The sequence below is a fragment of the Bradyrhizobium retamae genome (assembly GCF_001440415.1).
GTDB classification, from domain to species: domain Bacteria; phylum Pseudomonadota; class Alphaproteobacteria; order Rhizobiales; family Xanthobacteraceae; genus Bradyrhizobium; species Bradyrhizobium retamae.
This window is the reverse complement of the sequence record NZ_LLYA01000002.1, coordinates 112930-170600: the sequence shown is the minus strand read 5'-3', so window position 1 is coordinate 170600 and position 57671 is coordinate 112930. Positions and strand designations below refer to the sequence as shown.

Annotated in this window: 51 protein-coding genes, 1 tRNA gene and 3 pseudogenes (1 of these 55 running past the window's edge); 31 read left to right on the top strand and 24 right to left on the bottom strand. The window is 62.7% G+C overall.

Annotation, left to right across the window (positions count from 1 at the left end; translation table 11 throughout):
- The first annotated feature begins 54 nt into the window (after positions 1-54).
- Positions 55-131 (top strand) — tRNA-Met (locus tag CQ13_RS03180).
- A 118-nt stretch (positions 132-249) separates the two neighbouring features.
- Here CQ13_RS03180 and CQ13_RS03175 read toward each other — a convergent pair.
- The 3 genes from CQ13_RS03175 to CQ13_RS03165 form a co-directional block, all read right to left on the bottom strand.
- The gene (locus CQ13_RS03175; RefSeq protein WP_057841568.1) at positions 250-1389 is read right to left on the bottom strand and encodes a PepSY-associated TM helix domain-containing protein; all 1140 of its coding nucleotides are present in this window, start codon (positions 1387-1389) and stop codon (positions 250-252) included.
- A gap of 67 nt (positions 1390-1456) precedes the next feature.
- On the bottom strand, positions 1457-3742 hold the full coding sequence (locus CQ13_RS03170) for a TonB-dependent receptor (RefSeq protein WP_082637285.1): 2286 nt from the start codon (positions 3740-3742) through the stop codon (positions 1457-1459).
- A 352-nt stretch (positions 3743-4094) separates the two neighbouring features.
- Entirely contained in the window at positions 4095-4436 is a 342-nt protein-coding gene (locus CQ13_RS03165; RefSeq protein WP_197427228.1) for a hypothetical protein, read from the bottom strand.
- Positions 4437-4921: 485 nt separating this feature from the next.
- Between CQ13_RS03165 and CQ13_RS46370 the strand changes: the two genes are divergently transcribed.
- The 4 genes from CQ13_RS46370 to CQ13_RS03150 all read left to right on the top strand — a co-directional run bounded on the left by CQ13_RS46370 (position 4922) and on the right by CQ13_RS03150 (position 8024).
- Positions 4922-5182: a DUF4167 domain-containing protein gene (locus CQ13_RS46370; RefSeq protein WP_082637284.1), complete on the top strand. Its 261-nt coding sequence runs from the start codon at positions 4922-4924 to the stop codon at positions 5180-5182.
- Positions 5183-5374: 192 nt separating this feature from the next.
- Complete coding sequence (locus CQ13_RS03155; RefSeq protein ID WP_063800025.1) at positions 5375-6202, top strand: universal stress protein; 828 nt, start codon at positions 5375-5377, stop codon at positions 6200-6202.
- A 177-nt stretch (positions 6203-6379) separates the two neighbouring features.
- Positions 6380-6601: a uracil-DNA glycosylase family protein gene (locus tag CQ13_RS46965; RefSeq protein ID WP_082637282.1), complete on the top strand. Its 222-nt coding sequence runs from the start codon at positions 6380-6382 to the stop codon at positions 6599-6601.
- 601 nt (positions 6602-7202) lie between these two features.
- Positions 7203-8024 carry a class I SAM-dependent methyltransferase gene (locus CQ13_RS03150; RefSeq protein ID WP_197427227.1) on the top strand — a complete coding sequence of 274 codons (822 nt, stop codon included), beginning with the start codon at positions 7203-7205 and terminating at the stop codon, positions 8022-8024.
- 23 nt (positions 8025-8047) lie between these two features.
- Here the strand turns inward: CQ13_RS03150 and CQ13_RS03145 are convergent, their stop codons facing one another.
- The 4 genes from CQ13_RS03145 to CQ13_RS03130 are packed head-to-tail and all read right to left on the bottom strand — an operon-like array spanning position 8048 to position 11718.
- Positions 8048-8461 carry a hypothetical protein gene (locus tag CQ13_RS03145; RefSeq protein WP_245308999.1) on the bottom strand — a complete coding sequence of 138 codons (414 nt, stop codon included), beginning with the start codon at positions 8459-8461 and terminating at the stop codon, positions 8048-8050.
- Positions 8458-9639, bottom strand: coding sequence for a glycosyltransferase family 4 protein (locus tag CQ13_RS03140; protein WP_057841610.1), 1182 nt, complete (start codon positions 9637-9639; stop codon positions 8458-8460). The genes CQ13_RS03145 and CQ13_RS03140 overlap by 4 nt, the downstream gene beginning before the upstream one ends.
- A 10-nt stretch (positions 9640-9649) precedes the next feature.
- Positions 9650-10927, bottom strand: a complete 1278-nt coding sequence (locus tag CQ13_RS03135; RefSeq protein WP_057841564.1) for a glycosyltransferase — start codon at positions 10925-10927, stop codon at positions 9650-9652.
- Positions 10924-11718 carry a WecB/TagA/CpsF family glycosyltransferase gene (locus CQ13_RS03130; protein WP_057841563.1) on the bottom strand — a complete coding sequence of 265 codons (795 nt, stop codon included), beginning with the start codon at positions 11716-11718 and terminating at the stop codon, positions 10924-10926. Before CQ13_RS03130 ends, CQ13_RS03135 begins: the two co-directional genes overlap by 4 nt.
- A gap of 204 nt (positions 11719-11922) precedes the next feature.
- On the opposite strand from CQ13_RS03130, the gene CQ13_RS03125 reads away from it, so the two are divergent.
- The gene (locus CQ13_RS03125; RefSeq protein ID WP_057841562.1) at positions 11923-13023 is read left to right on the top strand and encodes an endo-1,4-beta-xylanase; all 1101 of its coding nucleotides are present in this window, start codon (positions 11923-11925) and stop codon (positions 13021-13023) included.
- A 22-nt stretch (positions 13024-13045) separates the two neighbouring features.
- Here CQ13_RS03125 and CQ13_RS03120 read toward each other — a convergent pair whose 3' ends face one another.
- The 10 genes from CQ13_RS03120 to CQ13_RS42440 form a co-directional block, all read right to left on the bottom strand.
- Positions 13046-14485, bottom strand: coding sequence for a lipopolysaccharide biosynthesis protein (locus CQ13_RS03120; protein ID WP_057841561.1), 1440 nt, complete (start codon positions 14483-14485; stop codon positions 13046-13048).
- A gap of 3 nt (positions 14486-14488) precedes the next feature.
- Complete coding sequence (locus CQ13_RS03115) at positions 14489-15541, bottom strand: acyltransferase family protein (RefSeq protein WP_245308998.1); 1053 nt, start codon at positions 15539-15541, stop codon at positions 14489-14491.
- Complete coding sequence (locus CQ13_RS03110; protein ID WP_197427226.1) at positions 15541-16647, bottom strand: acyltransferase family protein; 1107 nt, start codon at positions 16645-16647, stop codon at positions 15541-15543. Before CQ13_RS03110 ends, CQ13_RS03115 begins: the two co-directional genes overlap by 1 nt.
- A complete protein-coding gene (locus CQ13_RS03105; RefSeq protein ID WP_057841559.1) occupies positions 16640-17713 on the bottom strand; it encodes a glycosyltransferase in 1074 nt (357 codons plus the stop codon). The genes CQ13_RS03110 and CQ13_RS03105 overlap by 8 nt, the downstream gene beginning before the upstream one ends.
- Before the next feature lie 19 nt (positions 17714-17732).
- Complete coding sequence (locus tag CQ13_RS03100) at positions 17733-19040, bottom strand: VpsF family polysaccharide biosynthesis protein (RefSeq protein WP_197427225.1); 1308 nt, start codon at positions 19038-19040, stop codon at positions 17733-17735.
- Positions 19041-19129: 89 nt separating this feature from the next.
- Positions 19130-21442, bottom strand: a complete 2313-nt coding sequence (locus tag CQ13_RS03095) for an AAA family ATPase (protein WP_057841558.1) — start codon at positions 21440-21442, stop codon at positions 19130-19132.
- The gene (locus CQ13_RS03090) at positions 21423-22778 is read right to left on the bottom strand and encodes an outer membrane beta-barrel protein (protein WP_245308997.1); all 1356 of its coding nucleotides are present in this window, start codon (positions 22776-22778) and stop codon (positions 21423-21425) included. The genes CQ13_RS03095 and CQ13_RS03090 overlap by 20 nt, the downstream gene beginning before the upstream one ends.
- Before the next feature lie 361 nt (positions 22779-23139).
- A complete protein-coding gene (locus CQ13_RS03085) occupies positions 23140-23727 on the bottom strand; it encodes a polysaccharide biosynthesis/export family protein (RefSeq protein ID WP_057841557.1) in 588 nt (195 codons plus the stop codon).
- A 127-nt stretch (positions 23728-23854) separates the two neighbouring features.
- Positions 23855-24589, bottom strand: coding sequence for a metallophosphoesterase family protein (locus tag CQ13_RS03080; RefSeq protein WP_057841556.1), 735 nt, complete (start codon positions 24587-24589; stop codon positions 23855-23857).
- A gap of 80 nt (positions 24590-24669) precedes the next feature.
- Entirely contained in the window at positions 24670-24813 is a 144-nt protein-coding gene (locus CQ13_RS42440) for a hypothetical protein (protein ID WP_156433463.1), read from the bottom strand.
- A gap of 710 nt (positions 24814-25523) precedes the next feature.
- On the opposite strand from CQ13_RS42440, the gene CQ13_RS03075 reads away from it, so the two are divergent.
- The 5 genes from CQ13_RS03075 to CQ13_RS45180 all read left to right on the top strand — a co-directional run bounded on the left by CQ13_RS03075 (position 25524) and on the right by CQ13_RS45180 (position 30944).
- The gene (locus CQ13_RS03075) at positions 25524-26117 is read left to right on the top strand and encodes a sugar transferase (RefSeq protein ID WP_488225899.1); all 594 of its coding nucleotides are present in this window, start codon (positions 25524-25526) and stop codon (positions 26115-26117) included.
- Between the two features lie 40 nt (positions 26118-26157).
- Positions 26158-27591 (top strand): mannose-1-phosphate guanylyltransferase/mannose-6-phosphate isomerase, encoded by a 1434-nt coding sequence (locus tag CQ13_RS03070; protein WP_082637288.1) that lies wholly within the window; start codon positions 26158-26160, stop codon positions 27589-27591.
- A gap of 87 nt (positions 27592-27678) precedes the next feature.
- Positions 27679-28467 (top strand): FkbM family methyltransferase, encoded by a 789-nt coding sequence (locus CQ13_RS03065; protein WP_057841553.1) that lies wholly within the window; start codon positions 27679-27681, stop codon positions 28465-28467.
- Positions 28468-28535: 68 nt separating this feature from the next.
- The gene (locus CQ13_RS03060; protein ID WP_057841552.1) at positions 28536-29855 is read left to right on the top strand and encodes a UDP-glucose dehydrogenase family protein; all 1320 of its coding nucleotides are present in this window, start codon (positions 28536-28538) and stop codon (positions 29853-29855) included.
- Positions 29856-29900: 45 nt separating this feature from the next.
- Positions 29901-30944, top strand: coding sequence for an NAD-dependent epimerase (locus CQ13_RS45180; protein ID WP_057841607.1), 1044 nt, complete (start codon positions 29901-29903; stop codon positions 30942-30944).
- A gap of 100 nt (positions 30945-31044) precedes the next feature.
- Here CQ13_RS45180 and CQ13_RS46960 read toward each other — a convergent pair.
- Positions 31045-31812: pseudogene (locus CQ13_RS46960) on the bottom strand (helix-turn-helix domain-containing protein); the annotation flags it as partial.
- Between CQ13_RS46960 and CQ13_RS45170 the strand changes: the two are divergent.
- The 4 genes and pseudogenes from CQ13_RS45170 (at position 31714) to CQ13_RS03035 (ending at position 34170) form a co-directional block, all read left to right on the top strand.
- Positions 31714-31920 carry a hypothetical protein gene (locus tag CQ13_RS45170; RefSeq protein ID WP_245308995.1) on the top strand — a complete coding sequence of 69 codons (207 nt, stop codon included), beginning with the start codon at positions 31714-31716 and terminating at the stop codon, positions 31918-31920. The pseudogene CQ13_RS46960 and the gene CQ13_RS45170 overlap by 99 nt on opposite strands.
- A gap of 115 nt (positions 31921-32035) precedes the next feature.
- A pseudogene (locus CQ13_RS03040) lies at positions 32036-33016 on the top strand (copper amine oxidase); the annotation flags it as partial.
- Positions 32943-33290: a gamma-glutamyltransferase gene (locus tag CQ13_RS46955; RefSeq protein ID WP_430649650.1), complete on the top strand. Its 348-nt coding sequence runs from the start codon at positions 32943-32945 to the stop codon at positions 33288-33290. The pseudogene CQ13_RS03040 and the gene CQ13_RS46955, both read left to right, overlap by 74 nt.
- Positions 33291-33363: 73 nt before the next feature.
- Positions 33364-34170, top strand: a complete 807-nt coding sequence (locus CQ13_RS03035) for a hypothetical protein (protein WP_057841606.1) — start codon at positions 33364-33366, stop codon at positions 34168-34170.
- 24 nt (positions 34171-34194) lie between these two features.
- On the opposite strand, the gene CQ13_RS03030 is transcribed toward CQ13_RS03035, so the two are convergent.
- From CQ13_RS03030 to CQ13_RS03020, 3 genes are all read right to left on the bottom strand, one after another.
- Positions 34195-35280, bottom strand: coding sequence for a 2Fe-2S iron-sulfur cluster-binding protein (locus CQ13_RS03030; protein ID WP_063800023.1), 1086 nt, complete (start codon positions 35278-35280; stop codon positions 34195-34197).
- A complete protein-coding gene (locus CQ13_RS03025; RefSeq protein ID WP_057841548.1) occupies positions 35281-37158 on the bottom strand; it encodes an ethylbenzene dehydrogenase-related protein in 1878 nt (625 codons plus the stop codon).
- A gap of 264 nt (positions 37159-37422) precedes the next feature.
- Positions 37423-38925, bottom strand: coding sequence for a hypothetical protein (locus CQ13_RS03020; protein ID WP_057841547.1), 1503 nt, complete (start codon positions 38923-38925; stop codon positions 37423-37425).
- A gap of 560 nt (positions 38926-39485) precedes the next feature.
- Here CQ13_RS03020 and CQ13_RS03015 point away from each other — a divergent pair.
- The 4 genes from CQ13_RS03015 (at position 39486) to CQ13_RS03000 (ending at position 46382) form a co-directional block, all read left to right on the top strand.
- Positions 39486-41201: a type I secretion system permease/ATPase gene (locus tag CQ13_RS03015; RefSeq protein WP_057841605.1), complete on the top strand. Its 1716-nt coding sequence runs from the start codon at positions 39486-39488 to the stop codon at positions 41199-41201.
- A complete protein-coding gene (locus CQ13_RS03010; protein WP_057841546.1) occupies positions 41198-43171 on the top strand; it encodes an HlyD family type I secretion periplasmic adaptor subunit in 1974 nt (657 codons plus the stop codon). The genes CQ13_RS03015 and CQ13_RS03010 overlap by 4 nt, the downstream gene beginning before the upstream one ends.
- Positions 43172-43274: 103 nt before the next feature.
- Complete coding sequence (gene htpG, locus CQ13_RS03005; RefSeq protein ID WP_057841545.1) at positions 43275-45143, top strand: molecular chaperone HtpG; 1869 nt, start codon at positions 43275-43277, stop codon at positions 45141-45143.
- A gap of 84 nt (positions 45144-45227) precedes the next feature.
- A complete protein-coding gene (locus tag CQ13_RS03000; RefSeq protein ID WP_057841544.1) occupies positions 45228-46382 on the top strand; it encodes a DUF3095 domain-containing protein in 1155 nt (384 codons plus the stop codon).
- A 140-nt stretch (positions 46383-46522) separates the two neighbouring features.
- Here CQ13_RS03000 and CQ13_RS02995 read toward each other — a convergent pair whose 3' ends face one another.
- The 3 genes and pseudogenes from CQ13_RS02995 to CQ13_RS02985 form a co-directional block, all read right to left on the bottom strand.
- Entirely contained in the window at positions 46523-46966 is a 444-nt protein-coding gene (locus CQ13_RS02995; protein WP_057841543.1) for a DUF2147 domain-containing protein, read from the bottom strand.
- Between the two features lie 81 nt (positions 46967-47047).
- Entirely contained in the window at positions 47048-48433 is a 1386-nt protein-coding gene (locus CQ13_RS02990) for an MATE family efflux transporter (protein ID WP_057841542.1), read from the bottom strand.
- Between the two features lie 84 nt (positions 48434-48517).
- Positions 48518-49058 (bottom strand): annotated as a pseudogene (locus CQ13_RS02985) (GNAT family N-acetyltransferase).
- Positions 49059-49232: 174 nt separating this feature from the next.
- Here CQ13_RS02985 and CQ13_RS02980 point away from each other — a divergent pair.
- The 12 genes from CQ13_RS02980 to CQ13_RS02930 all read left to right on the top strand — a co-directional run.
- The gene (locus tag CQ13_RS02980) at positions 49233-49835 is read left to right on the top strand and encodes a superoxide dismutase (protein WP_028350505.1); all 603 of its coding nucleotides are present in this window, start codon (positions 49233-49235) and stop codon (positions 49833-49835) included.
- A gap of 262 nt (positions 49836-50097) precedes the next feature.
- Positions 50098-50472 (top strand): fluoride efflux transporter CrcB, encoded by a 375-nt coding sequence (gene crcB, locus CQ13_RS02975; RefSeq protein WP_057841541.1) that lies wholly within the window; start codon positions 50098-50100, stop codon positions 50470-50472.
- Positions 50473-50619: 147 nt separating this feature from the next.
- Positions 50620-51213 carry a permease gene (locus CQ13_RS02970; protein ID WP_057841540.1) on the top strand — a complete coding sequence of 198 codons (594 nt, stop codon included), beginning with the start codon at positions 50620-50622 and terminating at the stop codon, positions 51211-51213.
- 59 nt (positions 51214-51272) lie between these two features.
- A complete protein-coding gene (locus CQ13_RS02965; protein ID WP_057841604.1) occupies positions 51273-51713 on the top strand; it encodes a hypothetical protein in 441 nt (146 codons plus the stop codon).
- 140 nt (positions 51714-51853) lie between these two features.
- Positions 51854-52039 (top strand): hypothetical protein, encoded by a 186-nt coding sequence (locus CQ13_RS45165; RefSeq protein ID WP_082637278.1) that lies wholly within the window; start codon positions 51854-51856, stop codon positions 52037-52039.
- A gap of 2 nt (positions 52040-52041) precedes the next feature.
- The gene (locus CQ13_RS02960; RefSeq protein WP_057841539.1) at positions 52042-52797 is read left to right on the top strand and encodes a metal ABC transporter ATP-binding protein; all 756 of its coding nucleotides are present in this window, start codon (positions 52042-52044) and stop codon (positions 52795-52797) included.
- Positions 52797-53666: a metal ABC transporter permease gene (locus tag CQ13_RS02955; protein ID WP_057841603.1), complete on the top strand. Its 870-nt coding sequence runs from the start codon at positions 52797-52799 to the stop codon at positions 53664-53666. The genes CQ13_RS02960 and CQ13_RS02955 overlap by 1 nt, the downstream gene beginning before the upstream one ends.
- Positions 53667-53668: 2 nt before the next feature.
- Positions 53669-54538: a metal ABC transporter substrate-binding protein gene (locus CQ13_RS02950; RefSeq protein ID WP_057841538.1), complete on the top strand. Its 870-nt coding sequence runs from the start codon at positions 53669-53671 to the stop codon at positions 54536-54538.
- 54 nt (positions 54539-54592) lie between these two features.
- Positions 54593-55642 (top strand): CobW family GTP-binding protein, encoded by a 1050-nt coding sequence (locus CQ13_RS02945; protein WP_057841537.1) that lies wholly within the window; start codon positions 54593-54595, stop codon positions 55640-55642.
- Between the two features lie 10 nt (positions 55643-55652).
- The gene (locus CQ13_RS02940; protein WP_057841602.1) at positions 55653-56657 is read left to right on the top strand and encodes a WD40 repeat domain-containing protein; all 1005 of its coding nucleotides are present in this window, start codon (positions 55653-55655) and stop codon (positions 56655-56657) included.
- A 131-nt stretch (positions 56658-56788) separates the two neighbouring features.
- Positions 56789-57100 (top strand): hypothetical protein, encoded by a 312-nt coding sequence (locus CQ13_RS02935; protein ID WP_245308992.1) that lies wholly within the window; start codon positions 56789-56791, stop codon positions 57098-57100.
- A 231-nt stretch (positions 57101-57331) separates the two neighbouring features.
- Positions 57332-57671, top strand: partial view of a dioxygenase family protein gene (locus tag CQ13_RS02930; protein ID WP_057841535.1) — the 5' portion only. The gene runs 602 nt beyond the window's last position; only the first 340 of its 942 coding nucleotides appear in the window; its start codon is at positions 57332-57334; its stop codon lies off the right edge, out of view.

The window sequence follows — 57671 nt, the reverse complement described above, 5'->3', positions numbered from 1 at the left end:
GTTGGCCGGCTTTCACGTCGGGTCCGGTTTTTCGAAGGCAGTGCAACGGTTTAACGCGGGGTGGAGCAGCCCGGTAGCTCGTCAGGCTCATAACCTGAAGGTCGCAAGTTCAAATCTTGCCCCCGCAACCAGACAACGCCGCCAGGTCACCGACTTGGCGGCGTTCGTTTTGGAAGAGTGGCGTCGGTGCTCGCGCATCCGTTCGTACGCACGTTCGGAGCTCATTCGCTCCATTGAACGAGGGCACACTCATGAGCTTCGCGCATCGCCTCTTTTTGTTCTGTGCCTCCTTCTGGATCGCCAAACCTGAAAGCTTGTGACGAAGAGAATGAGCGGCATGAAGCCGGAAGCAAAGACAAGAAGACGGCCGAGCAAGCCGAAGCTCGATCCGTTATGGAGCCAGAGCTGTTCGGTCATATAGCGGTCGCCCAGCGACATGGAATCGGGCGTGCGGTCGTGCGCGAGTGCACCCGTCCAGGGATCGAGCCAGATGGCACCGCGGGTGCGAAGGGCTGGATTGGAGCCAGGCGGTCGCAACAGGACACGCCAGGTGTTGCGGGTCTCGCTCGGCGGATTCAATTGCGCTATGTCGTAGCCGGGTTGGGCGGCGCGCGCCGCGAGAACGATCGCATCAGCAGACAATCGTGCGGCTCCGTTTGGCGGTGGAGGCTTGATGGTCGGCGACGGATAAGGAGTGGCCGTCGAGACCAGGCCGACTACCGGGCGGATGACACCGGGAAACACGATACCGATACCCGTAACGGAGATCAGAGCAAGCAACGGTAGGCTCCAGAAGCCTGCCGTGTTGTGCAGATCGAGCATAAGGCGTTGCGCGGACACGTGCCTACGGATCGAGACTGAGCGCCAGAACCGGACTCGCTTCGGCCACCACAGATACAGGCCCGAGAAAGCCATCCCGAGCAGCACGAAGCCGATCACTCCGACAAGCTCGCTGCCCCACCAGTCATGGAGCAGCAGATTGTAGTGCACGCGATAGACGGTGAATGCGAAACAGTTGGTGTAGTCGCGCCGGCCTAGCACCTTCCCATTCGAAGGGTCGATCATGGTGGTCCAGAGACTCGGATACCGACCTTTCTCCGTCGGGTGGGAGTGCATGACGACCCAGACCGGCCAAGTCTGGTCAGGTGCAATGACGGATCGGATCGGCGCCGAATCCACGGTGGCCGCAATCCGCATGACCTCGGCGGACTCAAGATGGTGCTGAGGTCCGGCCGGGGTGTAGAGGCTCGGATTCAATGCCGCATCGATCTCGCGATAAAAGACGATGAAGCTGCCCGTAAGCCCGATCACCACGAGGAGGACACCGAGGCTGAGGCCAACCCATCGGTGGAGCCAGACGAGCGCAACGCGCAGCCTGGGCGCCTTCATGGGCGCCCAGGCGGCTGCTACTTTGGCTCGTGGAAGGTCGTTCACAACATCACTGTCTCACGGCGCCTCAAAAGTCGATGCTCGCCGAGAGCCGGTAGGTGCGCGGTGTGCCCGGAGTCAAAAAGCCACGTCCCGTCGTCGCCCAGTAGTCCAGACCGAAGACGTTTTCGACCGCCGCGCGCAACGTCAGTGGTCTGCCGTCAATCTTGGTGACGTAGCGTGCTCCGATGTCGGTCCGAACCCAGTCCGGGATCTGCTGCGTGTTCCCCTGATCGTAATATTGCGGCGAGGTGTAAATGACCCGCGCAGTCAGAGTCGCCATTCCCGATGTCCGCCAGAAGGGCAGATCGTATTCGCCATAGAGGTTGAATTGGATGTCCGGAACGCCGACCGCGGTTTTGCCATCGAACCGGCCGCCAGACGTCTTGGTCTGCACGCCGTCGAGGAAGGCCACGCCACCGAGCAGGCGCATTCCCGGGGCGACCTCGCCGAAAGTGTTGAACTCCAATCCGCGATTGCGCTGCTCGCCGTCGACCGAGAAGATGTTGGTCGTTGGATCGGTGATGCCGTTGGGCTGCGTGATCTCAAACGCCGCCACAGTAACCCCCAAGATCCCGAAGTCATACTTGGCACCGACCTCGATCTGTTTGGTCACGATCGCAGGAAAGACTTGAAGTGGATTGGCGGCAGTAGCCGGCGCCGTTCCACCCGACGTTAGGCCTTCGATGTAGTTGCCGTAGAGCGAGAGGTTGCTGATTGGTTTCAGCACGAGAGCCACGGCAGGGGTGATCGCCTCGTTCTGCGGGCGTGAGGTCACGGCACCTGTGGTCGTGTTGAAGTTGGTGACGTCGATCCCCTGCCAGCGCCCGCCCAGTGTGAGAAGCACGCGATCATCGAGGATCGACATCGTATCCGCGATCGCGACGCTTTGATTGATCCGCTGCGCAGAAAGTGGCGCGTTGTGCGACAGGCCCGCCGCGCTACGCGGAGCCACGTAAACGGGATTATAAAGGTTCGACGTGATCGGTGGTCCGACATTGGTGGTGGCAGTTCCGCTGTCTTGCCACAGCCCGGTTGTCGCAAGCACGGTGGAATGTTTCACCGGTCCGGTGGTGAAACGGCCGCGTAGCCCGATTTCTCCAGTCTCGCGATCAGCATCCTGCACAGTGAGGGCCGGCTGTGACGTGAACTGGCCCAGTGCGCTCGTGATGCGCAGAGTTCCGCCGAAGAAAACTTCCTTGGATCGGCTGCGACCGTAGGCTCCATACAGCGTCCAGAAATCGTTGAGGTCATACTCGGCGCGGGCCGCAGCGTATCGATGGTCGGAATTATAGTACTCCCAGGGTTGCTGCTGGTTGATTGTGAGCGAGGGCGAAACCGGGATGGGAAATCCCAAGTTCACTTGCCGCACGCGTGTGGGAGCGTTCAGGTCCTGCTGCTGGTAACCAAAATCGACGGTGGCTCGGAACCGCTCGCCACGGTAGTCGAGAGCAACCGCGCCGACGCCGAACCCATCCGTCTGGAAGTCGATCGGCGTCCGGCCATCGCGATAGGCCCCGTTGACGCGAACGCCCCATGCTTTGTCGGCGCCAAAGCGCCGGCCGAAATCGATCGCCGTCCCAACATTTCCATTGGACACGAAACCCGTAGTCAGTCGTGTGATCGGATCGTCGGTGGCCCGCTTCGGGATGAGGTTGATGGTGCCGCCGATATTTCCGAATGGTGAAATCCCATACAACAGGGCGCTTGGTCCCTTGAGGATCTCTACGCGCTCGATCGGTTCAAGGGCAGGGCGGCGCGTATCGGTGATGCCGTAGAGGCCGTCGAACGCGATGTCGCTCGCGAATACCGGAAAGCCACGGATCAGAAATCCGTCGAGTCCGCTGAAGCGTGGTGAGTTCGTGCGCACCGAGGGGTCGTTGTCGGTGACGTCGGTGATGGTGTTGGCCTGCTGGTCACGGATAAGCTTGTCCGTGTAGCCCGTCGTGTTGAACGGCGTATCGAAGACATTGCGATTGCCTAACATGCCGACGCGTGTGGTGGTCCCGACCTGGCCGCCCGCATAGGGAGCCGGTGGCTGACCAATAGTGCCGGTCGAAGGCGTGAGATATGGGATAGCCTCGCGCTGGCTCGCTGGAGCCGCAACGCGTGGAGCAACGACGCGCGTGCTCCTTGTGCCCTGCTGAGGCTGTGGACGTCGTACGGCTTGACGTTTTGGTGAGTCAATCGTGACGGCGGGTAAGGAGACTGGTTCTCTTGCGTAAACTTCTTCTACCAATTGAAAGGACAGTGCCAGGTAACTCGCCGTGCCACAACAAACGGCACAGTAGAGCTTCTTCGTCGAAAGAGTCATCCTCACCCCGATTGATGGTCATCGTGTGGGGCTCTTACTGAATCGTTTGGCGAGCAGACATGCTTCGGGCATTAGAAGCCTTCAAAACGGCGTTCGTTTTTGTTGGATGTTGTATTTTTATCGACCAAAGACGGCGACGATTCTCGCTAAGCGTAGCTGAACACGCAATCACAACGCCGGCGGGATACGCACCGGCGATCCCAGCCCTCAGCGCACGCCAGGCCTTGGCAACGACTTGAGCATGGCGCTGCGCCAGGAGTACTCGCGGTGGTTTGGATTCTTGAATGCTGGCTCGTCGCAACTCGCCAGACGATCTGCGGGAGACGCCGCTCGATGCGGAGCTTCGAGCGGATCAAGCTCGGTGCAGCAGCGCGCCGATCCCCCGCCGCGACACCTGACGTTCAGCGATGAATGTTCCCTCGATGGAACTGAAGGAGAACGTTTCCCGCGCGAGCCCAGAGCGCAGAACGATCCGTTCGATCAGGCTTCGCACAGCTTTGTCGCTCTCGATCCCTTGAGCACTTCGGTCAGAGCTTCGCGCCTGCAGGACCATTTCCCGTGGTCGGACGTTAGTTTCTTGAGAAGAACGGCCACTGGCAAAGCCGTTTCGCGGGGCGATGCGCCACCAATTGGAGACGATCATGCCGGAGCGAAAAACAGTGCAGAAGGCCAGACGGGATAAGCGCGCGGGCAAGTCGCCAACTACCCAGGCGGGCGAGTTTGTGCATGAGGAGATTCGCAAGGTCCGCCGCGGCCAACATGGAGCGAGATCGCCGCAGCAGGCGATTGCAATTGGCCTGTCCAAGGCACGGCGTGCGGGCGTTCCGCTCCGTCCGCCGGCAAAAGGCAAGGCCAAGGCAAGAACCCGCAGAAGCGCGGAATACGCGTATGAGGCGGGCCAGGGCAAGCGAAAAACCCGACGCCAGCCGCGCGTGTCACGTGCTGTATCGCAGACGCTCAAGCGTGAACCACGCAGCACGGCGTCGCGTGCGGCACTGTCGAAACAAGCACGAAGCGCCGCCTCGCGTCGCTCCGCCTCGGCCCGCTCAGCGGCGGCTCGGAAGGCCGTAAAGACCAAAGGCCCGGCGAAGCGCTCAGCGGCAGCCAAAAAGGCAGCGCGGACCAGAGCGCCTCGTCGGCGATAGCCTTGCGCCGCAGATCAATTCTACAGCTAGCCCAATGGCGAGAAGAACACGGTCACCGAAAAGCAAAGTCGTCAGGACCCGCCTCCCGAGGCAGTCTCAGAACGCACAAAGGAATTACGAGCGCTACGTAGAGTTGGCGCGCGCTGAAGCGCTGAAGGGAGACCTGATCGCAGCGGAAAATTATCTTCAGCACGCCGAACACTATTTGCGGTCGATGCACGATGAGGCGCACGGCGGGCGGCTCTCGCCGCAGCCGGCAGTTCTGCCCAAGCCGCTGCTGGGACACAGCGGATGATGGAGCAGTCCTTCTGTAATCGCGAAACCTGAGGACGGACGTGTTCTGCTCTCGGCGGGACCGCTCCACTGGCCTTTGCGCCCGGAACCAATGCGGGCCGCCCGGAGTTCTTCATTTTGAGCGGCCGCGTTACACGAACGAACTCGCAAGCCCTTCGCCCCACAAGGGCGGCTCATCATGAGGAGGCTGGCCGTGATTCGGGATATTGTCGTCAACTTGGTGACCTCTAACTCTCGCGATCCAGCAGCAGCGTACGCGATATCCGTTGCCAGGATGTTCGATGCCCAGCTTGCAGGGATCGCAATGTGTCACTCCCCAGCGATTGTGGCTGGCGGCATGGAGGCTGTTCCGGCCGACCTAATCGAGTCCCTGCACGAAGAGAGCGTCAGGGCAGCAAACGGGGCCATCGAAAGATTCAAACAGGCAGCGGCGCAGGCTCATCTTCCTGCCGAGGCGCAGATGGTCGAGACCAGCATTGAAGGAATCCCAAGGACATTTGGCCGTATTGCTCGGACGTTCGATCTTGCAATCGTTGCGCAGGCCGAGCCCGAAGTGACGACCTCCACGGGTCTTGCCGCTGAAGCAGCGATGTTTGAATCCGGACGGCCTATCGTCGTCGTACCCAGTATCCAAAAGGACGGCATCAAGCTCGGCTGCATTCTTGTCTGCTGGGACGGAAGCCGCACTGCCGCGCGGGCGCTCGCGGACTCAATGCCGTTATTGGAGCGCGCGAAGTCGATCGAGGTGATCAACGTTGGCAATAGGCGTCGGGAAGCCGAAGAATCACTGGCGGCCGTTGGCAGACACTTGGCGCGCCACGACTTGAACTTCAGCACCAAAGCGCTCACCGCCGATGGGACCGATGTCACGAACGTAATCCTGTCGCACGCGGCAGATCTATCAGCCGACCTCATAGTAATGGGCGGCTTCGGCCATTCGCGGCTGCGCGAGTTCATCCTCGGGGGCGTGACGCGCAGCATTCTCGACACGATGACCGTTCCGATACTGATGTCGCATTAAAGGCCGATGCTAGAGCTTCTTGGCGTCGACGGCACTGATGCCCTTGATCATGTTGGCAAGGCTCCGTTTGGGGGATGCGCACGTCATCACTCGCAAAAGCAAGATGAGACGGCCGAACGACATTCGCGTTACCAGGATTTTTGGCGAGTGTAGACGCCGACGGCCGAGACAAGCGCTATCAACAAGCGACTCGATCAGCGCCGGGTCGCGCCCGAGGGTCTCATCCGGCAACCGCGGCTATACCTGGTTGGCGAGGCACCTGGCGCCGAAGAAGCTGAGCAGGGCAGGCCCTTTGTCGGGCCGGCCGGCTGCGCGTTGCGCAATTCGAGGGCTGTCAGCGACGTCGCTGAACAGCGCAAGCCGCGATACGTTCATTTTCAGCGAGATGGTCAGACATGATGTGGCAAGGGATGTGGTGAGGGATTTCAAGGCAGGAGAGTCAATCGGGGGACCGCGTGATCCAGTTCGATCCCGGTCGTGATGTATCCATCGCGCTCACCGGCGGTACGCACCTGATATGGGACCACCTGCTCTTCACCTGATCGGGCAGATGCTGAGGTTCGTCAGCTGAGACCGATGTCGCCCACCAGGCGACGCGAAACGAGCCGGCTGCAAGGCTTTCGACAAATCCTAGAATTTGTTGGAAACAGCAAGCAGGTTCGTGCGTTGCGTTTCCGCAAACCCCACGGTGGCATCTGGCTGCAGCTTCCTGCGACATCCAAATTGCAACCATCAAAATTGTTCCCGGTCCCGCATTGTTGCGCTGTCGTTGCATTCGAAATAGCATCGATTGCGAGTCATGAGCGGGGCAGGGTAGAAGAAATGACATATGAGGTCCTTCTTTGCAGCTTTCTGCCGTCGACCGTTCGTTAACAAATACGGAACCCGCGCACTGGAAGAACCGTCTTCGCTGTCCTCGCTGCTCGTCGTCGCTGCGGAACGTTTGGTCACAGCAACCTGCTCGAACCGTGCCTGCGATTATAGCGGAGCCGGGTTTCCGATGATCGGCGCGCAGCCGGTGTTGATCGATTTCGCAACCAGCATTTTTGAACGCAGGATGTACGAGGCCGAGAATGGCTCGGCGCTGCAGCGGGACGTCAGTCGCCGGTCCCTTGGATCGCGGCTGCATCGCCTTACCTTTGGAGGCAATCCGGTTGCGGTCGCCAACAGCGCAACGTTCATCGAGCTGTTGAAGCGGGAGTCGAGGCGGCCGGTCGTACTCGTTGTCGGAGGCGGGACGATCGGTTTGGGCGCAGACGAACTCTACCGGGACGATTCCATCGAGCTTGTCGGCACCGACGTCTACGCTTCGCCGCACACCGTGCTGGTGGCTGACGCCCACAGTCTACCTTTCGAGGACGGCGTGTTCGACGGCGTCTGGGTGCAGGCGGTGCTGGAACATGTACTGGAGCCCGCAACGGTGGTTGCCGAGCTGCATCGGGTGCTGCGGCTGGAAGGCCTGGTCTATGCGGAGACGCCGTTCATGCAGCAGGTGCACGAGCGAGCCTATGACTTCTCGCGTTTCACGCAGAGCGGTCACCGCTGGCTGTTCAGGCGATTTTCCGAGATCAACGCCGGACCGGTCGGCGGCGCCGGCGTGGCGCTTGAATGGTCGATCCGCTATTTCGCGCGCGCGCTCGGCGCGGGCAACAAGCTGTCACGCCTGATCGTGCTGCCGTTCTTCTGGATCAGATATCTCGATGCGTTCGGTCGCGGCCGGGCCGCAGCAGACGCCGCCAGCGGCTTCTTCTTTCTGGGGCGCAGGGCCGAACAGGCGATGGATCCGCATGACATGCCGGGTTACTACAACCGGCAGAAGTGAGTTCCGACGGATGGCGCGCAGCTCTAAGAAACGCCTTTAATCTTCTTGCATGGCGTGGACGAGGTTGACGACAGCCGTGCGACGTCGGTTACGGAGCGGATGGAAAGCTTTTCCTTGCTGGTGATGAAGCGGAGCACGCCGCGAGGATAGGCGTCGCAGAACTGAGCCAGCGTGGCTGCCGTCGCTGAAACGCTGTCCTGTTTGGGGACCACGGCGATGCCGCCATCGCGCAGGATATACGCATCCTTCACGTTGGGCATGGCTGATGCCGCGACGCAGATCTTGAACAGGTCGTTATAGGCCTGCGGCGTCAGGGAGAGGTCGCCGCCGGGCGTTCCCAGGAGATACTCGCGGCTCTTGCGGCAGTTCTCGCTGTCCGCCCGCGCTGCACCGTTCGCGAGCGTCAGCAGCATCGCGGTCGCGACCAGCAGCTTCATGCCGTTATTCCGATGGCGCGGTCTGCAGATGCCGGCTTGCCGGTGTAGGGCAGTCCATAAGTTATCGCCGCGCATCGTTCCCATGAAAGGGCGCGGGCATGGGATGATGCGCCTGCCGCGAGAATGGCGCGCAGATTCCGATCGGCGGCCAGCTCTGCAATCGCCTGCGATATGCTCTCGGCCGACGGTGGCACGAGAATTCCAGTCTCGTCGGCGAGCACGGCGTCAGGCACGCCGCCGACGTCGGTCGCGACGCTTGGCAGGCCGGCGGCCCCAGCCTCGAGATAGACCAATCCAAATCCTTCCACCCGGCCGGTCGTGTCGGGGAGACCCGTCAGGCAAAAGAAGTCCGAGGCCGCATAGAGATCGCGGATGTCTTCGTTCGATTGCGGGCCGAGGAAACGAATGTCGCGGGCCGCCGCTTCGGCGTCGCGCCGGAGAGCATCGACATAATCGGCTTCGCCGTCCGGGCCGATCACGAGCCACGTGATGCGATGGCGCAGATCGTCCGGAAGCTGAGACAAGGCGGCCAGCGTCAGATGATGTCCCTTGCGGCGCGTGATGCGCGCGACCGTGATCATCACCAGCCGGTCTTCCGGCAGACGATGGGCCAGGCGAATCTCCCGGCGCGTCCGTCGTCCGCCGAACCAGAACTCCGATACGCCGAGACTGATCGCGCTGATCTGGCGCGGGTCGACGGCAAACCGCTCGCGGAACAGCGTCTCGGTAAAGCCGCTGTTGGCGACGATCTCCGTCCGCGGTCCGAACACGCCGGCACCGTGGATCGCCATGCGCTTCAGCGGCGTCTGCGTTTCGTTGATCTCGGTACCATGCACCGTCATCAATACCCGCGCCTGCGTTCGCCATCTCGAAAGCGCAACCGGAATGAAGAACGGCCAATCGGCGGCATGGACCACGTCATATCGGACGCTGCGGACGCCGCGGCGTGTCAGCATGATCTTGCGCGGCATGTCGCGCATGGAGTGGAGGCCGCCGCTATAGCGGACGACCTCGAAGGGCAGGGTGCGGTCGTCGTCCGCCGTCTGCCGTGCGTAGTCCGGCGCCACCACGGTGACCTTGGCGCCGAGCCGGCTCGCCGCCGCCGCAATTTCGCGCGCGTAAGTCCCAATTCCTCCCATCGCGGGGGCGAACTCGCTGGTCAACAGAAGGATGTTCAACCCGGCGTCCTCAGTAAGTCGGCGCCGCGGCGCCAAGTCCGCGGGCGTCCTGAATTTCTTGATGGTAGCGGAAGACTCGCGCAAGCTGGGTGCCCGGCGTGAATGCCCGGATGGAGCCGGCGACTTGTACCGGGTTCATCGTGCCCGCGTCGATGGCATTCCGGACGTCGACGAACCGCTGCGCGAGCGCATCGGCCATGTCGTCGCGGCTGCCGCTTCGCGCCACCAGATAGCCGCTGACGCCAGAATGGATCACGGGTTCGAGCTGCGGCAGGTGCATGGCGACAACCGGCCGGCCAACCGCAAGGGTCTCGAGCACGCAGCGCGGCATGCCTTCGAATTCCGATGTCAGGATGCCGGCATGCGCGCTTGCCAGCGTCTCCGCCATGCCGGCGGCGTCTTTGAAGCCGTGGCGGACGGTGACGCCTTCGATCGCGGCGAACTCTTCGAACCGGTGCGGGTCGCTGGTGCCGATATAGTGAAACCGTAGGTCGCCGTTCAATCGCCGCCGCAGGCGGTCGATCGTGCGAAACATCAGCGGTGGATCCTTGAATTCATCGAGCCGGCCGGCGAACACGATCTGAAACGGCGACGAGTTCAGCGGCCAGAGTTGCGGCTTGAAGATATCCGTGTTGACCCATGTCCAGAGCGTGTCGATCTTGTCCTTGCGGCGCGGATAGGTCCGCTGCAACCGCTCAGTGATGAACGGATTGACGCAGAGAAATTTCTCGCTCATGGCGACGGCAAACCGCTCGCCGGTATTGTGGACGAAGGCGTATTTCCGCAGCAGCGAATCCATCTGCAATTTCGGCGCGCCCTCGCCGTGAAGCATCTGCACGAACGGCAGCCGCAGGATCGCCGGCAACCAGGAGAATTCCACCCGCCGCAGATCGACCGAGCACCGCCTGGCGCGGATCAGCTTTGCGATCGGGCCGAAGTGGCGAAGCAGTGCCATGAAGAATTGCCCGGTCAGCGAGGTACGGACGCTGCGGGCTGCTTCGCGCGCCTGCTGGTCCGAATAGTGCAGGATCGGTAGGAAGTCGAAGCCGCGGCCTCGGAATGTCATCCGGTGAAGCTTGCCGAGCTCCAGCTCGCCTGTCGAGTCGACGCCGATGAAGAGGATGTCGGTGTCGGTCGGATGGAATGTAATGAAGTCGCGAATGTATGTTTCGAGGCCGCCGACCTTCTCGCCGCGCGGATCGAACGGATGGATCAGGCAGATCTGGTAACGTGGCTTTACCCGGTTGGCATTTCGCGCCCGTAGCGCCAGGGTCAATGTTGAAGTCATGCCGCTTTCCTCATGCGTGCCTGGACGATTTGCGGAATGGTTCGCGCAACGAGGCGCGGAACGACTGTCATGCATTTGATATAGCGAGGGCCGAGCCGGCGCGGCTCGCGCAGCATGCGCCATGCCCATTCCAGCCCGGTTTTGCGCGCGATGGACGGCGCGCGGTTTTGCGTGCCGGCGATGAAATCGAGTGCGGCTCCGATGCACAACACGCCGGTTCCATTCAGCTCATCGAGGCATCGCGCCGCGAACAGCTCCTGCCGTGGCGCACCCAGCGCGACGAAGCAAATTCTGGCGCCCGAGGCTCGGATGCGTTCGATCGCAGCATCGGCTTCGCTGGAATAGGGATCAAAACCTGGGCCCGGCGCAAAGCATCCCGCGATTTGCAATCCCTTGAATCGTTCCGACAAACGCCGTGCCGCTGTCTTGAGTGTGAGATCGTTCGCCCCCAGCAGAAAGACCGGGAGTCCTTTCTTGCGCGCTTCCGCGCAAACAGGCTCGACGAGATCGGCACCGGTCGTGCGTTCGATTGGCGCGCCCATAAGGCGGCTCAGCACGACAATGGGGAACCCATCGGCGGTGACAAATCGGGCACGGCGATAGGCCGCGCGAAAATTGGCGTGGTGCTGAAGCTGGACAACGTGGTCGAGATTGAGCGTGCAGACGCTGAAGTTGTCGCCATGTTGCGCGGCCGACACGATCGAAGACACGGCTTCCGGAAGCGAGGGAACATTGATCGTTATCCCATCGACAGTGAGGCCCGGCTGCAACTGCGCTGGTGGTTCCAACATATCGACTCCTGCTGATGATGTAATCGAGGGACGCACTCGTGGGGAACGATCGACAGACGCGTGCTTCGCGACGGGAACTGCGTGCCGAAAATTTTCTCGACGGACATTCGTCACGAAATCGAACTAATGCGACGCAACGATGGCGATGCCGCGTTGCGAAGGACGAGACATCGCGACGAATCATTCACATGATGGAGATCAGCTATGCAGCAGTGGTCGAGGCGAGATGCGCTTGCTCTCATCGCAGGAGCAAGCGTTGCTTCGTACGGGAAGGAAGCATTCGCCGCGCAGCCTGCGCAGAGCCTCGGCGTCATCGCGGCTCGTAACGGAATCCTGTTCGGCGCGGCTGCTGGTCCGGTGATCGACAAGGATCTTGCGTATCGCGAGCTGTATCAGACGCAGGTGCGCATCGTTACGACGGACATTGCAATGAAAATGGGAACCATCGCGCCGCAACCGGGGCCGAAGCGATTCGAGAGTGCAGATCGTCTGCTGCAATTTTGTGCGAGTCACAACATTCCGATGCGCGGTCACTGCCTGATCTGGAACGAATGGGTTCCCCAATGGATCAAGAGCATGAGCGGTGCCGAGCGTGAGAGGTTCTTCGATTCCTATATCGACGAAGTCGCTGCCCGTTATGTAGGCAAGCTGCATTCGTGGGATGTCGTCAACGAGCCGTTCTGGCCTGGGCACAAGGCGCCCGGCGGCTACCGGCTCGGTCCGTGGTACGATACATTCGGTACCGGCTACGTGCGCCGTGCCTTCGAGCGCGTGGCGAGGATCGACCGAAAGACAAAACTGGTTCTCAATGAGGCGCAGAGCGAACGCGACGACGACGTCGGCCTTGCGGTTCGCCGCGGCCTGCTGCAACTGGTGGACGAACTGAAGCATGCCGGCGTGCCGCTGCATGCCGTTGGATTGCAGAGTCACCTGCAGCCTCGCTACCCGCACGATCCCGGACGGTTTACCGAATTCCTTCACGAGCTCGCCGGACGCGGCGTCGATATCTATCTGACCGAGTTCGACGTGCGCGACGACACGTTTCCGGACGACATCGCAACTCGCGATGCCATGATCGCCGAGACGGCGGAGAAGTTCCTGACCAACGCGCTTCGCGTGCCGGCCGTCAAAATGGTGATCGCGTGGGAACTTGCCGATAACTACTCGTTCTATACCGACATGGCGAAGAAGAAGGATCCACTCGCGAAGCGGCTGCCTCGGCCGCTTCCGTTCGATTCATCGATGCAGAAGAAGCCGCTTTGGTTCGCGATGGCGCGCGCGTTCGAGAATGCCAGGAAGTCGTAGGCGCCGATCGTGTCGAATGCGCTCACGCCCCTGAATGCTGGGGGCGTGGCCGAAGCATCCGCACCAGCGACGGTGCATAGAGCAGGGCAAGCGCTGCGAAATAGGTGGCAGCGCCGGCCGCAATGTGGGCCGCCAGAATCGGGATCGTCCGGGCCTCCGGAAATATCCGCAGCACGGCCGCCATGGCGATGGTGGCCAACGCGATGCGTACGAGATGGCCGACCGGAAGGCGCAGGCCAAATCGTGTAAACCCGATTGAAAAACTCACGGTGGCGGCGGCCAGTGCCGCCAGCACCGTGGCGCCGGCGACGCCGGGCAGTCCCCATCGCGGCAGGAACAAGGCGCTCAACACCACGGTCATCGACGCGTCGATTGCGGCAATGGCCATCATCCAGCGCGTGCGGTTTTGCAGGAGAAAGACCTGGTCGCCGAAATGGGCGCGCAGGTTACGGATTGCGCCGGCGAGCGTGGAGAGCGGCAGGATGGCGAGCGTCACCGCTTGGAACGGCGCTGCGATCAGAAGATGCACGATCTCCATTCTCAGTATGATGATGCCGGCGAGGCTTGGCGCCAGGATTGCGACAAGGAGAGCGCTGTTGTTGGCGAGCTGGCGCATTCCGGCCTGGTCGCCGTGTTGCTCCATGCTTTTCACCGCCAGCGGGAACGCTGCTGCCGTCACCAGCATGGCGGCGACCGCCGCGGCCCGCTGGCCGAGGCCATAGCCGACGGCGAACAGACCGGCGGCGGCCACTCCGGACATTTCGTTGACGATGAAGCGCGATGCATTGAGGCCGACCCAGCCGAGCGCGCCGCCAACAATCAGCGGAATGCCGTAGCGCAGGGCGTGGACCACGATCTCCCGGTCGATCGGCCACAAGCGGTGACCCCAGCCGATCCAGGGCAGGACGATGAGTGCGGCCGTCAGTTGCGCGGCCGCGTAACCCGCAAGTGGCCAATCCGGGGATTGGCCAAGCAGTTTGATCAACACCAGGCCCACGACAAATCCGACGGATGGCCCGAACACCTGCTGGATCGTGTAGACGCGGATCTGCTGCCGCGCGCGGGCGCGTTCACCGATATAGAGGTTGAGCGAGCGGGTTATCACATAGGCGATGGCGGCCAGCAGAAGGCCCGTTCCGGCGCCGGGCGCGATGACCAGATGCAGAATTCCGACGACGGCCGCGCTTTGCAACGCGAGGGACGCCAGCAAGACCGCGTTTTCGGTGCGATAGAAGCGCGGCGCGTCGTTGACGTCCTGGTACCGTCCGAGGAAACGCAGCGCAAATTGCGACCACCAGGCGAGAAAGCCGATCTGCAGCAATTCGTGCGTGGCCGTAATCAGCGTGATGACGCCGAGCGTATGCTCGTCGACGACATGCGTCCATACGATCATCGCCAGAAGCTGGAACAGCGGTCCGACGAATTGCGCGGGCAGATAGAGCAGAGTGTGCTTGAGGAGCATCGCTCAAGCCCCCAGCCAGCGGCAGATTCGGGGCGAGGCGAGCTGCCGTACAGCGAGCAGCGCCGCGGTAGAGACGAGGGCCGTCAAGACGCAGGAAACGGCAAAGCTGGCGACGCCGCCGAGCTGGCGCAGCCCGGTATGATCGCGCAGCGCCATCACAATGAAGATGTGCCAGAGATAGATGAAGTAGCTGCCCGAGCCGATCCATCCCAGTAGCGCGGACTTCGGCTGGATGGCGAACAGCGAAACGCAGAACAGGGCCGCATAGAGGAAGAAGGCGTTCGAATCGTAAGTGGCGGCGTCGCCGAGGTTGAGAATGCGCGCGGCGGTATAGAACAAATAGGCGGCCAGCACGGCGCCAAGGAGCGCGCGGCGCATATCCTGTTCGAACAGGTCTCTGAACATCGCGGTCAGCGCGCCAAGCGCGGCAAACGAGAACCAGAACGGAATGTCGCGCGTGCGGATTTCGTCGAGCAGTGCGTCCGACGCTCCGAGCCTCGACATGGCGGGATCCAAATAACTGCCGGTAAGCAAACCGCAGCCGATCGAGAGTAGCAGCAGCGTGGTGATCCGTTGCCTTGAAGCGGGTTGTCCGTCCCCGCCGGCCGCAAAAACGAGCCACAGACCGAGCGTGCAGCAGACATAAACGAAGACGTAATAGTAGACGAACACATATGCCAGCCCGAACCGGGCGAGCGTCGTGCCGATGCGATGGTCCATCGCCGGATTGTGCAGGGCCATGTAGATGTAGGCGGCGGCGAACGCGATCGCGTAAGGGACCAGGGCTGCCTTTAGCCGCTTTGCAAGCGGGACGCGGCCGGAAAGCGCCGTGAGATATCCGGAAGCGAACAGGAACACCGGCACGCAGGGCCGTAGCGCTGCATCAAGTGATTTTGCCCAGATCGCGTCGAGCGGCTGTGGCAGCGAATGGATTCCGATCACCATCAAGATGGCGATGCCGCGCATCGTGTCGACGACGCTATCGCGGCTTTGGGCCGTTGCGCGCGAGACGCTCAGAGAAGGCGGGTTTGCTGATACGCGTTCGACGACCGTCATCATGTGCTCTCCTGCCGCGAGATCGCTGGAGACGGCACATGTTTGAGGGCGCGGCGGTCGTAAACCTCGGTCAGATATCGCCGCAGCGGCGTTTCGAACGTGCGCAGCGAGACGACACTCGCAAATGCAAGAACAATGATCGCCACCGGCGCCAGAATCAGCCGTTCATGCTCCGATAAGGAAAGCAGGCGCGATCCAAGGGTGATGACGACGGTCGCGACCGGAATATGCAACATATAGCAGGAGTAGGTCAGCGCCGACCAGCGATCGAAGCCGAGCCGCGACAGCAGCGTCTCACGCCCGGCGCAGTCCACCTGAATCGCAAGTATCGCGATGGCGTAAATCGCAAGCAGCGCGGTCATCGTCGGCAGCAGGGAACCGAGTACGATAAACGCCGCTAGCGACGCCGCCAGCGCGCCCGGCATCGCGGGCCAACGCGCGATCCGGTCGCGAAATAGATAGCAGGCCACGCCGAGATTGAAGGCAGGCAGCGCCCTGAAGGCGCCGCCTTGGTTGATCCAGTCGGCCCACGGCGCTGTTCCGGCAGCCGATGCCCAAAGGGAATTGGCGAGAGCGGCAAGAACCACGAGCGCAACGAGTGCCTCCTTGCGGCGTTGCGCAATCAGCGCGACCAGCGGAAAAAGCAGATAACAAAACATCTCCGCCGAGAGCGACCAACTCGGGAAGTTGAACGTCAAGCGCTCGCCAATGAACGCGTGAAGCAGCAGGAACTGCGCGGGCAGGTCGGAAAGCGGATAACGGGCCGGGTTGTCCGTCCGGGCGGCGCCGAAATGGAGTGCGCCGGCAAGCGCCACATAGAAAGCGAGCGTAGCGAGATGTAGCGGATAGATGCGGGCGAGGCGACGCCACAGGAAGCGGCCGATCGATGCGGCATCGTCAACGCGGCCGAAATATTGACGGGCGATGACAAAGCCGGAGACCACAAAGAACAGGTCCACGAACAGATTGAAATGCCAGGTGCGCGCGACCATGAAACGGCCGATGGGCAAGTCCTTGAAGTAATCGGAATAGTGAAGGATCACCACGGCGCCGGCCGCGATGATCCGCAATCCATCCTGGTGCCTTGTGGCGCTGGTGTCATGCAAGGCGGCGGTACTCCGGAGTAGCGCTTCCCTGGAGGTGAGCAAGGCGGGCGATCAGGCTGATGACGTTTTCGCGATCGCCGCGGGCCAGATCGTTCCAGCGCGCCAGATTTCGTATTGCCTGCGCCACGTATCGGGCGCGCCAATCCTCGTTCGAGAGCGCAGCCGCGATCCGCACGGCCGCCGAAGCAGGATCGGCGGTATCGATGTAAATTCCGGACTCGCCGAGCACCTCGCGAAAGATAGAGGCATCGGTGGCGATGATCGGCAGGCCGGCGTATTGCGCTTCCAGCAGCGGCAATCCCAGGCCTTCGTCATGGGAGGTGCAGATGAACAGGTCGGCGGCGTCAAGCAATTGATTGACGCGGTCGGCGGGCTGATATCCGTGCAGCTTGACGCCCGGCTGCTTCTCGAGGGTCTGCCAGGCGTTACCCCATCCCGGCCTTCCGAGGATATCCAGCGTAGCGTCGGGAAATCCCTGCATGCGCAGAGCGTCGAGGATTTTCGCCGCCGCTGGAAAATTCTTGCGCGGCTCGACCGTGCCCAGCGCGATCAGCCGCAGCGGTTGGGGCCGCGCGCTCCGTTCGCCGCGCTGTCCGGGGGCGAGGCCGAACACGTTGCGCACCGCGGGACGATAGAGCGTCACTTCGGCGTCCGACCGGCAATGCGTGGCAAGTTTGCGCCTGGTATCGCCGGAGTTGGCCAGAAAGCGCGGATAGTGGCGCAGCGCGAGCCTGAAGGGGCCGGCCATATAGAGACGCGCCCGCATGTTGAGCTCGGCGCGCCGCGTGATCAGGAAATCATCGTGGATATAGGGCAGCACCCGCGATGCGAACGGCCGCAGCAGCGGGCTGGGCGGAAAGCCGGGACAGAGCAGGATCGAGGACGAAGCGGCGAGCCGCATAGGCAGACCCAGGTTCTGCGTCGTCAGCATCTGGCGAAGACCCTTCGCCGTCACCGGCACGACATCGAGCGGCGCAAGCGCTGCGGCGGAGAACAGCTCCAGCGTAATGCGTTCGAGACCGGTGACGTGGCGTCCGAGGTGAGTGTTGTCGACGTAGATGGCCATACGAAATGGAATCCTAAAGCTATGCCGGAACGGACCGGTAGGTGACAGGCGCGCGGACTTGCGGGGACGCCGCGATGCGCCGCTGCTCGCGCGGCAGCAGGATCGAAATGAGGATCACGAACTGCGCGAGCTGAATGTTCTTCGACGAGAAGCTTACTGAACTCGCGGCGATGACGATGATCAGAAGCACGATGGCCCATACCGCGGCGCTCGAACGGCGCAGCAATTCGACGAAGAAGCAGATCAGTCCGATCGTCAGAACGACGGTATGGATGAGGCCAAACTGGACGATGGCGGAAATCCAGAAGTTCTCGATGCCGTAGTTGAGGCCGAGCTGCGACTGCAGCGCATTCACCCGGACCGGATTGGGGCCGAGGATCAGCTCGTGCCAATCGAAATGCGAGAGCAGGTTGAAGGTGGCGAAGCGCGCGAGCGCGCTGCCCTTGTCTGAGGAGAAGCGCAGCAGCATCTTGTCGAAAATGCCGAGGTCGAGCGCGGCGAAGACGATGGCGCCGGCGGCGAACAGCACGCAGATGGCGAGAATGGCCGCGGGAAGCTGCGTTCGCTTTCCCTGTATCAGGCGGATCGCCTCGAAGGCTCCGATCAGCCCGAGGACTCCCAGTACCGTGACCAGCGACGTCCGGCCGCCAAAGGCCATCAGTGACGCCAGGCAGAATGCGATCAGCGGCAGCCGTATCAGGAGTGGCGGGCAGATCGCCGGACGGAGAACCAGCGCGAGCACGTAGGCGCCGACGATGCCGGATGCCGTGAGGGGGTGACCCAGCAGCGCCGCGGAGCGCCATTCGCCCATCACCACAATGTCGCCGAGCGTCAGCGGGATCAGCCGATGGCCGGAGAAATACTCATAGTATCCGAGCACGACATTCAGAAGGATCGCCAGGTGAATGGCCCAGGCCAGCGGGCGCCTTTGCGCCGGCGACAACTGCCACATAACCATCGCGATCAGGATCGGCAGCAGGAACGTGTCGATAATGACCGTGAACGGGCGCGCGAGCACGATGACCTGGACGAGCAGAAACAGCCAGCAGAGCAGATAGGCCAGCAGCAGCTTCGATTCGGAAAACATCCGGTTGATCTCGCCGATCGGTCCGCGGCTGCGCATCAGCAGCAGGCAGAATGCCAGCAACGTGAAATAGGTCGCCGGGTGCAGCTTCTCGTAAAAATTTCCGCCCGCCGTCAAGTAGTGGATCTTCCAGTTGGTCAGCACGGAGGACGAAAGCGTGAATGTCGCCATGACGGCCAGCAGCATCAAGCCGGTCGCGATCCGTTCGATGAACGCGTCGGCATTCGCGACGCGCCCACCCATAGGGGAAGCTGCCCGAACTGCCGGTGAAGCAGGGTGGCGAGGATGCACCCGTCCGACACCGGCCGATCCGTTCAACGGTCCGCGCGCTCTCACCGCGCCGCTCCGGCATGCAGGCCCGCGGTGCCGTACGGCTTCAGGTAGGCCGAGCTGCGGTAATAGTCATAGAATTGCAGGCGGCTGAGGTCGACGCGGGTCAGCACCGTTCCCATGATCCGGTCACTGACGGGGGACAGCAGGTCCATGGCATGGGACAGCACTTCGCGGGGAGTCTGGTCCCACGCGAGCGCCAGGATGATGCGATCGGACAGTTCGGCGAGCGCGCGGCCATCGACCAGGGGCACCAGCGGCGGCGAGTCGATCACAATCAATTCGTAGCGGTGGCGGAAGTAATCGAGCACGTCGACGATCCGGTCGGAGAACATCAGTTCGGTGATGAACTCGACCTGCTTGATCCTGGTCGAAGGCAACACAGAGAGCCCGGTGCTTTGATCCACGAGGACGGCGCGTTCCGGGGCGACGTGTCCGATCGCGACTTCCAGCAGTCCGGCCTCGGCGCGCGGACACAGGGAACGGGTCACTTGTGGATTGCGGAGGTCCCCATCGATGAGCAGCGTTCGGATGCCAAGGGTCGCCAGCGACTGCGCCAGGTTGATGGCAAGCGTGGTTTTGCCCTCGCTGTCGAGTGCCGAGGTGACCTGCACGACCTTCACCGGCTGCGACCGCATCGTCCGTTGCAGCGACAAGCGAACCGCGCGGATGGCCTCCGCGAAGAACGTGCCAGGCTCGTCGATCGCGTAACGCGTCAAAGGCGGCTGCAACGCCGGTGGCAGCAGGTTCGTGGTCTTCGGATCGTAGCTGTCCAGTTCGCTGCGTCCGCGCCGCGCGAGACGGGCCAGCTCTCGCGTGCCGATCAACGGAACCGCGGCAAGGGCCGGGACACCCGCAATGGATTCGGCCTGTTCGAGTGTCTTGACGCGGCCGTCGAGATAGTCGGTGAGGAAGGCCAGCACGCTGCCCGCCCCGAGCCCGAGCATCACGGCAAGCCCCAGGATCAGCATCGTCTTGGGCGACGACGGCCTGATCGGGATGCTGGCCTTGGTCACGATCCGGGAATCCGGCATCTCCAGGCTCTCTTGCGCGGTGGTTTCCTTGGAGCGCGCCAGATAGGATTCGTAGAGTGTGCGGCTGGCTTCCGCCTCGCGCTGCAGTTCGCGTAAGCGTACCTGCGCCTGGCCGGAGGAAGTGGACACGCCCTGGAGCTGGTCCAGGCTCTGCTGCAGCGACGTCTCGCGGGAACGCGCGACGTCATAGTCGTGCTTCGTGCTCTCCAGTATCCGCCGGATTTCGTCGTTGATCAGCTTCTGGGTGTCGCGGCGCTGCGCCCGCACATTGGCGACGAGGGGATGACGCGTGCCGTACTTGCTGGACAGATCCGCCTCGTTCTTGGCGATGTCGGCATATTGTGTGCGCAGTTTGGTGATCATTTCCGAGGAAATGGCTGCGTTGATGCCGCCGGGATCGCCGCCTGATTTCGCGATGTCCTGGACCTGCTCGTACTTTGCCCGCGCCTCCGCCGTTTGCACGCGCGCGGCGATCAGCTTGTTATTGAGGTCGGTGAGCTGCTGGTCATTGAGGGTTACGCCCTGCGAGACCATCAGGTTGTTGGCCGAACGATAATCCTCGACCGCTTTCTCGGACGCAACGACTCGCGACTTCAACTCGTCGATCTGGCCGCTGAGCCAATTCGCGGCAATACGCGTGGCGTCGTGTTTGGCGCGGACCTGCTCGTCGAAATAGGCGTCCGCAACCGCATTTGCGATGGTTGCGGCCTTCTGCGGCGATTCCGAATTGACGGCGATGTCGACGAGGAAGGTGGTGCCCTGCCTTGTTACTTTCATCCGTCTCTGAAGGATCTCGACCGATCGCGCCCTGGCGGCATCTTCGGGGCTCGCGCCGTTACTCGGCCCGCTGCTGCTGAATAGCCGTCTGATCGGATCAAGCAGGCCGGGTTTGGGTTTGAATTCCGCATCCTCCGTCAGCTTCAGCTTGCCGACGACGCGCACCAGGATCGCAACCGACTGAATCAGCAGCGTCTGGCTTTCGATAGTTGCATCGTCGGTACCGAAATTCGACAGCACGGACTGGTTGGTCTCGACGACATTGGCGCGGCGCGGATCGACCAGCACGGTCGACGTCGCCGTATATAAAGTAGTCGTGAGCGTCAGATAGGTCAGCGCCAACCCGAGCAGGATGGCGACCGGCAATACCACCAGCCTGTAGCGACGGCGCAGGATGCGGCCCATCTCGCGCAGATCGACGGTCGGATACTGCCAGCTTTCCGCAGGGCGAACCGGAGGTTCGTCGGGGACGACATAGGGCAGGTCAGAATTGCGCTGTAACATTCATTCCTACCAGGTGTTTGTCGAAGCTGAAGACGGGAATGTCGCTGTCGCGCTTGGTGTAGCGGTAGTAGGCGGAAACGGCGCCGAAGCGGTTGACGAGATATTTGACCCGCGTGTCTGATGTCAGCACGTTGTCCTTGCGGACCTGGCCGAAGAACCGGTCGTTCTCGTAACCGCCCGCGAGCGATACGATCACGTTGCGCCGCAGTTCATAGTCGACGCCGAGTTGAACCGCATTCGCAAGCACGCCGGTGGCGCTGGTGTCGGAAGTCTGCGTGACGAGCTGTTCGGCATTGAAATGCACGTCGAGCAGGCGGGTGGGCCGCCATGTCAGCCGCGCACGATAGGAAGGACCTTCGACCATGCCGATCGACGGATCGTCGAAACGTTGTTGGACGTAACCGGCGCCGAATTCGCCGGTGACAAGGTTGCTCAGCCCGACGGTGATGCCGGACAGCGCGCGATAGCCCTGCGAGTCCAGGGTGTGGCCTGGCGTTCCCCTGATGTCGCGCTGATTGCCTTCCACGCCGCCGAACCAGCCGAGGGTGGAAGAGATCGCATAATCGATCCGGCCGTGCAGTGAATAGATCTGCCCGTCGCGGGCATCCTGGTTGATGACGCTGCCGTTCTGCGCGCGCGTCGATTGGAAGTCGTAGGAATCGGTTCGGAAGCCGATCGAGGTCGTCAGCCGGTTGAACTCCCTGCGCAGCGTGACGTCGCCGGACATCAGGTTATACGGCGTTGGCGATATGGCGTTGCTTGGCGAACCGAGTGTGCCGACGCCTTCGTTCAGATGCGCGACCTGAAAGCTGCTCAGCAGCATCGTGTCTTTAGTAATGTCGAGCCAGCCGGTGCCCTTCAGGCTGCCATTGGTCTGGTTCAGGCTCGAGTTCTGGCTGTAGACCGTCTGCTGCGCATTCAGCTTCAGATCAACGCCATGCCGCCCCCATAATGAGTGTGCGCGAAGTGTGGGCTCGATCACCGCCGCGATGTCGGAACGCTTGGTGGTGTTCGAGGCAAAGACGTTGCTGTCGTAAAAAGTGCCGGCGGTCAGCGACGGGTTGAACATCCAGGAGCCGGCGCGAATGCCGACGGGTTCATAGCCAGGCTGTTGTCGCTTTTTCACCGGCATGTCCTCGGGCGGTATCTCTTCGCGGTTGTCCGGATCGGTCCTGTCCGGCAGCGATGACGGTTCAAAGATTTTCTGCGCGTTCCATGGTGAAGCGAACTCTCCGCTGGTCCACGGAATGGCTTGTGCATTCGCGGACGATCCGAGACCGAGCAGGATGGCTGCCGCCGGAGCGGGCAACAGGTTGAGGCGGCATCGACCGGGCACGCCTGTGGAACGCGATCGCTCTCCGCTTCCCTCAGACGTATTCTGCGATGCAGGCTCGAATCCCATCACCCATCCCTTGCGGGAACGCGAAGCCGGCGAACACTTATCGGGCGAGGCCCATCGCTCAAATAATGATCGTCGACTGCGCATAAGAACGGCAGGCCTCATACTCGGTACGCGGGCGCAAGGTTTTGAGCTGTGAGATTGAAGTGATGCGCTCGCTTGCAACGCGCCTTGCCGGAAAAAGTTTTCCTCGCGTCGCAAAATATTTCGCATGTGCAAAATGCGAACTGTGACAACAGCGCAACATGCGCCATCATCCGCTCATGAGCGGCATCACCTCATCTGCAATTCCGAAACGCTAGAAGTAGCGTTCCGGAACCCTGATGTTGTCCCCGGGATAGACCGGAACGGGAGCATCGAGAGGGTGGGTCTCTTCCACACCGGCACCTGCACGGCGGAGATAGACCTTGCTTTCGTTGGCGCGGTACGTGAATCCGCCGGCGCTTGCGATCGCGTCCATGACGGTCAACCCATTGCGGTATGGATATTCGCCGCTCTTCTTCACTTCGCCGAGGATGTAGTACGGGCGATACTGCGCGATCTCGACGTTGACGCGCGGATCGCGCACGATTCCCTTTGCAAGCGCGGATGCTATCGCTTTCTCAAGCTGCCGCGTCGTGGCGCCCGCAGCCTTGATGTGACCGGCGAGCGGAATCGAAACTTGACCGCCATTGTCGATTTCATACTCGCCGGTGATGTCAGGTTCGCCGTAGACCTTCAGCCTGATTCGATCGTTCGGACCGAGAACGTAACGCTCCGCAGACGATGCGGATGGTGGCGTTTGTGCTGAAGCACGAATCGAAAATCCGGCACTGATGCCGGCGACTACAAGGACGAAGAGAAGAGAGGGAAGCGTCGGGCCGGCGCTGGGCGACCGTTGCTGCATGGCTGCATCTCCATGAATGCACGTAACAGCCGCGGATGATAAGGAAGCAAAAACGGCGAAAGAATGTGATGACGAAGTTCCACGTGCCCAATATGCGCGCACGCGTTAACGAAACGTCGCATGCGAGTCACAGGAAGAGGATCGCCGATCCTTCAATCGCAATGCAGGTCAACGTTCCCGTCCGCCACGCAGCAGTATCGATGTTGATTCGGTTATGTCTGATGTCCGGATGCGGCACCGGCGTATGGCCGTGGACGATGAATTGTTCGTGATCCCGCGTAGAGTCCAGGAACGCATCGCGAATCCAAATCAGATCGTTGGGATCCTGATGCTCGATCGGGACACCCGGACGAATGCCGGCGTGCACGAACAGGAAATCGCCGCACCTGAACTGATTGCGCAAGCACTGCATGAACAGTTCGTGTGCACGCGGAAACGCGTCGAGAAAGCGGCGATGCACCTCGCCCGCCGTGGCGATTTCGTCATGTAGTTCAACGCCATACGATGCAAGCGTCGGCATGCCGCCTAGTTGCAGCCAATATTGCAGGATGGCCGGATCTTGCAGGAACCCTTCCATCACCGCTTCGTGGTTGCCGCGCAGACATACTGCGTGATGGGCAACGAGTCTGATTGCGAGCAGGTCGATTACCGTTTTGGAGTGTGGCCCGCGATCAACATAGTCGCCGAGATAGACTTCGATTGTGTGCGCGATCGGTCTCCGCCTTATGTCCTCGTCGATGCGTGCGATGATCTCGCTCAGAAGATCGGCGCAGCCGTGGATATCGCCGACCGCATAGATGCGTGTATCGGCAGGTGTTGTAGCGTTAACGGAGCGTGAAGGTCCCGCGGATGCTCGGTGCATGGTGTGCGATGTCGATCATGGAACCGCGCAGCGGTCAATCCATGACACCATGCGCCGAGATGCAGCCGCAAGTAATAGGACTAGAATAAGAGCAGGCGGATCAGGATCACGATCGCGATCCACGCAACCGCGTTTGCGATGATGATGCGGTTCCTCAGCCTGCGATCGGGCGACAATGTGCCGTGCGGCACCAGCGCACGGCTGTGCAGACGTTCGGCCATCATGAGCGCCTCCCTGGAAGCGTTCCGCAAGGTGGACGGCTCGCGCGAATCGCTGCCGTCTCTGTTTCTTTCCAAACGTTGCGACCACGCAGCAGCCCATGCTGCCTTAATCGCTACCGGTCGTCAGGCTGTAGAGGATCGATTGGCCTTCGATTAACAAACTCAACCAAAACAACGACGAGACAGGCATTTGTTGCCCATGCAGCCACGCTACATTCATCGAGAATCGAACAATGGAATTTGTTCCGCACTTTTCGATTATGCATAGCAGCCTCGAGTCGCGCGCAGCTCATTAACCAGGCAAATCGGGACTAAGCATCTCCGAACAAATCGAAATATCGCGTCGCACAAATTTCATTAACGATTCAGTTCCGCGGTGGTGCGGCGCCGCTTTCGCATTTGCGCCAAACTTCGCTCAAAATTCTGGAAAGTCTTAGCGACCGCGAAGTGCGGACGTTCGCTGCTGCGAAGTCGTCGCACTCGCTGTCGAGTAACTCCACGCACTCGATTCGCAGTCAGGTTCCCGCAGAGAGAGGAGAGTCATGGTCTCCATCGTGACAGCCAACTTCGATCGGAGCAACGTTGCGCCGATTCGAAGAGAGCGAACTGAGATATCAGTCCGTCCTGTCGAGTTTGCCGGCGGCAGTACGCATGGCGCGTATCGAGCCCGCCGGCGGTCGCGCCGAAGGGCACGAAATGAACCATCCTCGTCGATTGCAAAGCGTGTGTTCGATATTGCTGCTGCAAGCGGCGCATTACTGTTCTTCGCGCCGCTCCTGATCGTCATCGCGGTTGCGATAAAGCTGACGTCGCCGGGCCCGGTGCTGTTCTTTCAATATCGATACGGCTATCGCAACCGCCGCTTCAAGATCTACAAATTCCGCACCATGCGCGCGGATGCGGGAGATGTGCGCGGCGTAAGGCAGACGGTTCAGGGCGACGCGCGCGTAACGCCGGTCGGAAGATTTCTGCGCAAGACCAGCCTCGACGAAATTCCGCAACTGATCAACGTGATCAAGGGCGATATGTCGCTGGTTGGGCCGCGGCCGCACGTGCCGGGAATGCTGGCCGCAGAGCTGCCCTACGAACACCTCGTGCCTTATTATTTTCAGCGGCATACGGCGCGGCCGGGCATTACCGGACTCGCACAGGTCAGCGGCTGCAGGGGAAGCACGGCCGAGTTCGGTCCTGCGGTTTCGCGGATCGATTACGATCTCGTTTATATCGAGAGGTGGTCGCTGCGCATGGACATCATGATCATTATCCGCACGATCCGTAAAGAGTTCCTGTCGGGAAGCGGATTCTGACCGAGCTCAAGTCTCAACGTCGAAGGACCATGCAATGCCGATGATCGAGCCGCGCGGCCGTATCGTACCCGTTCTCCTGTCCGGCGGCGCCGGCTCGCGGCTGTGGCCGCTGTCGCGCGAAACCTATCCCAAGCAACTGCTCTCGCTGCTTGGCGAGAACACCCTGCTGCAGCAAACGGCGTTACGGGTCGACGATCGCTCGCTGTTTACCGACCCGATGGTGATCGCAAACGCCGAGCATCGTTTTGCGATCGGTGAGCAGTTGCGAGCGGTTGGCGTCGATCGTCCGACCATCGTACTCGAGCCGTTCGGAAAAAACACCGCTCCTGCGGTTGCTGTTGCAGCCCTGCTCGCCAGCGAAGCCGATCCCGATGCGGTGATACTGGCGATGCCGGTCGACCACTGGGTGCGGGATCACGCCGCGTTTCGCGCCGCGATATCGACGGGCATCACGGCCGCGCGCTACGGCCGTTTCGTCCTGTTCGGCGTGCGGCCTTCGTCGGCAGCGACCGGATTCGGCTATATCCGGATGGGCAATGAGCTGGAAGCCGCTTCTCCCATTCGTAACGTCGCCAGCTTCGTCGAGAAGCCGGATCTGGTGACGGTCGAGCGGCTCCTGGCCTGCGACGAGCATGTCTGGAACAGCGGGATATTTCTGCTGCCGGCGCGTCAGTTCATCGACGAATTGGCGCACCGCGCACCCGAGGTCCTGGCCGCCTGTCGCAAGGCGCTGACGGGCGCAACCCGCGACCTTGATTTTCTCCGGCTTGACGAGCGCGCTTTCGAGGCCTGTCCAAGCATCTCGATGGACTACGCGATCATGGAAAAGACCGACAATGCGGTGGTGGTTCCCGCCACGTTCGACTGGAGCGATGTCGGAAGCTGGTCCGCGCTGTGGTCGTTGGCGGAGAAGGATTCGTCGGGCAATGTCGTGATTGGCGATGCGGTAGTGGAAGATGCTTCGGGCTGCTACGTGCGCGGAGACGGACAACTGGTCGCGGCGCTCGGCGTCGAGGATCTCGTCATCGCGACGTCGCCGGACGTCGTTCTGGTGACCAGCCGGAAACGCGACCAGGATGTCGGAAAACTGGTGGAGCGCCTGAAGGCAAACGGCCATCGCTCGGCAACCCAGACCCACAGCGTCCATCGGCCCTGGGGATACTATCAATCGATCCATGCCGGGGAGCGGTTTCAGGTCAAGCGCATCACCGTCAATCCCGGCGCCAAGCTGTCGCTGCAGAAACATTATCATCGCGCCGAACATTGGGTCGTGGTGAACGGCACCGCGATCGTTACGCGCGACGACGAGGAAATCCTGCTGCGTGAGAACGAGTCGATCTTCGTACCCTTGGGATGCATGCATCGTCTGGAGAATCCCGGAAAGGTTCCCCTCAACCTGATCGAGGTCCAGTCGGGCGCCTATCTCGGGGAGGACGACATCGTCCGCGTGCAGGATCTCTATGACCGCGTTTGAGGTGTGGTGGGGTGGGAGGCAGCATCCGCATCGAGGGCGACGCACGCCGCAACGAGGCGTGCGCGCGCGACACGAAGGGAGGCAGCGATGAACACAAAGCAACACGTCAAGAAGCTGGTGAAGGATGCGTTTCCCTCGATATGGCTGCAATGGCATTTCATGAAACGCCCCAAATCGGCGGAGCGGGAACTGTCCTATCTCGACAAGATCATTCCCGATGACGCGGTGACGGTCGACGTCGGCGCAAACTGCGGCCTCTACACGCGGCGGCTGGCGCGCCTTTCCCGGCAGGTTCATGCCTTCGAGCCCTCGCAGCAGATGGCCAGGTTGTTGCGCCGAACCTCGGCGCGAAATGTGAGCGTTCACGAGATCGCGCTGTCGGATCATGACGGCGACGCCGAGCTGTTCATCCCGCAAGGCGAAGATGGCTTGGTGTACGGCCTTGCCTCGCTGGAGGCGCGAGCCGATTCATCGGCGAGACTCGTTTCCGCCCATGTGCCGATCGCGCGGCTCGACGCGGTGATCGACCAGGACGTGGCGTTCGTAAAGATCGACGTCGAAGGCCATGAGTTGAATGTGCTGAACGGCGCCGTCGAGCTTCTGGAGCGCTGCCAGCCGGTATTCCTGGTAGAGGCGGAGGACCGCCATCGCGCCGAGGCGACCCGCTTGGTGTTCGAGTTTTTTCGGAACAAATCCTATCGGGGGTTCTTTCTGAAGGACAACGACGTGATTGGGGTGGAACAGTTCGATTCACGAAGGCTTCAGGATGCCGATGCGCTGCGGCCGGACGGCGGCCGCAAGAACGGACAGTTCTACGTCAACAACTTCTTTTTCTTTCCCCGTCATCTCGACGGCGAATCGATATTGAGCAGCTAGCTCGTCGTTTCATCGCCTTCCCGCCGGCGCGGCCTTTGGGCCGCGCGGCTTTTCAGACAGGAACCGTAATGCATATAGCTATGATTGGCGCCGGCTATGTCGGGCTGGTGTCAGGGGCGTGCTTTTCCGACTTTGGCCATCAGGTCGTCTGTATCGACAGCAATGCGGAGAAGGTTGCGAGCCTCAACAACGGGGAGATGCCGATCCACGAACCCGGACTGGCCGAACTGGTGGCGCGGAACGTTGGCCAAGGCCGCCTTTCATTTTCGAGCGACCTGAAATCGGCCGTCAGCGGTGCGGAAGTGGTGTTCATCGCGGTGGGCACGCCGTCGCGCCGCGGCGATGGCCATGCCGATCTTTCCTATGTCTATGCGGCGGCGCGCGAGATCGCCGGCGTACTTCCCGACCAGGCGGTGGTAGTCACCAAGTCGACGGTCCCGGTCGGGACCGGCGATGAGGTCGAGCGCATCATCCGCGAAGAAAATCCCGACGCCAAAGTTGCCATCGTTTCCAATCCCGAATTCCTGCGCGAAGGGGCGGCGATCCGCGACTTCAAGCATCCCGACCGGATCGTGATCGGAACGGACGACGCGCGCGCGCGCAGCGTGATGGCCGAGGTGTACCGGCCGCTTCACCTCAACGCTTCCCCAATCCTCTATACCGATCGGCGCACTGCCGAATTGACGAAATACGCCGCCAACTCCTTCCTCGCTACCAAGATCGCCTTCATCAACGAGATTGCCGATCTCGCCGAGAAGGTCGGCGCCAATGTGCAGGAGGTCGCGCGCGGGATCGGCCTCGACAACCGGATCGGCCAGAAATTCCTGCATGCGGGGCCGGGCTTCGGTGGCTCCTGCTTTCCAAAGGACGCGATGGCGCTGATCAAGACCGGCCAGGACAATGAAGCGCCGGTGCGCATCGTCGAAACGGTGGTCGCCGTCAACGACCAGCGGAAGCGGGCGATGGCGCGCAAGGTCGCGAATGCGTTCGGCGGCAACATCAGGGGCAAATCCATTGCGGTGCTCGGCGTAACGTTCAAGCCGGATACCGACGACATGCGCGACGCGCCATCCATTCCGCTGATCACCGCGCTGCAGGACATGGGAGCCGAGGTGCGCGTTTTCGATCCCGTCGGCATGGAGCAGGCGAAGAAGGTGTTCGAGAACGTTACCTTCTGCGACAGCGCCTATCGTTGCGCGAAAGGATGCCACGCGCTCGTCATCGTCACGGAATGGGAGCAGTTTCGGGCGCTGGATCTCAAGGAATTGTCCACCATCATGGCCTGTCCCGTCATTGTCGATCTGCGCAACATCTACTCTCCAGAGGAGGTGGCGCGGAACGGCTTTCTTTACTGCGGCGTGGGGCGGCCAAAATCTGTGGCGTACTGACGGCATGAGCCGTCATGACATCGGCTGGTGGAGGATGCACGCATGATGCCGGATCAGGCAATTCTGGTAACGGGGGCCGCGGGCTTCATCGGATTTCACGTGGCGCAGCGGTTGCTGCAGTCGGGCCATCGCGTGGTCGGGCTCGACAACCTCAATTCATACTACGATCCGCAACTGAAGGCGGCCCGGCTCGCGATCCTGCGCAACAATTCGCGTTTTCAGTTTGAAGAGCTGGACGTGGCGGATCGCATCGCGATACCGGCGCTGTTTGCGCGCCATCGGTTTCCCGTCGTCATCCATCTGGCCGCGCAAGCAGGCGTGCGCTACTCGCTGCAGGATCCGCACGCTTATGTCGACGCCAATCTGGTTGGCTTCACCAATGTCCTGGAGGGATGCCGGCACCATGGCTGTCGTCATTTGCTGTTCGCTTCCTCGTCGTCGGTGTATGGGGCCAACAGGAAGTTGCCCTTCTCGGTGCATGACAATGTTGATCATCCGATCAGCCTTTATGCCGCGAGCAAGAAGGCCAACGAATTGATGGCCCATTCGTACAGCCATCTTTACGGAATCCCGTGCACCGGCTTGCGTTTCTTCACGGTGTACGGCCCGTGGTATCGGCCCGACATGGCGCTGTTCGTGTTTGCGGACGCGATCGTCCGCGGCAATCCGGTCAAGCTGTTCAATGGCGGCCGGATGCTTCGCGACTTCACCTATATTGACGACGTGACCGAGGCTCTGGTCCGCCTGATCGATCGCGCGCCGCAGGTCGGGAAGCCCGGGCCCGGGCTGGACGGAATTCAGGACCCGGGATCGAGCATCGCCCCTTGGCGCATCTACAATGTCGGCAACAACAAGCCGCAGGAACTGATGCTCGTACTCGACATCCTCGAGCGGGAGCTGGGCCGCAAGGCCAACAAGGAACTGCTGCCGATGCAGCCGGGCGACGTGCCGACCACCTATGCCGATGTCGATGACCTCGTGCGCGACGTGGGCTTTCGCCCGGCAACCGCGATCGAGGACGGCATCCAGAGGTTCGCAGCCTGGTATCGCAGCTATTACGAAGCAAACCGGGCGATGGCCGCATCCTAGAACCGAACCGGCACGTCTGCCTAGAACCGAACCGGCACGCTTGCGCGAAACTGATGCCATGCTTGTTCTTGAACGCGCGTGCAGCGTGGGCGGCATCGGCAAACCCGCACTGATGCGCCAATCTCGCGATCGAAATGTTGGCCAGCGAAGCCTGCCGCAGCAGGTTGCGTAACAGCTCGACCCGCAGATGAAGGACATGCCGTTCGAACGTGGTGTCGCGGTCGGCGAAGATGCGATGGAAGGTCCGCTCCGAGATGCCGAATTCGGCAGCGAGCGCCGGCACTGGGCGGACAGCGACGATATTGGCCCTCAGATAGGTATCGATCAGGCGGAACAGGTCGGGACGGGTGAGCTGATGGCTGGCGCCCGCGGCGAGACGCAGCAGAGCCGACAAAAAGGCGACGATGTCTGGCTGGTCTTGTCGCTCCGGCGCATCGGGCAAGGAAATCGCGTTGCGAACCATCGCGGTAATCGAACGCGCAATAATTCCGGATAGCGGCACGGGCTTGGCGCATAATCGCTCCGCGCTGGGAATGGACCGCAACAGCGACGCGGCCGGGACGGTCGCGATCAGCAGTTCCGCGCGCTGTTCGGGGCCGAATAGCCGATCCTCGAACGGACGCCGCGCGTCATAGAGCACACCATATCCCGGATCGATCGTGCCCTCGTTGCCGACTTGCATCATCGCGCTGCGCCCGCGCCGCTGAAAGTCGAACATGAATTCGCCCGAGCCGGCCCGGCTTACCAGCCTGGCATCGCAGGTGTAGCATTGTGGGCTGCTGTCGAAGCGCACGAGCTTGGCATCGCCGATCTCGACGAACTCGAAGTGGCCGCTGACGAGGGTGGAGCCGAGGGGCTTGGTCTCGATATTGGCGAAAGACCGGCAGATCGCCTCGGTCCAGAAGGCCTGACGTTCCGTCAGACGGATCGGGTCGGTGGAGACGCTGATCGGCATCACGTGACGACATCCGGTTGATGAACCCCCAGCGTCGCGCAGGATTGGTGGCTCTGGCAAGAGCCGAACCAGCGCCGGACGTGGCAGGTTTATTCAAGACGCACCGTCTAGGACCGCCGTAACCTGCGACCAGTTCATGGGAACTCAGTGCGATATGATACCTACAAAGCCATCTGTCGGCACAGATGCCGATCATCCGCTCGACCCGCTCAGCGAGGCCGAAGTCGCACTGGCGTCCGAAATACTGAAGAAAGAGAAGAGACTCGGGCGCCACGCGCGATTTACCCATGTGCAACTCGAGGAGCCCGCCAAGTCCGACGTCCTCGGCTGGGAGCCGGGCGTTGTGCTGCCACGGCGGGCCGCCGCCACCCTGTTCGACTGCAAGACCGGCGCGACGCATGTCGCCACCGTAGACCTTGAATCAGAGTCCGTGACGGCGTGGCGCGAATATTCGACCAAGGCCCATCCTTACGGCCAGCCGCCGATCACGATCGAGGAGGTGTTCAAGGTCGGCGACATCGTCAAGTCCGACGCGGACTGGCGGCGCGCGATGAAGCGGCGCGGCCTCGATGACAAGGACATCGAGCTGGTTCAGGTCGATCCGTTCTCGGCCGGCTATTTCGACCGCGAGGTGGAGAAGGGCCGCAGGCTGGTCAGCGCCGTGTCCTATTGGCGTAGGGATCTCAAGGACAACGGTTATGCGCATCCGATCGAGGGCGTCGTCGCGTTGGTCGACCTGATCGAGAACAGGATCGTCCATCTGGTCAACGAGCCCGACATCATTCCGATCCCGAAAAAGTCACGCAACTACGACCAAGCGTCGATCCCGCAAACACGCAAGGACGTCAAGCCGCTCGACGTTGTGCAAAAGGACGGCCCGAGCTTTACAGTCGAGGGCTGGAAGGTGGGTTGGCAGAACTGGTCGTTCCGCGTCGGCTGGACCGCGCGCGAGGGCCTCGTGCTGCACCAGATATCGTTCCGCGACGGTGCGCGCGAACGGCCGATCATTTATCGAGCCAGCGTCACCGACATCATCGTGCCCTATGCCGATCCGACCGCGAACCATTTCTGGAAATGCGCCTTCGATGTCGGCGAGTATGGACTGGGCAAGCTCGCCAACGCGCTCAGCGCCCATCCAGGAAGCGATCGAGATGCCGCGATTCCTGTCCGGCCGCTTCGCGCTCGTCGAGGCGCGCGACACGCTGCATATCGAGGGACGGTTCCCTACAGATACGATCGATGCGCTCGCACAGCGCGGCCACACCATCAACCGCTGGGACGCCGGGAACGAAATGGCGGGCCATGCGCATGGCATTACCATCGACCGGCGGAACGGCGTACCGAGCGGCGGTTCCGATCCGCGCAGCGATGGCGCGGCGATCGGTTACTGATTGTTGATCTGCGCCTCGCATTGGCTGGCCCTGCCATTATGCGTTACCACTCCTTCCGACAGGAGTGATGCCGATGCCGGTATGGACCTGCGAACAATGTGGCGCCCAGTTTCCCGAAAGTACTGCGCCGCCGGCCGCGTGCCCGGTCTGCGAGGACGAGCGGCAGTATGTGAACTGGAAGGGACAGGCGTGGCTCACCCGCGAGGAATTGGCACAACGTCACAAGCTCGTCTGGCATGACGATCTCGGCATTCCCGGCATCGGGCTCAAGCCGAATTTTGCGATCGGACAGCGCGCGCTGCTCGTGCGCGAAACGGATGGTTGCGTGATGTGGGATTGCGTGCCGTTAGCCACGCCCGAGGCGATTGACTACGTCCGCTCGCTCGGCGGTCTGAAGGCGATTGCCGTTTCGCACCCGCATTACTATGGCGCGGTCGCCGACTGGAGCGATGCGTTCGGCGGCGTGCCCGTCTATCTGCATGGCGACGACCGCGCCTTCGTCACGCGGCCGCATCCGGCCATCGTGCCGTGGACTGGCGACAGCCACCGGCTCTCGGACGATATCCTGCTGGTGCGAACCGGCGGACATTTTGCCGGCGGCACGGTGATGCATTGGCGCGCCGGCGCGGAGGGCCGTGGTGCGCTGCTCACCGGCGATGTCGCCATGGTTGCGATGGATCGCCGCTCCCTCAGCTTCATGTACAGCTATCCGAATTACATCCCGCTCAATGCCGCAGCCGTGCGCCGGATCGCACGCGCGGTCGAGCCGCTGACGTTCGACCGCATCTATGGCGCATGGTGGGGCCGCAACATCGCCGACAATGCCAAGGCGGCGTTCGAAATGTCCGTTCAGCGATATATCGCAGCGATCTCCGGCTGAAAGCGACGGCAATCCCGCGGCCGGCTAGCGGTTACCCGCGCCAACCGCGGACACGCTACGGGGCATCGGTGCCGCGCGTTGCGTCGGCTGCAACGGGATGGCGCTCTTCGGCTCGCTGAGCCAGCCGGTGAGGCGCGACATCAGGCCGGCCTGCTCCACCGTCCGCGGCTCCTGCACGAAGGGATCGGTGTAGCATCGCGCGCCCGCAGCCTTTGCAATTCGCGCCACCGCATCGGTCATCGCCGGCGCGCCCGCGGTATAGACCACGTCGTCAAGCGTGAGTTTCGGCAAATGATCGGTCGGCCGGCCGCTGCGAACGGCATGCGAGATATTTTGCGGCTCCGACACCATCGGGATCAGCGTGACGTTGGGAAACAGCGCCAGCCGGCACAGTGCCGCGTGCATGTAGAGCGAGCGGATACTGCGCGCCGCCACCACGAAGACCATTTCACGCTGCGGCTGCTCCATGATCGCGGCGACCGCGACCGACCACATCGGGGCGAAACCGGTGCCGCTGGCGACGAGAACGATGCGGCCCGAATGGCCTTGCCTGAAAAAGGCGCGACCGTACGGCCCCGTCAGCTTGACGCGATGTCCGGCGCGGATGTCGTGGCCGAGTGCCGAGGATACCAGCCCGTCCGCGACCTTTCGGATATGAAAGTGCAGGATGCGATCGTGGGGCCGGCCTTCCAGCGGATAGGTCGGGCTGTAGGACCTTGCCGGGAATCCCTGAAACTGCAGCTTGGAGTACTGGCCGGGGAGATAATCGAGCGGCTTCGGCAGCTCGATGTCGATACCCACCACGTCGGGCGCGAGTTGAACGGTCTGCGCCACTTCCGCCGACAGCGCCACCGGCTCGGGAGCCGCCTCGATCGCAATTTCGAGATCGGAAACGATTCTGGCCTGGCAGGCATGGATCATGTCGTCGCCCCGGCTATGGCCGCCGAATACCTGGCCGTCGACGAGCCGCACCTGGCAGGCGCCGCAAATCCCGGAACGGCAATCATGCGGAAGATCGACCCCGTTCATCAACGCCCAGTCGAGCAGAAGCTCGCCGCGATTGGCCAAATACGGCTCGTTGTTGATCGTGACTTTGCAAATCCTTGACATTTATTCCACCTCGATACGAATAGGACGGACGTGCCGTGTATGTCTGATCTGGCTGTGGTCGAAAGCGGCGACCCGCATGAAGATGCCGGTTTTGATCGGCACGTCGAACTGGCTTGTGGTGTCGAGCCGACGCTTCACCTCGAGCGCCCAGTGGCCGGAAGCCCAGCGGGCGGCGCTTCTGATGTCGGAGCGGTCGCCTGAAAATTCGCCGCTCAGGATGACGCCCGGGATCACGGTCCCCGTTGGGATGCGGGCGTCGATGTTGATCGAATACGGCACGGAATCCTGCTCGGTCATGAACCATCGCGCGCCGTCGCTTTCGCCGTGATTGGGGTCAAGGTCGATATCTCCCATTGCGGTCGTCGTGTCGGCGACGACTTTGGGCAGGCGCAGCGGAGCGATTAGCCGGCTGCGGCGCGGACCGCCTGACGTATCGACCTCGACGGTGAAATTGTCCCGGTAGTTTGCCGTGCCCGGGTCGGGCGCGAAGCCGCCCTTGTAGGGAACGACGTTTGCCGCCTGCATGGGGGTCGGGTCGAGCGGCGGCCCGAAATGCGTATCGTCCATCCATCCGGTCGCGCCGCTCGTGGCCTTCCACTGCCAGACGTCGGCATAGCCGGATGCCGTGTAATGCAGTCCGCGGCCGCTCATGGTGGCCGGCGCGCCGGCGACCGGCTGCGGCCCGGGATGAAAGGTTCGCCCGCCCGCCAGCGTGACATCCGACGTGGTCAGCAGCACCGAAAACTTGTCTTCGTTGTACTGATGCTCGTCGCCAAGCTGAAAGCCGGAATGAAGCAGGTGCCATCCATCGGCCTGCTTGACGAGTGGCAGGTGCTTTAGCGAGCGCGTCGAATCTTCCCAGGTGAAGAGGAAATAGGCATAGGTGCCGTCATGCACCGCGCGAATTCCGATTCTGGTCTCGCCCTTGCCGTCGAAATTCCCGCCTTCTCCGGTCAAGAGCGAGAACGGCCTGACGCCGCGCCAGGCCCGATCAGAGGTGTCGCCGTCGAGGGTCGGCGCGTCGGCGGGATTGATGCGGCGAATCTGAACACCGTCCACCGCCAGCCGATCGGTGGCCACGAGGAGCGAAGCGCCGGTGATCGCAGCGGCGGCCGCCACGAGGAACGGATTGGCCTGCAGCGTCGGGTTTCGCGATCTCGAAGGCCCGACATGGGATCGCGGCGCCGGATCCGGCTCACGCGTCCGATCGTGGCGCGCCTCTGCGCGGGGCTGCAGTGAATGCGATGCAACCTCGGGCGGTGGGTCTTCGGACTCCGGCGGGCGCGCCGATCGCTCGGCCAGCAGCCCCAGGAGCTCGACGGCATCGAGCCGCGGCGGCGGCGCCGGCAGCGGGGCGGGACGAAAAATGCGCAGCAGTTGCGAGATGCCGCCGCTTTTGTATTGGGTCAGGACATGAAGGGCGACAAAGGCGAGGATCACCCAGGTCCCTACCCAATGCAGCATCGCCACGTCGTAGCCGGAGTAGAAGCCGAAATAGAGCGCGCCGCCGCTAACCAGCAAACCGAACATCGTGACGAAGAAAATCCAGTACATCAGTGCAATCACCGCGCTCAACCTGGCCTGTCCGCGGCCGAACAGTCCGCGCAGGCGAACCTTGTCGAGCTGGACGCGGCGTCCGAGGCCGGAGCGGAGCATGTAGACGACGTAGCCGATCGCCACGGCGACCAGGACGACGGCCGCCTGCATATGGGCGATCCATACGCTGTCGCGCGGCAGCACGGCGTCGAACCAGTTGATCCAGGTGCGGTCGGGCGTTTCCGTCGCAATGCGTAAGCCGGTGACGAGCGCAACGGCGAATGCGGCCACGAACGTCCAGTGTAGAATGATGGTCCCATAGTCCGTCTTACGCTGCCGCACACATACGCCCCGCTACTTCACTTACCGAACAGCAACTGTTGGCGCCGATCCCACCAACCGCCGATGTCGCTGCCGTACTAGTGATGGTCCTCAAAGCCGTCGATGAGGCCATCGTCCAAGATCGTTCTTTGCGGGCATTGGCCGGTGAAGAGCTCTTTTGCGCCCGCCGCGTGAGCCGGATCGGCGAACGCGTTTCTTGCTTTGATGTATTGGCCTCCAGCGTCCCCGACGTGTCGGGGGCGCCGGAGGTCGCGCCGCGCGCCGCTATCCCCACATATGATGTAAATGATGCGCCAATTCGGGCATGTCCGAATTGGCTTGGTCCGCGCCCCAGATCTCCACGTCGGCAATCGTAACCATCGCCGGCTCGCCGCTCATGGTGGGGGCTGCGACTTGTTGCACGTCCAGGCTAGCCGCCGCGGCCATCGCCGCCGGCGTTTCGGCGACCGGCGTCTCCGCGACCGGCATCCCCAACACCTCGGCGACCGTCAAGCCGTCCGGATTGTAGGTGCCGCCGGTAACAGGGATATTGTTGCCGCCGGCATCGGCCGCATTGCCATGCATCTGGTCCGCGGCAGCGACGACCAGCGTCGCGTTGCCGGTCTGCAATCCCTTGATCATCGCGGCAATTTCGGCGCCGAGGATACCGCCCAGGTCCGCGTCGAAATCGGTGACGCTCTTCTCGAATGCCCTTAGATCGCCGATCAGTGCGGCGATCGCCTCGCCGTCTTGGCTTCCCACGAGGTCGACGGCTTGCTTTCCAAGCGAATTTGACTGCGCAATGAAGTTGGCCAGGAACGCGGTCTGCACATCATTGTCGAGATATTTCGGAGCCGGCGAGGTGTCCTCCGGAAGCGGCGAAAGACCGCCGATGCCGTCTTGCGTTGCCATATCAGCCAGATTGGCATCGCTCTGGATGATGTCGATGATGTCGAGGATGTTGTCGACGCTGGCCTGCGCCGCCGTGGGGCTTATCCCGGGGTCGTTGATATAGACGAGCTCGAGTTGGAGTTGCTGCACGATCTCATCGGCATGGACGCCGGTCAGCCCGTCGAACAGTTCCGGGTTGGCGGTCATCAGCGCCTGCATGTCCGATATCACAGCATTGATGTCGTCGGTGATCTGCGCCCGGTTACCGTCATTGACCCCGCCAAGGATCTGACTGGCCACGTCGTCGAAAATCGCGCCGATCTCCGCGAGATTGTGAGGCGCGGCGGGCGCCGGAGTGCCGATCGGCAGCGGCGCGGCCGGCGCCGGATTGGCCAGCACGGGATCGCTACTGACGGCATTGATGACGCTGAGTTGGCTGATGCGAAGCGCTTGCTCTGCGCCAGCGGCGTTGCCGAACGAGCCTGCCGCGCTCACCGAGGCGTTGGCCGCCGAAATGGCGCTGGTGATGTCGGACAGCATCGCCTGAACATGGCCGAGCGCAGCGCCGGAGAACTGGCCTGTGTTGAGTTCGGCCAGCAGATTGTTCTGCACCGCGGTGAGATCGTTGGTGTGGTGTGCAATACTGACGGCTGCTTGGGCGCCGTTGCCGAGCGCGCTTTGCTGCGGGGCATCCACCGGCGCCCGAGCCGTGCCGTTGAAGGTTGCGCTGAGGTCGGAGAAATTCGAACCGACAGGCCGTGACGTCGTTTGGCTGGCCGGCGGCGGTTCTTCGAGCGGTGTCGTGGACGGGGAAGCCGGAGCGACTGGCGGGCTGGCGACTTCATCGGTCGGGAGATCGAGATCGTCGGGCTGATCCCCGTGAGCCAAGCGAGCCATTGTCCGTCCCCTGCTGTCCAGTCGAATCCATTGACGCGTAGGCGCGGCCATCCGCCAGGGGGCGGGACGTCGCGCATGGTGAAGGATCATTTAGCTTCATGGCGTCATTCGGCCGACACAGCGACCAATGAGCGCCGAAGCAAGGTGATAGACGGACGAATCCATGACGCACGCCGTGCGGGAAAACGGCGAATGAAGTGCGCGCGAGAAGGGTATCGCGGCCCCTTGTCGGGTGCGCCAGGCCTCGGTGTCGGAATCGCAGCCGGAAGCGTGCGTGCGGTATCGGCGACAAACGCCTTTGCCACCGTTCTACCCACGGGCGAACTTGAACAATCGGCATTCGTCGCATTCTTGTCGAAAAATGGTCCGCATCGCGCGTCAAGGAGACCTGCAGGGAGACCCGATCGAGCGGGTCGTAGGGCAGTTCAATGAGTATCGCTCAGGGTCAGACGCAGGACCGAGCGCGGGCAGCGTCGGCGCCCCGCGCAGTGTCGGGCCTGCGTTCGACGCTGGCCGCCGACGATCCAGTCACGAATGCGCTGCGCGCCAGTGCGCGCCGCATGATCGGCGTCGCCGTATTCAGCGGCGTCATCAACATCCTGATGCTGTCGGGCCCACTCTATATGTTGCAGGTGTACGATCGGGTAATTCCGAGCCGTAACCTCGCGACCCTGTTCGGCCTGTCCCTGATGGTGCTGTTCGCCTATCTAGTGCAGGGATATTTCGACGCGATGCGGTCGCGGATGCTGTGCCGGGTCGCAACGCTGTTCGATGCCGGCCTGCAAGGCTCGATCCATTCGGCGCTCGCCGCCTTGCCGCTGCGCGGCGTCAAGCCGGTCCTGATGCAGCAGCCGCTACGCGATCTCGACCAGGTGCGCACCTTTATGTCGGGCATGGGGCCGACGGCATTCCTGGACATGCCGTGGATCCCGGTCTTTCTGATCGGGCTGTTTCTGTTTCACCCCGCGATCGGTTTCACGGCGCTGCTGGGTACTGCGGCGATCATTGCTATGACCTTGCTGACCGAGCGGATCTCGCGCAATTCGGCCAAGGCGGCGATGGACATGAACGCGCAGCGCCAGGTGCTGGCGGATGCGACGCAGCGCAACGCGGAAATCGTCCGCGCGCTCGGCATGACGGATCGGTTGACGGCACGCTGGTCGCAGGCCAACGAGCGCTACCTGCAGGAAAACATCCGCGCCACCGACGTCTATGCCAATCTCGGCTCGGCCGCGAAGGTGCTGCGCTACATTCTGCAATCGGGAATGCTCGGTATCGGCGCCTATCTCGTCGTGGTCGACAAGGCGTCGGGTGGCGTCATGATCGCGTCGTCGATCCTGATGGGGCGTGCGCTCGCACCGGTTGAAATCGCGCTCGGCACCTGGAAGCAATTGGCCGCCGCCCGCCAGGGCCTCGCCCGTCTGCGCGACATCTGCAAGGCGACCGCACCGCCTCCGGCGCCGCCGGTCATGCTGCCGCGTCCCTGCCGCGAATTGTCCGTGCAAAATCTCGCGGTGGCGGCGCCCGGTTTCGACATGCCGATCGTGTCTGGCGTTACGTTTTCACTCAAGGCCGGCGCGGGGCTGGCGCTACTGGGCGCCAGCGCGTCGGGCAAGACCTCGCTTTCCAAGGCGCTGGTTGGAATCTGGCCGGCGCATCGCGGCGCGGTGCGGCTTGACGGCGCCTCACTCGATCAATGGCGCAACGAGGATCTCGGCCGGCACGTCGGCTATCTGCCGCAGGACGTCGGCTTGTTTGACGGCACGGTAGCGGAGAACATCTGCCGTTTCGACGAACACGCAACTTCCGACGCCATCCTCAAGGCCGCTCAGATCGCCGGCGTCCATGACATCATCCTGCGCCTGCCGGAAGGTTATGCGACGCGAATAGGGGCGGGCGGCATCTCGCTGTCGGCTGGACAGAAGCAGCGCGTTGGCCTGGCGCGGGCGGTATTCGGCGATCCGTTTCTGATTGTTCTCGACGAACCCAACGCCAATCTCGATGCCGACGGCGAGAACGCCTTAACCCGCGCCATCGCCATCATGCGCCAGAACAAATCCATCGTCGTCGTCATCTCGCACCGCCCAAGCGCGCTTTCCGCGCTTGATATGACGATAGTGCTCTATGAGGGCAAGGCGATCGCGTTCGGCCCGCGCGAAGAAGTCTTTGCGCGCGTCCGCAACGCCAACGGCAATGGGGCGCCGGGATCGCCGCCAGGCCCGCCGCAGGCAAAGGCAGACCAGCGCCCATCACTTGCCGAGAGTGTTTCTTCATGAAGAATTTCGATCACGTACACACCGATGAAAGAGTGGCGCGACGCCGGGTCGGTGGAGCGGACGACGAGGTCGTGGCGCCGCAGGGCCAGGCGCTGATCCTCGAACTGCAGCGATTGCGGCAGGCGTTCGAGCTTGACAATCTGCCGGACCAGCGGCCGCCGCTTCGTCGTCCGGCGAATGACGAACCACGTCAGGGCGCGCGACGTTCGCGTCCCGCACGGCCGAAGCGGTCGAAGAAAAAGGGCAAGATGGGACGGGTGCTGGATTGGCTCGGCCCCTTTGGATCCCGGTCCGACGTTTTCGATGCCGAACCTCCGGCGACGCGCGGCGGGCGCGTCACGCGTGAGCCGCAATTCGTGACCCCGCCACCGGCGGCCAGCGCGCGCGGCAATCCATGGCTGAACGAACGGCAGCCGCGCGGTCCAATCATCGCGCCGGACGATCCGTCGCTCATGAACATGCCGAGGTCGAGACCGGAGCTTTTGCAGATCGACGACCGACGGGAGCCGCCTCGCATCGAGGCGCCCCAATTGGCGCCGCCGGCCCCTGCGGGCGCCGTGCCGCGCGAGCGTTCCGTGACGCGGGTCGTCCGCACTGGGCTGACCGCAGGAGTTGCCTTCCTTGCCAACCGCGACGGATCGGCTGATGTCGCGGACGCGCCGGGCGAGAGCATCGTGCTGCGGGCGGCGCGCACCTTCGAGCGTGAATTGCGCACGGGCTTGCGGGTGCTGCTAGTCGTCGGCGGGTTGGCAGGCGGCTGGATGGCATTCGTGCCGCTGTCAGGCGCGGTCGTGGTGCCGGGCAATCTGGTGGTGCAGTCCAACGTCAAGACGATCCAGCATCCGACCGGCGGGGTGGTCGCCCAGATCCCGGTCCACAACGGCATGCGGGTCAACGCCGGCGATCTGTTGCTGCGGCTGGATTCGACGCAGGCGCAAGCCAGCCTGCAGGTGGTGAGCAAGCAGCTCGATGAAATGCGGGCGAAGATCGCACGGCTGGTCGCCGAACGCGACGGTCTGCCCCGGCCGGCGATACCGGCCGAGATGTCGGCGCGGCTTGACGATCCCGGTGTTAAAACGCTGCTGGCCTCCGAGGCTTCGCTGTTCAGGGCGCGGGTGACGGCGCGCGAGAGCCAGAAGGATCTGCTGCAGAGCAAGGTAACGCAGCTTGGCGACGAGATCGTCGGCCTCGACGCGCAGGTTGCGTCCAAGGCCAAGCAACTGGAACTGATCACCGGCGAACTCACGGGAGTGCAGGAGCTCTTCGACAAGCGTCTGGTGCCGATCGCGCGGCTCACGGCCTTGCAGCGCGAGAGCGCGAGAATCGAAGGCGAGCGCGGCCAGCTAATCTCCACGATCGCCGAGACCAAAAACAAGATCGACGAGGCGAAGCTTCAGATGGTCAGGCTCGACCAGGATGTCCGCACCGAAGTCGTCAAGGAACTAGGCGAGGCGCAGGGCAAGGAGGCCGAACTCAGCGAACGAAGCATCGCCGCGCGCGACGTGCTCGAGCGCATCGAGATGCGCGCGCCGACGTCGGGCGTGATCCATCAGCTCAACGCGCACACCATCGGCGGCGTCATTCGCCCCGGCGACACCGTCATGGAAGTGGTGCCGGATTCCGACGATCTGCAGATCGAGGCGCGGTTGCAGCCGAACGATATCGATCAAGTGCGCAAGGGCCAGCAGGCATTTGTTCGTTTCTCGGCCTTCAACCAGCGGGTGACGCCGCAATTGATCGGTCAGGTGTCGTACGTCTCGCCCGACACCACCCGCGACCAGCAGACCGGCACGTCCTATTTCACGGTCCGGATCATGCTGCCGGAAGAGGAGCGCCGCCGTCTCGCCGGGCTGCAGCTCTCCTCGGGCATGCCCGCGGAAGTGTTCATGCAGACCGGCAGCCGGACCATGCTCAGCTACCTTTTCAAACCGATTCTGGATCAGTTCCAGCGCGCTTTCGTCGAGCGGTAAGGGGCAAACAGGCTTTTGGCGCGTGGTCGCAAATCTTGCCACCCCAGACGGCATTGTTATATCAGGGCTTCCCGTCCCGCCCTGTTTGCATTGCGAGCCCCGTATGACGACCACCACTGCCCCCGAATCCCAGCCGTTCCAGGCCGAGGTCGCCGAGCTTCTGAACCTGATGGTGCACTCGGTCTATTCGGAGACCGAAATCTTCCTGCGCGAGCTGATTTCGAATGCATCTGACGCCTGCGACAAGCTGCGTTATGAGGCGATCTCGGCGCCCGAGCTGATCGCCGACGGCGCGCCGCCCAAGATTCGTATCGCGCCGGACAAGAAGGCCAATACGCTTAGCGTCGTCGATAGCGGCATCGGCATGGACCGGCATGAGCTGATCGACAATCTCGGCACCATCGCGCGCTCCGGCACAAAGTCGTTTCTTTCGCGCCTCACCGAGGCCAAAGACGGCGCCAATCTGATCGGCCAGTTCGGCGTCGGCTTCTATGCAGCGTTCATGGTCGCCGAGCGCATCGTCGTTACCAGCCGCCGCGCCGGTTCCGATCAGGTCTTCGTCTGGTCGTCCTCCGGCGGCAGCGGATTTGAAATCGCTCAAGCCAGCGACGAAGACGCCACGCGCGTCATCCGCGGCACCGAGATCGTCCTGCACCTGAAAAAAGAGGCATCAAAGTATCTCGAGACCTACGAGATCGAACGTGTCGTCCGCGCCTGGTCCGACAACATCCAGTTTCCGATCGAACTGGTGCCGGAGGAGGGCGAGCCGCGCCAGATCAATTCGGCCAGCGCGCTATGGCAGCGGCCGAAATCGGAGCTCAAGCAGGATGACTACAAGCAGGCCTATCAGCAGGTCGCCGGCGCGTTCGACGAACCGGCGATGACGCTGCATTATCGCGCCGAAGGCCGGCAATCCTACGCGGTGCTGCTGTTTGCGCCGTCGACAAAGCCGTTCGACCTGTTCGACCAGGCGCGCAAGGGCAAGGTCAAGCTCTATGTCCGCCGCGTCTTCATCGCCGACGACGCCGATCTCTTGCCGGCCTATCTGCGCTTCATCCGCGGCGTGATCGACAGCGAAGATCTGCCGCTCAACATCTCGCGCGAGATGCTGCAGAACAATCCGCAGCTCGCGCAGATCCGAAAGGCCGTTACCGGCCGCGTGATATCGGAGCTGGAAAGCCTCGGCGAAAAGGAGCCGGAAGCGTTCGCAAAAATCTGGGACGCGTTCGGCCCTGTGATCAAGGAAGGCATCTGGGAGGACTTTGAGCGCCGAGAGAAACTGCTCGCGTTGTCGCGCTTCACCACGACAAAGGGCGAGGAGCGTTCGCTCAAGCAGTATGTCGAGGATCTCAGGCCGAACCAGACCGATATCTATTATCTCACCGGCGAGAGCGTTGAACGGCTGAAGTCGAATCCGAAACTCGAATCCGCGACCGCCCGCGGCATAGAAGTGCTGTTGCTGACCGATCCGGTCGACGCGTTCTGGACCTCCGCGTCGCTGGATTTCGGCGGCAAGCCGCTAAAGTCCTTAAGCCAGGGCGATATCGATTTCGGACTGATCCCGCTGTTGGATGAAAAGGCCGAGGACAAGAAAGACGAAGGCGGCGCCGATGAAGCCACGACGATCGCGCTGATCAAGGACGCGCTCGGCGAGCGCGTCTCCGACGTGCGCGCCTCGCAGCGGCTGACCTCGAGCGCGTCGTGCCTCGTCGCCGGCGGCGGCGCACAGGACCGCATGCTCGAGCGGCTGCTCGCAATGCAGAACAAGGGGCCGACCACCAAGCCGATCCTCGAAATCAACATGCGCCATCCCCTGGTCGCGGCGATTGCTAGCGACAAGGATGCGGCCAGGGACGTGTCGTTCCTGCTGTTTGAGCAGGCGCAGATCCTCGACGGCGAACTGCCGGACGATCCGGCGGCGTTTGCCAACCGGCTCAACCAGTTGGTGCTGCGGGGGATCGCAAAGGGTTAGGACATTCGGTCGCCGGGTTGAACCGAATTCCAAGACTGGCCGTATCTGCTAGGAAAGTGCGAACGCGGGGTAGCGCAGATCGCCATGACGACGTCTGACGGCACCGACATTTTCTACGGCGCGATTCCGGTCTTTCGCGGCTTCGGCAGCCTGATGGACCCGGCGCTGTATACGCCGTTGCCGGACGACTGGGCCGTCGGTGTCGCCGACATCGTCGAGTCGACCAAGGCGATCGCCAATCAGCGCTACAAGGCAGTCAACATGGCCGGCGCTGCCGTGATCGCGGCCGTGACCAATGCGCTTGATGGCCGCGAGTTTCCGTTCGTGTTCGGCGGCGACGGTGCGAGCTTTGCGGTGTCCCCGGCGGATCTTTCGCACGCGCGCGAGGCGCTGGCGGCGACCGCGGCCTGGGTCAGCGCCGATCTCGATCTGATGATGCGGGTGGCGCTGGTGCCGGTGAGGGACATTCGCGCGCAGGGGCTCGATATCAAAGTCGCTCGCTTCGGGCCGTCGTCCAATCTGTCCTATGCGATGTTTTCCGGCGGCGGGCTGGGATGGGCGGATGCCGCGATGAAGCGGGGCGAATTCGCGGTCCCACCGGCGAAGCCGGGAACGCAGCCCGATCTGTCCGGGCTGTCGTGCCGGTTCGAGGAAATTCCTTCCTCCCGCGGGCTCATTCTGTCGGTGCTGGTGGTCCCGGCCAAGGGCGCCGATCCGCGCGCCTTCCGCAAGGTGATCGAGGACGTCATCAAACTGGTCGAGCAGAGCCCGGATGCGGGCCGGCCGGTGCCGCCGGATGGGCCACCGCTGCGCTGGCCGCCGGCCGGCGTCGAATATGAGGCGCGCGCCGCGCGCGGCGGGCCGCTGTTGAAGCGACGCACCGTCGTGCTCGCCGTCACGCTCTGGGCCTATGTGGTGATGCGGTTCGGCATCAAGGTCGGCAAATTCGTGCCGAAGAACTACGTGCGGCAGGTGGTGGAGAATTCCGACTTCCGCAAATATGACGATGGCTTGCGGATGATCCTCGATTGCACGGTCGAGTTGGAACGGGCGCTGACGGAGATTCTAGAAAAGGCGGCTTCCAGCAAGGTCGTGCGCTACGGCCTGCACCGGCAGGACGCCGCGATGATGACCTGCTTCGCGCCCTCGGTGATGCGCAGCGATCACGTCCACTTCATCGACGGCGCCCGCGGCGGTTACGCGTCGGCGGCGTCAGCGTTGAAAGCGATGGCGGCGTGATTTGTAGGATAGGCAAAGCGAAGCGTGCCCACCATCTCTCAAGTTCGTTGAATGGTGGGCACGCGGAGCCTGTCATCGGGCGCGCATTCGCGCGACCCGTTGGCTTTGTCCACCCTACAGAATGGTGATCGAAATCGATGCTAGCGTCCGACCCGCGTCCAGTTCTCCCCGCCGCAGAGTGCGCCGACGCAGCCTTCGACCTTTAGCGTGTCTGCGCCTGTTACCGAGACGCTGCTGGCGTAGGTGCCGCCGTCATCGGCATTGTAGATCTGGCCCGACCATTTGTTGGGACCGCTGGGGCTCATGCCGCTGAACAGGGGAAGGCCGATCATCGGCCGCCGCTTCAGGGCCGGGTTCGGATTTTTGTCATCGACCTGAGGCTTGCCGGTGGCCTGATCGATCGGCTCCTTCAGAGCGACGATCACGCCGCAGATTCCACCGCCGCATTTGCTGATCTTGACCCTGGCATCGCCCGCCTGCGTCAGCCAGACGCCGGTCGGCTCGCTGGCGCCTTGCGCGAAGACGGATGGCGCGGCCAGCAATGCCGCTGAGATCGCGATGATGAAAGCCGTTCTGCAAGCCATGAATGATTCCTTACGAAAAAGCAGGCTTGCATAGCAACAAATCAGATTTGTGCAATGTCGGATCGCGTGCAACTTGCCGTATCATTTGCCCCAGCGGGTCAGACGGATCGACAGCGCCGTGCCGAGGCCGTAAACGACCATCGCTGCGCCGACCAGGGCGAACAAGGCCGATGCCGGCGCGCCCATGGAGGCCAGCCACCAGCCGCCGCCCCCGACGATCAGCAACCTTGCGGTGCCGGCCATCACGGGACCGCCGACCTTCGCAGCACCTTGCGAAGAGAAATAGAGACTGACGCCGATCCCGAAAAACGCGAATGCCGGGCCTGCCCAGGTGAAATAGGCATTGGCGGCGGCGGTGACGCCGGGATCGCCGGTGAACATCGAAACCCAGAGCGACGGCTTTGCCGCGACAATCAGTCCGATGGCGCCGACGGTGATGCCGGCCGCAGCGCCCGCGGTCCACGCCACCTGCCGCGCGCGTGTCACGAGGCCCGCGCCAATGGCCATGCCGACCATCGGCACCGAGGCGACGCCGAATGCGAAGGCGATCGGCGTCAACAGGAATTCCAGCCGCGAGCCCATGCCATAGCCGGCCAGCGTCTCGGTGCCATAGCCGGCCAGGATTTTGGTGAAGATCAACACCGTCAGCACGGTTTGCAGCGGCGACAGGCAGGACACCGCGCCGACGCTGAGAATGTCGAAGAACATGTCGCGCTGGAATTTGAAGCCGTTGAAGTTCAGCGTCAGCCGGCTGCGGCCGCTGACGAGGTGCCAGACGAGGAAGATAGCCCCCAGTGTAAAAGCGGCGAGTTGGCCTGCGGCAACGCCACGCATGCCGAGCCCTGGCAGTCCGAACAGCCCAAGGCCCAGCGCGCCGCCAACGGCGATCTGCACCAGCGCGATGCCGATCAGCGCTATCGATGGAATCCGCATGTCGCCGGTGCCGCGCACCACGGAGGCCAGCGTGTTGACCAGCCAGATCGCGATTGCGCCGGAGAACAGCACGTTCGAATATTGCATGGCCTGTTCGAGCACACCGCCGCGCCCGCCGAGCAGCGCGTAAAACGCGTGGCCGAAGGCCAGCATCATCGCCGTGAAAAAGAGCCCGGCGCAGGCGCCGATCATCGCCGCATGCAAGGCCAATGTCGCCGCACGGTCGCGGTCGCCGGCGCCGAGCGCGCGGCTGATGGCGGAGGAAACGCCGCCGCCCATCGCGCCCGCCGACATCATCTGCGTCAGCATGACGAAAGGAAATACCAGCGCGATGCCGGCGAGCGGCTCGGTACCGAGCCGGCCGATATACAAGGTCTCGGCGACCGCAACCAGCGTCGTGCCGACCATGGCGATCGCGTTCGGTAGCGCAAGTGTCAGCAGCGTCGGCAGGATCGGCGAGGTGAGCAGGGCGTTGGTCGGGGCCGGCGGAACGGCGGCGGTGGGACGCATGTCGAGCGGGGCGTCAATGGTCATGCGTCATGTCATCCAAACGAATAGATTATGGATGACATATTACCCGGCCGCCCGCATGCAAGCCACCCGCACCCCGCGCAGGGGTTACCATGGCAGGCCGCATAGGTCGATTATTCCATCGCGCGGCTTGCGCGTGAAATCGAACACGAACGGCGCCATGGCCTCGAAGTGAATTCGTCCCTCCGGCTGCTCGGCATAGACCTCGCCGTTGAACGCATGCCAGCCGCGCGCTTGATAGAACGCTTCATTGTGCGGCTCGCAGAACAACATCGCAAACCGCACCGCTTCGTGATCGCGCAGGGTCCTGATCGCGGCGTTGAGCGCCAGCGTGGCATAGCCGCGTCCCCGGCAATCCTCCCGCGTCGAGACGCCGCCGATGCCGCCGATCTGGACCTTGCGACCGTCCCAGGTCGCGGTGCGGAAATAAATGCCGACGTGACAGGCCAGCCCCGGCCTCGCCGCGTCCTCGGGTGCGTCAATCAGCACGCGCAGATCGGCATGGGCCCATTTGACGTGACCCCAGGACAATTTTTCGACGACATGGCCGCGGCCATACCGCCTGCATCAGCGGTTCGGCGCGAGGCCATGAGGAATCCCCGTTCAGGACGTCGATCTCGATGCTCATTTCATCACCTTACTGCGCCAAGGCTTGCGACTGCCATGCCCGTCATACGCCGGACGCGGAACGGCGTTACCGGAAGCCTTCCCGTTCTTGCCAAATTGCGGTGTTTATGCGCAATGGAACCTTCTATAAGAGTTCCCGTTAGACCACGTCTCCCATCAGTTCGGACATCACCCCATGACCTTCACGCTGCCCAATCTTCCCTATTCCCACGACGCCCTTGCACCCCACATGTCCAAGGAAACGCTGGAGTACCACCACGACAAGCATCACCAGGCTTACGTGACCAACGGAAACAACGCGATCAAGGGGACTGAATTCGAAGGCAAGTCCCTGGAGGAGATCGTCAAGGGTTCGTTCGGCAAGAATCCGGCCGTGTTCAACAATGCTGGCCAGCATTACAACCACCTGCATTTCTGGAACTGGATGAAGCCGAATGGCGGCGGCAGCAAGCTGCCCGGCCGCCTGGAAAAGAAAATCACCGAAGACCTCGGCGGTCTCGATAAGTTCAAGGCCGATTTCGCCGCCGCCGGCGTTGGCCAGTTCGGCTCCGGCTGGTGCTGGCTGTCGGTCAAGAACGGCAAGCTCGAAATCTCCAAGACCGCGAATGGCGAAAGCCCGCTGGTCTACGGCGCGACGCCGATTCTCGGCTGCGACGTCTGGGAGCACTCCTACTACATCGACTATCGCAACCGCCGTCCCGACTATCTCAAGGCGTTCTGCGATAACCTGATCAACTGGGACTACGTCGACGAGCTGTTCGGCAAGGCCGGAGCGTAAACACCGTCGTTCCGGGGCGATGCGAAAGCATCAAACTATGGTGCGCAATTGCGCACCTGAGAATCTCGAGATTCTCAGATGTGCAAGTGCACATCATAGTTCGCTTCGCGCCCCGGAATGACATCCGTGAGGCGGCAGCATCCCACTGCCGCCTTTCATTTGAGCCGCTGCAATCCTTGCGCGGAGCGCTTGGCTCCGGCACAAGCGGCATGCCGGGTGACTTCGCTGACGTAATAAAGCTGGACGTGGGAAAATTGCTGCGATGAGCTATCTGTTGGTCTTTTTCGGCGGCGGCCTTGGCGCGACGCTGCGCCATCTCATCAATCTCACCTGCGCCCGCTGCCTCGGCACCGGGTTTCCCTGGGGCACCTTCATCATCAACATATCAGGCTCGACCGCGATGGGGCTGATCGCGGGTTATCTCGCCTTCAAGGGCGAAGCGTCGCAGCCCTGGCGGCTGTTTTTGATGACCGGCGTTCTCGGCGGCTATACCACGTTCTCGGCCTATTCGCTCGATGCGGCGCTGCTCTACGAGCGCGGCGAGCTTGGGCTCTCGGCGCTTTACGTGACTGGCTCCGTCATGCTTTCGATTGCCGGGTTGTTCGGCGGTCTCGCACTGGTGCGTCAGTTCACCTGAACCAACCGCCATACGAAACGGGCCGCGTGATGTACTCGCATGGGCATCCCTGAGAAGCGCATGGGTATCGCGCGAGCTTCCGTTTGCTTCGCCACACGCGCGGGACTAAGCAGAATGGGCTAGCTTCACCCGGCAAACCCCACAGCCTTGTCAGAACCTCCGCTAACAGACCCGGCGCCACCCGACGACGCCGAGCCAAAACCCCGGCGCGCCCGCAAGCCGGTCGGCTGGTCGATGATCGTGATCGGCGCGCTCGTCGCGATCTGCGTTGCGCTGGTGTGGCGGCGTGACGGCATCGACGGCGTGTTCAATATTCTCACGCACGATCTCCTGCTGTTCGGCGAAATCATCCCGCGCGTGCTGGCCGGCTGCCTGCTCGGCGGATTCATCGCGGAAATTCTGCCGCACGACAAAGTCTCGCGATCCCTCGGGCCGAAATCGGGCCTGAAAGGACTTTTGATCGGAACGGCATTCGGCGCGATCCTGCCGGGCGGTCCCTTCACCGCCTATCCCGTGGCCGCGGCATTGCTCACGGTCGGCGCCGATTTCGGCGCCACCATCGCCATGGTCGTGAGTTGGACGCTGATCGGCTACGGCCGCGCGGTCGCCTGGGAGCTGCCGATTCTCGGCACCGACTTCACGCTGTGGCGCATCGTGATCTCGCTGCCGATCCCGGTGCTGGCAGGTTGGCTCGGCCGCGTCGTCTTCGTGCGGATGTATCCGAAGGGCGAGCCTTCGTGACGGCGTCTGCGCTGATCATCGACATCACGCTGTGGGGCTCGGTCGCGATTCTCGGCTTCATGGCCTGGCAGCGCGGCCGCGTCGTGCTGGTGTCGTCGGTGCGCGAAGGCTCGATGGACTTCATCAACATCGTGCCGCGCATTGCACTCGGCGTGATCGGCTCGGGCTACATCGCCGCCGTCATTCCGCCCGAAGTCATCACCGGGTGGCTCGGCCCCGACAGCGGCTGGCTCGGCGTGCTGACCGCGGTGATCGCCGGAGCGGCGACGCCCGGAGGCCCGGTGGTCGGCTTTTCGATCGGCGCGGTGGCGTTGAAGGTCGGCGGCGGCCCGCCGCAGGTGATCGCCTATGTCGTCGCCTGGGCGCTGTTCGCCTTTCAGCGCATGATCCTCTGGGAAATCCCCTTCATGCCGGCCCGCTTCGTCTGGTTTCGCGCCGCAGTGTCAGTGCCGTTTCCGTTTCTGGCGGCGGCGATCGCGATGGTGATCGGCAAGCCGTAAGGGCTTGAACCGGAATTGGGCTCTGGATGCCGGGATATGACGGGCAGGGGCATTGAAGAATAGCAGGGGCATTGAAGAATATCGGTCCTCGGTCATGCCCCCTCGTGGACTCCCGTAATGTTATATTATAACGTCAACCTATGCCTCACACCCATTCCCACGACCACGCGCATCACGCTCACGCCCACAGCCACGGTCCGGCGACGCCGCATCCGGCGCAGGCCGCGCCCTGGTCGATCCTGCGGATGACCGTATCAGCCCGCCTTGCAGCAGCGCTCGCCGTCAGCGTCGCTCTGTGGGCCGTTGTCCTGGTCGCGATGAGGTGAGCATGTCCGCGCAGATAAAGTTTCGCAACGTCACGCTCGGCTACGACCGGCATCCGGCGGTGCATCACCTCAACGGCGAGGTCGCGCCGGGCGCGCTGATGGCGGTGATCGGGCCGAACGGCGCCGGCAAGTCGACGCTGTTCCGGGGAGTGGCCGGCATCCTCAAGCCGCTGTCCGGCGCGATTGGTCTCGGCGGTCTCGATAGCAGGGACATTGCCTATCTGCCGCAGAGCGTCGATATCGACCGCAGCTTTCCGATCTCGGTGTTCGATTTCGTCGGCAGCGGCCTGTGGCGTTCGACGGGACCGTTCGGCGGCATCGGCAAGGCCGAGCGCGAGAAGATCCTGGCGGCGCTCGCCGCGGTCGGGCTCAACGGTTTCGAAAACCGCTCGATCGGCACGCTGTCCGGCGGGCAGATGCAGCGCATGCTGTTTGCGCGGGTGCTGCTGCAGGATTCTCGCCTCATCGTTTTGGATGAGCCGTTCAACGCCATCGATGCAAAAACCTCGGCGGACCTGATCGCGCTGGTCAGGCGCTGGCATGGCGAGGGGCGCACCGTGCTGGCGGCGCTGCACGATCTGGAGATGGTGCGAAGCCACTTCCCCGAAACCCTGCTGCTGGCGCGCGGGCCGGTTGCGTGGGGGCCGACCGCCGAAGTGCTGACACCGGAAAACCTGCTCGTGGCGATGAAGATGTGCGAAGCCTTCGACGACAGCGCCGCAGCTTGCGCCGCCGATATGCCATCACGGGCGGCCTGATGCTGTACGACGCGCTGTTCGCGCCCTTCATCGAATTCGAGTTCATGCGCCGCGCGCTCGCCGCCGTGATCGCGCTTGCGCTAGGCGCCGCGCCGATCGGCGTGTTCCTGATGCTGCGGCGGATGAGCCTGGTCGGCGACGCCATGGCGCATGCGATCCTGCCGGGTGCTGCGATCGGTTTCCTGGTCTCGGGGTTGAATCTGTTCGCGATGACGACAGGCGGATTGATCGCGGGCTTTACGGTCGCGCTGCTCGCCGGCCTCGTCGCGCGCAACACCGAGCTGAAGGAAGACGCTTCGCTCGCGACCTTCTATCTGGTGTCGCTGGCGCTCGGCGTTACCATCGTCTCCATCAAGGGCACCAATATCGACTTGCTGCACGTGCTGTTCGGCAACATCCTCGCGATGGACGACCAGACGCTGCTGGTGATTGCCTTCAACACCACGATTACACTCTTCGTAATGGCGGTAATCTACCGTCCCCTCGTGATCGAATGCGTCGATCCGGTTTTCCTGCGCACCGTCTCTCGCGCCGGCGCGCCCGCGCATCTGGCGTTCCTGGCGCTGGTCGTCATCAACCTGGTCAACGGCTTTCATGCGCTCGGCACCTTGCTCGGCGTCGGCCTGATGATCCTGCCCGCCGGCATCGCCCGGTTCTGGTCACGGGACATCACCGGCATGATCTGCATCGCGGTGGCGAGCGCGATTGTCTCGGGCTATGCCGGGCTGGTGCTGTCGTTTCAGACCAAAATTCCCTCAGGCCCCGCGGTCATCCTGATCGCGGCGGTGCTGTATGTCGCATCGTTGTTGTTCGGCCCTGTCAGCGGCCTGGTCCGGCAGATGTTTCCCGGCCGTCATCTCGAGGCGTAGTCATGATCCGGTACTGGCTTATCGCTCTCGCCATGCTCGCGGTCGCAGGCCCGGTCCGCGCCGAGGGGCGCCTCAACGTCGTTGCGAGCTTCTCAATCATCGGCGATTTCGTCCGCCAGGTCGGCGGCGATCGCGTCGAGGTCACGACGCTGGTCGGGCCCGACGGCGATGCGCATGTTTATGTGCCGGCGCCCTCGGACGCCAAACGGGTTGCGGGTGCAAAGCTTGTGTTCGTCAATGGTCTTGGGTTCGAGGGCTGGTTGTCGCGGCTCGTCAAATCCGCCGGCGGAAAGGCGACCGTCGTAACCGCGACGACCGGCATTACGCCGCTTAAGCTCGGCTCGGTAGCTGATCCCCATGCCTGGCAATCGGTCGCCAACGCTAAGATCTACGTGGCCAATATCCGCGACGCTCTGGCGGCCGCCGATTCCGCCAATGCAGAAACCTTCAAGTCCAACGCCAGCGCTTATCTGGCGCAACTCGACGTATTGGACCGCGAGGTGCGCGAGACGGTCGGCAAGATTCCGGAAGGGCGCCGCAAGGTTATCTCGACCCACGGTGCGTTCGGTTATTTCGCCGCCGCCTATGGCATCGATTTCATTGCGCCGGTCGGCGTATCGACCGAATCCGAGGCCAGCGCCCGCGATGTCGCAAAGATCATCACCCAGATCAGGGCGGCCAAAATACCGGCAGTTTTTCTCGAAAACATCTCCGATCCCCGCCTGATGAGCCGGATATCGGCCGAGACCGGCGCCAGGATCGGCGGAACGCTCTATTCCGACAGCTTGACCGGCGAAAAGGGCGATTCTCCTACTTACATTGCGATGGTCAGGCACAATATAAAGGCCCTGACCAGCGCGCTGAGCCCATAGGGCAGGGGCCTCCCTGCTGCCGGTGCGCAAAACCATTTCCGCTCCGGAGCCATTATGTCTGAACTTTCGTCCCAAAAAATTCCAGTGACCGTGCTGACGGGCTATCTCGGCGCCGGCAAGACGACGCTGCTCAACCGCATCCTGTCCGAAAACCACGGCAAGAAATACGCCGTCATTGTCAACGAATTCGGCGAGATCGGCATCGACAACGACCTCATCATCGGCGCCGATGAGGAAGTATTCGAGATGAACAACGGCTGCATCTGCTGCACCGTGCGCGGCGACCTCGTCCGCATCATGGACGGCCTGATGAAGCGCAAGGGCAAGTTCGACGCCATCATCGTCGAGACCACGGGGCTGGCCGATCCGGCGCCGGTGGCGCAGACCTTCTTCGTCGACGAAGACGTGCAGAGGAATGCGCGGCTCGACGCAGTCGTCACCGTGGCGGACGCCAAATGGCTGAGCGATCGTCTCAAGGATGCGCCGGAAGCCAAGAACCAGATCGCGTTCGCCGACGTCATCGTGCTGAACAAGACCGACCTCGTCTCCAAACCGGAATTGGCCGAAGTCGAGGCCCGAATTCGCGGCATCAATCCATATGCAAAGCTGCACCGCACCGAGCGCTGCAAGGTCGCGCTATCGGACGTGCTGGAGCGCGGCGCGTTCGATCTCGATCGCATTCTGGAGATCGAGCCGGAATTCCTCGACGCCGGCGACGATCATCACGATCATGATCACCATCATGGTCATGATCACCATAACGATCACAGCCACAGCCATGGCGGATTGAAGCACTACCACGACGAGGAGATGCAATCGCTGTCGCTGCGGTCGGACAAGCCGCTTGACCCGACCAAATTCATGCCGTGGCTGCAAAACCTCGTCGCCACCGAGGGCCAGAAGATCCTGCGCTCGAAGGGCGTCCTCTCCTTCACCGAGGACGACGACCGTTATGTGTTCCAGGGTGTGCACATGATGCTGGAAGGCGATCATCAGCGGAAGTGGAAGGAAGGCGAGCCGCGCGAAAGCCGCGTCGTCTTCATCGGCCGTGAATTGCCTGAAAAGACGATCCGCGAAGGTTTCGAAAGCTGCATTGCTGCGTGAGACGGAAATCATGTCTTCCGAACAGCTCGCCATTGCATCCCTGACCGACCGCGTGAAATCCGTTGCGGTACGTGCACCCGTTTCCGCCGTGCATTTCCTCGGCGAGCGCGCTGCCTTCGTGTGTGCCGAGGAAAACGTCGCAATCGCCGATGCCACCGGAGAAATCTCCCATGTGGTCATGCACGGCGGCGCCATCCTCTGCACAGCGTCCGATGACAAGCGCGTCGTCACCGGTGGTGACGACGGCAAGCTCGTTGCGTTGAATGCAAAGGGTGAGACGTCAGTGCTTGCGACCGACGCGAAACGGCGCTGGATTGACAATGTCGCGCTGCATTCCGATGGCGCGTTTGCCTGGTCGGCTGGCAAGACGGCGTTCGTCCGCAGCGGCAAGGGCGAGGAGAAGACTTTTGACGCGCCGTCGACCGTCGGCGGCCTCGCCTTCGCGCCAAAAGGCCTGCGCGTGGCGGTCGCCCACTACAATGGCGTGACGCTGTGGTTTCCCAACATGGCGGCGAAGCCTGAATTTTTGCAATGGGCCGGCTCGCACCTCGCCGTCACCTTCAGCCCCGACAACAAATTCCTGGTCACCGCGATGCACGAGCCGGCGCTGCATGGCTGGCGGCTCGCCGATATCAGGCACATGCGGATGAGCGGCTACCCCGGTCGCGTCCGCTCGATGTCGTGGAGCGCGGGCGGCAAGGGGCTCGCCACGTCGGGTGCGGACAGCGTGATCATCTGGCCGTTCGCCAGCAAGGACGGTCCGATGGGCAAGGAGCCTGCGATGCTGGCGCCGCTGCAGGCGCGCGTTTCGATGGTGGCCTGTCATCCGAGGCAGGACATCATGGCCGCAGGCTATAGTGACGGCACCGTGCTGATCGTGCGGCTCGAGGACGGCGCGGAAATTCTGGTGCGCCGCAACGGCAGCGAGCCGGTCTCGGCGCTGGCTTGGAACGCGAAGGGCACGTTGCTGGCTTTCGGCACCGAGGACGGCGACGCCGGGATGCTAGAATTCTAGGCGTCCCGGATGGGGTTACCAAGCAGGTTCCCGGCGGAACTATGCGCCTTGCCGGCCGTTGAGCCCACGAACGATTTTGTGGGTCGAACGATATGCCTGCCGATGCCCGTCAACGCAAATACCGAAGGGAAATGCTGGGCGCATCCACGCTGATCGCGGTCGGGCTGATCATTTCGGCGCTGTCGCTGACCGAGATCGTTGCGCGCGATTCACAGCACGTCGCGCAGGCGACGCCGCCGACGCAGTCGACGCCCGACGCGGAAACGAAGCCGCCCGCGCCCGCCGCGCCGTCCGAACCCGGCACGACCGGGCAAAGGCCATCAGACATTCCGCCGCAGCCTGCCCGTCCAGACCCGGATGCGCAGAAGTCGGGCGCTCAGCCCGCGCTGCCGCCGGCGCCGGCCGAGAAGACCGCGCCGCCGATCCGCGAAAAGGAAAAATGATCCCACTGCCGTTGCGCCGATTGTGCAATCGCAAAATCGTGGGCTGAGGCCCTGCCGCGCTCGTTCGATGCGCGAATGTATGGGCCATGTGACCTATTCGCCCGTATCAATTCGTAGGAGAGGGCGCAGGCCTCGCCTTCGAACGCCTTGTGTTGATCCCCAACAAGCGGTTAGGCTTGCAGCAAAACAGCCGGCAGGTCGAATAACAGCCGGCAGCTCGGGGAGTGACGCATGCGTGAGTTAACGTCGGAAACGATCACGGACGCCGTGCTCGACCAGATGGCGACGACGCCCGACCCTCGCCTGAAGGAGATCATGGCGTCGGCGGTAAAACATCTCCATGCCTTCGCCCGCGACGTCAACCTGACGCCCGCGGAATGGATCAAGGGCATCGAATTCATGACTGCTGCCGGCAAGATGTGTTCGCCGGAACGGCAGGAATTCATCCTGCTATCCGACACGCTCGGCCTCTCGGCGCTCGTCAACGGGCTGCACGACGCGACCGCGCTCGAGGAAGCCACCCACACCAGCCTGCTCGGCCCGTTCTACCGCGAGGCCACGCCGACGCTTG

Coding starts and splice junctions, on each gene's coding strand:
- CQ13_RS03175 (WP_057841568.1), bottom strand. CDS start 1,389: ATGAAGGCGCCCAGGCTGCGCGTTGCGCTCGTCTGGCTCCACCGATGG.
- CQ13_RS03170 (WP_082637285.1), bottom strand. CDS start 3,742: ATGACTCTTTCGACGAAGAAGCTCTACTGTGCCGTTTGTTGTGGCACG.
- CQ13_RS46370 (WP_082637284.1), top strand. CDS start 4,922: ATGGCGAGAAGAACACGGTCACCGAAAAGCAAAGTCGTCAGGACCCGC.
- CQ13_RS03150 (WP_197427227.1), top strand. CDS start 7,203: ATGATCGGCGCGCAGCCGGTGTTGATCGATTTCGCAACCAGCATTTTT.
- CQ13_RS03145 (WP_245308999.1), bottom strand. CDS start 8,461: ATGAAGCTGCTGGTCGCGACCGCGATGCTGCTGACGCTCGCGAACGGT.
- CQ13_RS03135 (WP_057841564.1), bottom strand. CDS start 10,927: ATGACTTCAACATTGACCCTGGCGCTACGGGCGCGAAATGCCAACCGG.
- CQ13_RS03130 (WP_057841563.1), bottom strand. CDS start 11,718: ATGTTGGAACCACCAGCGCAGTTGCAGCCGGGCCTCACTGTCGATGGG.
- CQ13_RS03125 (WP_057841562.1), top strand. CDS start 11,923: ATGCAGCAGTGGTCGAGGCGAGATGCGCTTGCTCTCATCGCAGGAGCA.
- CQ13_RS03120 (WP_057841561.1), bottom strand. CDS start 14,485: ATGCTCCTCAAGCACACTCTGCTCTATCTGCCCGCGCAATTCGTCGGA.
- CQ13_RS03115 (WP_245308998.1), bottom strand. CDS start 15,541: ATGACGGTCGTCGAACGCGTATCAGCAAACCCGCCTTCTCTGAGCGTC.
- CQ13_RS03105 (WP_057841559.1), bottom strand. CDS start 17,713: ATGGCCATCTACGTCGACAACACTCACCTCGGACGCCACGTCACCGGT.
- CQ13_RS03100 (WP_197427225.1), bottom strand. CDS start 19,040: ATGGGTGGGCGCGTCGCGAATGCCGACGCGTTCATCGAACGGATCGCG.
- CQ13_RS03095 (WP_057841558.1), bottom strand. CDS start 21,442: ATGTTACAGCGCAATTCTGACCTGCCCTATGTCGTCCCCGACGAACCT.
- CQ13_RS03085 (WP_057841557.1), bottom strand. CDS start 23,727: ATGCAGCAACGGTCGCCCAGCGCCGGCCCGACGCTTCCCTCTCTTCTC.
- CQ13_RS03080 (WP_057841556.1), bottom strand. CDS start 24,589: ATGCACCGAGCATCCGCGGGACCTTCACGCTCCGTTAACGCTACAACA.
- CQ13_RS42440 (WP_156433463.1), bottom strand. CDS start 24,813: ATGATGGCCGAACGTCTGCACAGCCGTGCGCTGGTGCCGCACGGCACA.
- CQ13_RS03070 (WP_082637288.1), top strand. CDS start 26,158: ATGATCGAGCCGCGCGGCCGTATCGTACCCGTTCTCCTGTCCGGCGGC.
- CQ13_RS03065 (WP_057841553.1), top strand. CDS start 27,679: ATGAACACAAAGCAACACGTCAAGAAGCTGGTGAAGGATGCGTTTCCC.
- CQ13_RS03060 (WP_057841552.1), top strand. CDS start 28,536: ATGCATATAGCTATGATTGGCGCCGGCTATGTCGGGCTGGTGTCAGGG.
- CQ13_RS45180 (WP_057841607.1), top strand. CDS start 29,901: ATGCCGGATCAGGCAATTCTGGTAACGGGGGCCGCGGGCTTCATCGGA.
- CQ13_RS46955 (WP_430649650.1), top strand. CDS start 32,943: ATGCCGATCCGACCGCGAACCATTTCTGGAAATGCGCCTTCGATGTCG.
- CQ13_RS03035 (WP_057841606.1), top strand. CDS start 33,364: ATGCCGGTATGGACCTGCGAACAATGTGGCGCCCAGTTTCCCGAAAGT.
- CQ13_RS03030 (WP_063800023.1), bottom strand. CDS start 35,280: ATGTCAAGGATTTGCAAAGTCACGATCAACAACGAGCCGTATTTGGCC.
- CQ13_RS03020 (WP_057841547.1), bottom strand. CDS start 38,925: ATGGCTCGCTTGGCTCACGGGGATCAGCCCGACGATCTCGATCTCCCG.
- CQ13_RS03015 (WP_057841605.1), top strand. CDS start 39,486: ATGATCGGCGTCGCCGTATTCAGCGGCGTCATCAACATCCTGATGCTG.
- CQ13_RS03010 (WP_057841546.1), top strand. CDS start 41,198: ATGAAGAATTTCGATCACGTACACACCGATGAAAGAGTGGCGCGACGC.
- htpG (WP_057841545.1), top strand. CDS start 43,275: ATGACGACCACCACTGCCCCCGAATCCCAGCCGTTCCAGGCCGAGGTC.
- CQ13_RS03000 (WP_057841544.1), top strand. CDS start 45,228: ATGACGACGTCTGACGGCACCGACATTTTCTACGGCGCGATTCCGGTC.
- CQ13_RS02995 (WP_057841543.1), bottom strand. CDS start 46,966: ATGGCTTGCAGAACGGCTTTCATCATCGCGATCTCAGCGGCATTGCTG.
- CQ13_RS02990 (WP_057841542.1), bottom strand. CDS start 48,433: ATGACCATTGACGCCCCGCTCGACATGCGTCCCACCGCCGCCGTTCCG.
- CQ13_RS02980 (WP_028350505.1), top strand. CDS start 49,233: ATGACCTTCACGCTGCCCAATCTTCCCTATTCCCACGACGCCCTTGCA.
- crcB (WP_057841541.1), top strand. CDS start 50,098: ATGAGCTATCTGTTGGTCTTTTTCGGCGGCGGCCTTGGCGCGACGCTG.
- CQ13_RS02965 (WP_057841604.1), top strand. CDS start 51,273: ATGGCCTGGCAGCGCGGCCGCGTCGTGCTGGTGTCGTCGGTGCGCGAA.
- CQ13_RS45165 (WP_082637278.1), top strand. CDS start 51,854: ATGCCTCACACCCATTCCCACGACCACGCGCATCACGCTCACGCCCAC.
- CQ13_RS02960 (WP_057841539.1), top strand. CDS start 52,042: ATGTCCGCGCAGATAAAGTTTCGCAACGTCACGCTCGGCTACGACCGG.
- CQ13_RS02955 (WP_057841603.1), top strand. CDS start 52,797: ATGCTGTACGACGCGCTGTTCGCGCCCTTCATCGAATTCGAGTTCATG.
- CQ13_RS02950 (WP_057841538.1), top strand. CDS start 53,669: ATGATCCGGTACTGGCTTATCGCTCTCGCCATGCTCGCGGTCGCAGGC.
- CQ13_RS02945 (WP_057841537.1), top strand. CDS start 54,593: ATGTCTGAACTTTCGTCCCAAAAAATTCCAGTGACCGTGCTGACGGGC.
- CQ13_RS02940 (WP_057841602.1), top strand. CDS start 55,653: ATGTCTTCCGAACAGCTCGCCATTGCATCCCTGACCGACCGCGTGAAA.
- CQ13_RS02935 (WP_245308992.1), top strand. CDS start 56,789: ATGCTGGGCGCATCCACGCTGATCGCGGTCGGGCTGATCATTTCGGCG.